The 56,252-nt window shown below is 55.6% G+C and carries 59 protein-coding genes (1 of these 59 only partly in view); 31 read left to right on the top strand and 28 right to left on the bottom strand.

Features of this window, described 5'->3' with window-relative positions:
* Window positions 1-20: 20 nt before the first annotated feature.
* Genes panC through KO486_RS16505 form a run of 3 tightly spaced genes read right to left on the bottom strand, consistent with a single transcriptional unit; the run spans window position 21 to window position 1,838 of the window.
* The gene (gene panC, locus KO486_RS02355; protein ID WP_216035616.1) at window positions 21-863 is read right to left on the bottom strand and encodes a pantoate--beta-alanine ligase; all 843 of its coding nucleotides are present in this window, start codon (window positions 861-863) and stop codon (window positions 21-23) included.
* Entirely contained in the window at window positions 860-1,687 is an 828-nt protein-coding gene (panB, locus tag KO486_RS02350) for a 3-methyl-2-oxobutanoate hydroxymethyltransferase (protein WP_216035615.1), read from the bottom strand. Before panB ends, panC begins: the two co-directional genes overlap by 4 nt.
* Before the next feature lie 22 nt (window positions 1,688-1,709).
* Window positions 1,710-1,838: a hypothetical protein gene (locus tag KO486_RS16505; RefSeq protein WP_289847952.1), complete on the bottom strand. Its 129-nt coding sequence runs from the start codon at window positions 1,836-1,838 to the stop codon at window positions 1,710-1,712.
* Here KO486_RS16505 and KO486_RS02345 point away from each other — a divergent pair.
* The gene (locus KO486_RS02345; RefSeq protein WP_216035614.1) at window positions 1,837-2,841 is read left to right on the top strand and encodes a P1 family peptidase; all 1,005 of its coding nucleotides are present in this window, start codon (window positions 1,837-1,839) and stop codon (window positions 2,839-2,841) included. The genes KO486_RS16505 and KO486_RS02345 overlap by 2 nt on opposite strands.
* On the opposite strand, the gene modC is transcribed toward KO486_RS02345, so the two are convergent.
* From modC to modA, 3 genes are read right to left on the bottom strand one after another with little or no spacing between them, the layout of a single operon-like run.
* Window positions 2,838-3,875, bottom strand: a complete 1,038-nt coding sequence (gene modC, locus KO486_RS02340) for a molybdenum ABC transporter ATP-binding protein (protein ID WP_216035613.1) — start codon at window positions 3,873-3,875, stop codon at window positions 2,838-2,840. The two genes, KO486_RS02345 and modC, sit on opposite strands and share 4 nt — an antisense overlap.
* Window positions 3,875-4,570 (bottom strand): molybdate ABC transporter permease subunit, encoded by a 696-nt coding sequence (gene modB / locus KO486_RS02335; RefSeq protein ID WP_216035612.1) that lies wholly within the window; start codon window positions 4,568-4,570, stop codon window positions 3,875-3,877. The genes modC and modB overlap by 1 nt, the downstream gene beginning before the upstream one ends.
* The gene (gene modA / locus KO486_RS02330; RefSeq protein WP_216035611.1) at window positions 4,567-5,322 is read right to left on the bottom strand and encodes a molybdate ABC transporter substrate-binding protein; all 756 of its coding nucleotides are present in this window, start codon (window positions 5,320-5,322) and stop codon (window positions 4,567-4,569) included. Before modA ends, modB begins: the two co-directional genes overlap by 4 nt.
* An 82-nt stretch (window positions 5,323-5,404) precedes the next feature.
* Here modA and KO486_RS02325 point away from each other — a divergent pair, with 82 nt between their 5' ends.
* Together KO486_RS02325 and KO486_RS02320 are read left to right on the top strand one after the other, a co-directional pair.
* Window positions 5,405-5,866 (top strand): NUDIX hydrolase, encoded by a 462-nt coding sequence (locus KO486_RS02325; RefSeq protein ID WP_216035610.1) that lies wholly within the window; start codon window positions 5,405-5,407, stop codon window positions 5,864-5,866.
* A 59-nt stretch (window positions 5,867-5,925) separates the two neighbouring features.
* Complete coding sequence (locus tag KO486_RS02320) at window positions 5,926-6,342, top strand: DUF1178 family protein (protein ID WP_216035609.1); 417 nt, start codon at window positions 5,926-5,928, stop codon at window positions 6,340-6,342.
* Between the two features lie 11 nt (window positions 6,343-6,353).
* Here KO486_RS02320 and KO486_RS02315 read toward each other — a convergent pair whose 3' ends face one another.
* Genes KO486_RS02315 through KO486_RS02305 form a run of 3 tightly spaced genes read right to left on the bottom strand, consistent with a single transcriptional unit; the run spans window position 6,354 to window position 8,453 of the window.
* Entirely contained in the window at window positions 6,354-6,896 is a 543-nt protein-coding gene (locus tag KO486_RS02315; RefSeq protein WP_216035608.1) for an adenine phosphoribosyltransferase, read from the bottom strand.
* Window positions 6,897-6,915: 19 nt separating this feature from the next.
* The gene (locus KO486_RS16405; protein ID WP_216035607.1) at window positions 6,916-7,587 is read right to left on the bottom strand and encodes a DUF2927 domain-containing protein; all 672 of its coding nucleotides are present in this window, start codon (window positions 7,585-7,587) and stop codon (window positions 6,916-6,918) included.
* The gene (locus KO486_RS02305; protein WP_216035606.1) at window positions 7,584-8,453 is read right to left on the bottom strand and encodes an S-methyl-5'-thioadenosine phosphorylase; all 870 of its coding nucleotides are present in this window, start codon (window positions 8,451-8,453) and stop codon (window positions 7,584-7,586) included. The genes KO486_RS16405 and KO486_RS02305 overlap by 4 nt, the downstream gene beginning before the upstream one ends.
* A gap of 166 nt (window positions 8,454-8,619) precedes the next feature.
* Here KO486_RS02305 and KO486_RS02300 point away from each other — a divergent pair, with 166 nt between their 5' ends.
* Both KO486_RS02300 and KO486_RS02295 read left to right on the top strand, forming a co-directional pair.
* Window positions 8,620-10,245: a SulP family inorganic anion transporter gene (locus tag KO486_RS02300; RefSeq protein WP_216035605.1), complete on the top strand. Its 1,626-nt coding sequence runs from the start codon at window positions 8,620-8,622 to the stop codon at window positions 10,243-10,245.
* A gap of 80 nt (window positions 10,246-10,325) precedes the next feature.
* Window positions 10,326-10,577 carry a peptidase gene (locus KO486_RS02295; protein ID WP_303435628.1) on the top strand — a complete coding sequence of 84 codons (252 nt, stop codon included), beginning with the start codon at window positions 10,326-10,328 and terminating at the stop codon, window positions 10,575-10,577.
* A 3-nt stretch (window positions 10,578-10,580) separates the two neighbouring features.
* Here the strand turns inward: KO486_RS02295 and KO486_RS02290 are convergent, their stop codons facing one another.
* On the bottom strand, window positions 10,581-11,186 hold the full coding sequence (locus KO486_RS02290; protein WP_216035604.1) for a flavin reductase family protein: 606 nt from the start codon (window positions 11,184-11,186) through the stop codon (window positions 10,581-10,583).
* A gap of 82 nt (window positions 11,187-11,268) precedes the next feature.
* Here KO486_RS02290 and KO486_RS02285 point away from each other — a divergent pair, with 82 nt between their 5' ends.
* Both KO486_RS02285 and KO486_RS02280 read left to right on the top strand, forming a co-directional pair.
* A complete protein-coding gene (locus tag KO486_RS02285) occupies window positions 11,269-11,751 on the top strand; it encodes an N-acetyltransferase (RefSeq protein ID WP_216035603.1) in 483 nt (160 codons plus the stop codon).
* Between the two features lie 34 nt (window positions 11,752-11,785).
* The gene (locus KO486_RS02280) at window positions 11,786-12,595 is read left to right on the top strand and encodes an EcsC family protein (RefSeq protein ID WP_216035602.1); all 810 of its coding nucleotides are present in this window, start codon (window positions 11,786-11,788) and stop codon (window positions 12,593-12,595) included.
* Window positions 12,596-12,604: 9 nt separating this feature from the next.
* On the opposite strand, the gene ptsP is transcribed toward KO486_RS02280, so the two are convergent.
* The 13 genes from ptsP to coxB all read right to left on the bottom strand — a co-directional run bounded on the left by ptsP (window position 12,605) and on the right by coxB (window position 25,822).
* Window positions 12,605-14,845: a phosphoenolpyruvate--protein phosphotransferase gene (ptsP, locus tag KO486_RS02275; protein ID WP_216035601.1), complete on the bottom strand. Its 2,241-nt coding sequence runs from the start codon at window positions 14,843-14,845 to the stop codon at window positions 12,605-12,607.
* Between the two features lie 146 nt (window positions 14,846-14,991).
* A complete protein-coding gene (locus KO486_RS02270) occupies window positions 14,992-15,435 on the bottom strand; it encodes a GNAT family N-acetyltransferase (RefSeq protein ID WP_216035600.1) in 444 nt (147 codons plus the stop codon).
* Window positions 15,432-16,670 carry an aspartate kinase gene (locus KO486_RS02265; RefSeq protein WP_216035599.1) on the bottom strand — a complete coding sequence of 413 codons (1,239 nt, stop codon included), beginning with the start codon at window positions 16,668-16,670 and terminating at the stop codon, window positions 15,432-15,434. Before KO486_RS02265 ends, KO486_RS02270 begins: the two co-directional genes overlap by 4 nt.
* Window positions 16,671-16,728: 58 nt before the next feature.
* The gene (locus KO486_RS02260) at window positions 16,729-18,135 is read right to left on the bottom strand and encodes an FAD-binding oxidoreductase (RefSeq protein ID WP_216035598.1); all 1,407 of its coding nucleotides are present in this window, start codon (window positions 18,133-18,135) and stop codon (window positions 16,729-16,731) included.
* A gap of 138 nt (window positions 18,136-18,273) precedes the next feature.
* Complete coding sequence (locus KO486_RS02255) at window positions 18,274-18,858, bottom strand: GNAT family protein (RefSeq protein WP_216035597.1); 585 nt, start codon at window positions 18,856-18,858, stop codon at window positions 18,274-18,276.
* Window positions 18,858-20,123, bottom strand: a complete 1,266-nt coding sequence (locus KO486_RS02250; RefSeq protein WP_216035596.1) for a pitrilysin family protein — start codon at window positions 20,121-20,123, stop codon at window positions 18,858-18,860. Before KO486_RS02250 ends, KO486_RS02255 begins: the two co-directional genes overlap by 1 nt.
* Window positions 20,120-21,508, bottom strand: coding sequence for a threonine synthase (thrC, locus tag KO486_RS02245; protein WP_216035595.1), 1,389 nt, complete (start codon window positions 21,506-21,508; stop codon window positions 20,120-20,122). The genes KO486_RS02250 and thrC overlap by 4 nt, the downstream gene beginning before the upstream one ends.
* 1 nt (window position 21,509) lies before the next feature.
* The gene (locus KO486_RS02240; RefSeq protein WP_216035594.1) at window positions 21,510-22,175 is read right to left on the bottom strand and encodes an SURF1 family protein; all 666 of its coding nucleotides are present in this window, start codon (window positions 22,173-22,175) and stop codon (window positions 21,510-21,512) included.
* An 82-nt stretch (window positions 22,176-22,257) separates the two neighbouring features.
* Window positions 22,258-23,061 (bottom strand): cytochrome c oxidase subunit 3, encoded by an 804-nt coding sequence (locus KO486_RS02235; RefSeq protein WP_216035593.1) that lies wholly within the window; start codon window positions 23,059-23,061, stop codon window positions 22,258-22,260.
* Window positions 23,062-23,089: 28 nt separating this feature from the next.
* Window positions 23,090-23,692, bottom strand: a complete 603-nt coding sequence (locus KO486_RS02230) for a cytochrome c oxidase assembly protein (protein ID WP_216035592.1) — start codon at window positions 23,690-23,692, stop codon at window positions 23,090-23,092.
* Window positions 23,689-23,937 carry a hypothetical protein gene (locus KO486_RS02225; protein ID WP_216035591.1) on the bottom strand — a complete coding sequence of 83 codons (249 nt, stop codon included), beginning with the start codon at window positions 23,935-23,937 and terminating at the stop codon, window positions 23,689-23,691. Before KO486_RS02225 ends, KO486_RS02230 begins: the two co-directional genes overlap by 4 nt.
* Window positions 23,938-23,940: 3 nt before the next feature.
* Entirely contained in the window at window positions 23,941-24,882 is a 942-nt protein-coding gene (gene cyoE / locus KO486_RS02220) for a heme o synthase (protein ID WP_216035590.1), read from the bottom strand.
* Between the two features lie 85 nt (window positions 24,883-24,967).
* On the bottom strand, window positions 24,968-25,822 hold the full coding sequence (gene coxB / locus KO486_RS02215) for a cytochrome c oxidase subunit II (protein WP_216035589.1): 855 nt from the start codon (window positions 25,820-25,822) through the stop codon (window positions 24,968-24,970).
* Between the two features lie 194 nt (window positions 25,823-26,016).
* Between coxB and tldD the strand changes: the two genes are divergently transcribed.
* The 3 genes from tldD to dprA all read left to right on the top strand — a co-directional run bounded on the left by tldD (window position 26,017) and on the right by dprA (window position 29,214).
* Window positions 26,017-27,438, top strand: a complete 1,422-nt coding sequence (gene tldD / locus KO486_RS02210; protein ID WP_216035588.1) for a metalloprotease TldD — start codon at window positions 26,017-26,019, stop codon at window positions 27,436-27,438.
* Window positions 27,435-27,923: a hypothetical protein gene (locus KO486_RS02205; RefSeq protein ID WP_216035587.1), complete on the top strand. Its 489-nt coding sequence runs from the start codon at window positions 27,435-27,437 to the stop codon at window positions 27,921-27,923. The genes tldD and KO486_RS02205 overlap by 4 nt, the downstream gene beginning before the upstream one ends.
* A 136-nt stretch (window positions 27,924-28,059) precedes the next feature.
* Complete coding sequence (dprA, locus tag KO486_RS02200) at window positions 28,060-29,214, top strand: DNA-processing protein DprA (RefSeq protein ID WP_216035586.1); 1,155 nt, start codon at window positions 28,060-28,062, stop codon at window positions 29,212-29,214.
* 6 nt (window positions 29,215-29,220) lie between these two features.
* On the opposite strand, the gene KO486_RS02195 is transcribed toward dprA, so the two are convergent.
* Entirely contained in the window at window positions 29,221-29,397 is a 177-nt protein-coding gene (locus KO486_RS02195) for a hypothetical protein (protein ID WP_216035585.1), read from the bottom strand.
* 190 nt (window positions 29,398-29,587) lie between these two features.
* On the opposite strand from KO486_RS02195, the gene topA reads away from it, so the two are divergent.
* From topA to KO486_RS02165, 6 genes are all read left to right on the top strand, one after another.
* Window positions 29,588-32,275 carry a type I DNA topoisomerase gene (gene topA, locus KO486_RS02190; protein WP_216035584.1) on the top strand — a complete coding sequence of 896 codons (2,688 nt, stop codon included), beginning with the start codon at window positions 29,588-29,590 and terminating at the stop codon, window positions 32,273-32,275.
* A gap of 71 nt (window positions 32,276-32,346) precedes the next feature.
* Complete coding sequence (locus KO486_RS02185) at window positions 32,347-33,063, top strand: CoA transferase subunit A (protein ID WP_216035583.1); 717 nt, start codon at window positions 32,347-32,349, stop codon at window positions 33,061-33,063.
* Window positions 33,060-33,683: a 3-oxoacid CoA-transferase subunit B gene (locus KO486_RS02180; RefSeq protein ID WP_216035649.1), complete on the top strand. Its 624-nt coding sequence runs from the start codon at window positions 33,060-33,062 to the stop codon at window positions 33,681-33,683. The genes KO486_RS02185 and KO486_RS02180 overlap by 4 nt, the downstream gene beginning before the upstream one ends.
* A 187-nt stretch (window positions 33,684-33,870) precedes the next feature.
* Window positions 33,871-34,878: a lysylphosphatidylglycerol synthase transmembrane domain-containing protein gene (locus tag KO486_RS02175; RefSeq protein WP_216035582.1), complete on the top strand. Its 1,008-nt coding sequence runs from the start codon at window positions 33,871-33,873 to the stop codon at window positions 34,876-34,878.
* Window positions 34,875-36,179: an FAD-binding oxidoreductase gene (locus KO486_RS02170; RefSeq protein ID WP_216035581.1), complete on the top strand. Its 1,305-nt coding sequence runs from the start codon at window positions 34,875-34,877 to the stop codon at window positions 36,177-36,179. Before KO486_RS02175 ends, KO486_RS02170 begins: the two co-directional genes overlap by 4 nt.
* 3 nt (window positions 36,180-36,182) lie before the next feature.
* A complete protein-coding gene (locus tag KO486_RS02165; RefSeq protein ID WP_216035580.1) occupies window positions 36,183-36,920 on the top strand; it encodes an SDR family NAD(P)-dependent oxidoreductase in 738 nt (245 codons plus the stop codon).
* A gap of 314 nt (window positions 36,921-37,234) precedes the next feature.
* Here KO486_RS02165 and KO486_RS02160 read toward each other — a convergent pair whose 3' ends face one another.
* Window positions 37,235-38,662, bottom strand: a complete 1,428-nt coding sequence (locus KO486_RS02160; protein ID WP_216035579.1) for a UbiA family prenyltransferase — start codon at window positions 38,660-38,662, stop codon at window positions 37,235-37,237.
* A gap of 10 nt (window positions 38,663-38,672) precedes the next feature.
* A complete protein-coding gene (locus tag KO486_RS02155; protein WP_216035578.1) occupies window positions 38,673-39,548 on the bottom strand; it encodes a lytic transglycosylase domain-containing protein in 876 nt (291 codons plus the stop codon).
* A 354-nt stretch (window positions 39,549-39,902) separates the two neighbouring features.
* Here KO486_RS02155 and KO486_RS02150 point away from each other — a divergent pair, with 354 nt between their 5' ends.
* The 4 genes from KO486_RS02150 to cpaB all read left to right on the top strand — a co-directional run bounded on the left by KO486_RS02150 (window position 39,903) and on the right by cpaB (window position 41,689).
* A complete protein-coding gene (locus tag KO486_RS02150) occupies window positions 39,903-40,103 on the top strand; it encodes a hypothetical protein (RefSeq protein ID WP_216035577.1) in 201 nt (66 codons plus the stop codon).
* 67 nt (window positions 40,104-40,170) lie between these two features.
* Window positions 40,171-40,359: a hypothetical protein gene (locus tag KO486_RS02145; protein ID WP_216035576.1), complete on the top strand. Its 189-nt coding sequence runs from the start codon at window positions 40,171-40,173 to the stop codon at window positions 40,357-40,359.
* Window positions 40,360-40,526: 167 nt separating this feature from the next.
* Window positions 40,527-40,718 (top strand): hypothetical protein, encoded by a 192-nt coding sequence (locus tag KO486_RS02140; RefSeq protein ID WP_216035575.1) that lies wholly within the window; start codon window positions 40,527-40,529, stop codon window positions 40,716-40,718.
* Between the two features lie 113 nt (window positions 40,719-40,831).
* Window positions 40,832-41,689, top strand: coding sequence for a Flp pilus assembly protein CpaB (cpaB, locus tag KO486_RS02135; RefSeq protein WP_216035574.1), 858 nt, complete (start codon window positions 40,832-40,834; stop codon window positions 41,687-41,689).
* Here cpaB and KO486_RS02130 read toward each other — a convergent pair.
* Complete coding sequence (locus tag KO486_RS02130; RefSeq protein WP_216035573.1) at window positions 41,686-41,970, bottom strand: hypothetical protein; 285 nt, start codon at window positions 41,968-41,970, stop codon at window positions 41,686-41,688. The genes cpaB and KO486_RS02130 overlap by 4 nt on opposite strands.
* Between KO486_RS02130 and KO486_RS02125 the strand changes: the two genes are divergently transcribed.
* The 9 genes from KO486_RS02125 to KO486_RS02085 all read left to right on the top strand — a co-directional run bounded on the left by KO486_RS02125 (window position 41,964) and on the right by KO486_RS02085 (window position 51,004).
* Window positions 41,964-43,388, top strand: a complete 1,425-nt coding sequence (locus KO486_RS02125; protein ID WP_216035572.1) for a type II and III secretion system protein family protein — start codon at window positions 41,964-41,966, stop codon at window positions 43,386-43,388. The two genes, KO486_RS02130 and KO486_RS02125, sit on opposite strands and share 7 nt — an antisense overlap.
* An 18-nt stretch (window positions 43,389-43,406) precedes the next feature.
* A complete protein-coding gene (locus KO486_RS02120; RefSeq protein WP_216035571.1) occupies window positions 43,407-44,069 on the top strand; it encodes an OmpA family protein in 663 nt (220 codons plus the stop codon).
* Between the two features lie 274 nt (window positions 44,070-44,343).
* Window positions 44,344-45,612: an AAA family ATPase gene (locus KO486_RS02115; protein ID WP_216035570.1), complete on the top strand. Its 1,269-nt coding sequence runs from the start codon at window positions 44,344-44,346 to the stop codon at window positions 45,610-45,612.
* Between the two features lie 12 nt (window positions 45,613-45,624).
* Window positions 45,625-47,082: a CpaF family protein gene (locus tag KO486_RS02110; protein ID WP_216035569.1), complete on the top strand. Its 1,458-nt coding sequence runs from the start codon at window positions 45,625-45,627 to the stop codon at window positions 47,080-47,082.
* Window positions 47,083-47,094: 12 nt separating this feature from the next.
* A complete protein-coding gene (locus tag KO486_RS02105) occupies window positions 47,095-48,063 on the top strand; it encodes a type II secretion system F family protein (protein WP_216035568.1) in 969 nt (322 codons plus the stop codon).
* A 5-nt stretch (window positions 48,064-48,068) separates the two neighbouring features.
* The gene (locus tag KO486_RS02100; RefSeq protein WP_216035567.1) at window positions 48,069-49,046 is read left to right on the top strand and encodes a type II secretion system F family protein; all 978 of its coding nucleotides are present in this window, start codon (window positions 48,069-48,071) and stop codon (window positions 49,044-49,046) included.
* 8 nt (window positions 49,047-49,054) lie between these two features.
* Window positions 49,055-49,615: a tetratricopeptide repeat protein gene (locus KO486_RS02095; RefSeq protein WP_216035566.1), complete on the top strand. Its 561-nt coding sequence runs from the start codon at window positions 49,055-49,057 to the stop codon at window positions 49,613-49,615.
* 28 nt (window positions 49,616-49,643) lie between these two features.
* Window positions 49,644-50,501 carry a hypothetical protein gene (locus KO486_RS02090; RefSeq protein ID WP_216035565.1) on the top strand — a complete coding sequence of 286 codons (858 nt, stop codon included), beginning with the start codon at window positions 49,644-49,646 and terminating at the stop codon, window positions 50,499-50,501.
* 2 nt (window positions 50,502-50,503) lie between these two features.
* Window positions 50,504-51,004, top strand: coding sequence for a prepilin peptidase (locus KO486_RS02085; protein ID WP_216035564.1), 501 nt, complete (start codon window positions 50,504-50,506; stop codon window positions 51,002-51,004).
* On the opposite strand, the gene KO486_RS02080 is transcribed toward KO486_RS02085, so the two are convergent.
* Complete coding sequence (locus KO486_RS02080; RefSeq protein ID WP_216035563.1) at window positions 50,993-52,633, bottom strand: hypothetical protein; 1,641 nt, start codon at window positions 52,631-52,633, stop codon at window positions 50,993-50,995. The genes KO486_RS02085 and KO486_RS02080 overlap by 12 nt on opposite strands.
* Before the next feature lie 156 nt (window positions 52,634-52,789).
* On the opposite strand from KO486_RS02080, the gene KO486_RS02075 reads away from it, so the two are divergent.
* A complete protein-coding gene (locus tag KO486_RS02075; protein ID WP_216035562.1) occupies window positions 52,790-54,100 on the top strand; it encodes an ATPase in 1,311 nt (436 codons plus the stop codon).
* 135 nt (window positions 54,101-54,235) lie between these two features.
* Window positions 54,236-56,252, top strand: the 5' portion of a protein-coding gene (locus KO486_RS02070) for a ligase-associated DNA damage response DEXH box helicase (protein ID WP_216035561.1). 383 nt of this gene lie beyond the right edge of the window; only the first 2,017 of its 2,400 coding nucleotides appear in the window; it begins with the start codon at window positions 54,236-54,238; its stop codon lies off the right edge, out of view.

Below are 56,252 nucleotides of genomic sequence, written 5' to 3'. Positions count from 1 at the left end.
TCAAACAGCGACGTCCGGCGTCACACAGCGATATTATCAATCAACCGCACACCGGCCAGCCATGCCGCCGCAAATAGGCGCGCATCCGGCTTCATGCTGTCCAGCAAGGACAGGTCCGCCCCATCGCGCAGTTCAAGGTAGTCCACCTCATTGAACCCAGCCGCCAAAAGGCGCGCCGTTGCGTCAGGAACAATCTCTGACATCGTCTTGCCGTCGTTAAGCGACGCTGAGACATCGTCCATAACCTCAGCCAGAAGCGGTGCTTTGATACGGCTGCGGTCCGACAACAACAGGTTGCGCGATGACATCGCCAGCCCGTCTTCTTCTCGGATCGTCGGACAACCAACCACTTCAATAGGGATATCCAGATCAGCCGCGAGCCGTGTAACGACCTGAAGCTGCTGGTAATCTTTCTCGCCAAAGAACGCTTTGTCTGCTTGGGTTTGTAGAAACAATTTGCTCACCACAGTTGCCACGCCATCAAAATGCCCGGGCCGCGCAGCACCGCACAACATATCCGTCAGCCCGCTGACCGATACGTTTGTCGCAAAACCGTCTGGATATATCTGATCCGCGTCAGGAACATAAATCGCATCAACCTCAAAAGACGTTAGTTTCTTGGCATCATCATGTTCGGTGCGCGGGTAATTTTCCAAATCTTCGGGATTGTTGAACTGTTTGGGGTTCACAAAAATCGTAACGATCACGCGGTCACAATGATCCTTTGCCGCGCGTACCAGCGACAAATGTCCCTGATGCAGCGCGCCCATGGTCGGCACAACGCCGATCACGTCGCCCGCTTTGCGCCACCCTGCCGTCATTTGGCGAAGGTCGGCGAGCGTCCTAACTATAGGAGCAGTCATTTGCTTGGGACCTCGTCAGCAAAGGTGTGTTCTTGCGCTGGGAAACTACGCGAACGCACGTCTGCCGCATAGGCAGCGATGGCTGCTTCGCCGTCGTCGCCAAGATGCGCATAGCGTTTTACGAACTTCGCCTTAAACGCCGTAAACAGGCCCAACATATCATCGACCACCAAGATCTGACCGTCACATCCAGCGCTGGCCCCGATACCGATAGTCGGAATTGCGATTTGCGCGGTCACTTCGTCGGCCAGCCCAGCCGGCACCTTTTCAAGCACCACAGCAAAAGCCCCTGCATCCGTCACAGCCTGTGCATCATCCATCAGCACAGACCGCGCATCGCCGCGCCCTTGCACCTTATATCCGCCCAACGTGTTGATCGACTGAGGCGTCAGCCCCACATGCGCCATCACCGGAATCCCACGCGCCACAAGAAACGCAATCGTTTCAGCCATGGCAACGCCGCCTTCCAGCTTTACAGCGCCCGCGCCTGTTTCGGCCATCAGTGTCGCGGCATTTGCAAAGGCTTGTTCGGGGCTTTCTTCATAGCTGCCAAACGGCATGTCGATGACCATCATCGCTGACTTTAGACCGCGGAACACGGCTTTCCCGTGCATGATCATCATTTCCATCGTCACGCCCAGCGTCGATGGCAGACCATGAAGCACCATGCCAACACTGTCGCCGACCAAGACGAAATCGCAATGCTCATCCATCATTTCCGCCATGGGCGTCGTATAGGCGGTTAAGCTGACCAGCGGAGTGCCCCCTTTGGCTGCGCGGATATCATCCGCCATCGGCGCGCGTTTCTTGGCTGTAGCACTCATATCAAGTCTCCGTCGTCTCTCTTTAAGACGTCGTATCAGCCACACGCAGGCCTTTCCACCGCGAAAGATAATTTCGCCGCCACGGCATCTGGCGATTGGCGGCGTTCCATTGCACAGTTGCATCAGTCACCACAGCAAACGGCAAAGCCATGACCTATGCACCCGGACCTCGAAACCTGATCACTGATGTCGCTGGCCTACGGGTGGGCAATGCGCAAGACCATCAACTGAAATCCGGCAGCACCGTTTTGGTCGCGGATTCGCCATTTACCGCGTCGGTGCATGTCATGGGCGGCGCACCCGGCACGCGCGAGACAGACCTTCTTGCGCCTGACAAAACCGTGCAACAGGTTGATGCCTTGGTTCTTTCTGGCGGGTCGGCTTTTGGTCTGGATGCCTGCAGCGGCGTGGCGGCTGGGTTACGCGACAAAGGGCGCGGCTTTGCTGTCGGCGATGTGACCGTTCCTATCGTTCCCGGTGCTATTGTGTTCGACCTGATAAACGGCGGCGACAAAGACTGGGATGTGAACCCTTACGCTGCCTTTGGGAGAGCTGCACTTGATACTGCGGGTGAGGACTTCACACTCGGCAGTCATGGCGCAGGCACAGGCGCGATGGCAGCACGCCAAATGGGCGGGCTCGGGTCGGCCTCGGTTGTTTTGCCAGACGGCACCACGGTTGGCGCGTTGGTCGTGGTGAATTCACTGGGCAGCGTCACAACATCAGGGGACCGCCATTTCTGGGCGGCCCCCTTTGAAATGGATAATGAGTTCGGTGGCCTCGGCCCCGATCCTGCCGCTGGTTACACAAGCCCCGACCCAAGCCTGAAAGAGCAAGCAATGGGGCTGCACGCGACGCGCGGCGCCAATACCACCATCGCGATTGTCGCAACGGATGCCCCGCTCAGCAAAGTTCAGTGTCACCGGCTGGCGGTCATGGCACATGACGGGATGGCGCGCGCGATTGTGCCGTCGCATACGCCGCTTGATGGCGATTTGGTGTTTGGCGTGTCCACCAATGATGACCCGCCCGTCGACGTTTCAACCTTCGCCGCAATCGGAGCTGCCGGAGCAACATGTCTTAGCAGAGCGATTGCGCGCGCCATCTATGAGGCAACCCCTGCCGAGGGCGACCTCATCCCGACGTACCGTTAACCAACATCCGTTGAGGCAATCGCCGTCGCCTTTAGGATCGCAAAAATGCGGTCACCTGTTTGCAGTGCCATACTGTCGCAAGACCGCTTCGTGACCCGCGCCAAAAGTCGTGAATTGCCTGCTTGCAACGCCACTGCGACACCCGGCCCGCCGCCCCGTTCAAGCGCGGCAATCGTAACCGGCAGAACATTCAACGCGCTCAACCCTTCGGGCTGCATGCGAGACAGAATGATATCTTGCGCAGGAACGCGAACGCGCACGGTCCCGCCCGCACGGCCGACAGCGCCGGGCACCCAAACAGCCCCCGCGCCGGTTTCGATTTTCGTGAGGCCATCATCCGCATGGCCAACGACACGCCCAGTCAAAACCGCACCCGCATCGCGCACACCAAGAAACGGCACAGCGGCTGGATCAGACAGCACATCTTCCATGTCGCCCGACAAAACCACCTGACCTTTATTGAGCACAACGATATTACGTGCGAGCCGTGCGACCTCTCCCATGTCGTGACTGACGTATAGGATCGGGATCGACGTCTGATCGCGCAGCGCTTCTATATAGGGAAGCACTTCGGCCTTTCGTGGGGCATCAAGGGCGGACAGTGGTTCGTCCATCAACAAGAGTTCCGGTGCCGACATAAGGGCACGGCCAAGTGCTACGCGCTGACGTTCGCCGCCCGAAAGTGTCGCGGGGGAGCGGTCTAACAAGGCTTCAAGGCCAAGCACGGCAATGACGGCGTCTTCGTCATGGGACCCACCGTAACGCAGGTTTTTTAACACAGTCATATGCGGAAAAAGTCGTGCGTCTTGAAAGACGTACCCAACCTTCCTCATGCAAGGTCTTAAGTGGGTTAGATCAACGCCGGACAAAGTTACCTGTGCTCGTTCACAAGGCAAAAGCCCCGCGACCGCTCGAATGACGCTCGTTTTGCCAGATCCTGACGGTCCGAAAATCGCCGTGATCCCTGCAGGTGCATCAAAGGCCACATCCAAGGAAAAGCCATCGAATGTTTTGGCTATATCGACTGACAACATCAGCGCGCCCTCGCCTTTGTGACCCGCTGCGCGAGGACTTCGCTTATGATCAATGCGACTGCCGCAATGAGGATCGACACGACCGCCAACCGCAGCGCAAGGGGTTCACCGCCCGGAACATCCAGCAAAGTATCTATCGACAGGGCTAACGTCTGGGTCTGCCCTGGTATGTTGGATACGAACGTGACCGTCGCTCCGAATTCGCCCATTCCTTTGGCAAAGCCAAGCACCGCCCCCGCCAAGATCCCCGGCCACGCGAGCGGCAATGTCACTGTGCGCAGCACCTTCAGGCGCGATGCGCCCAGTGTGCTTGCAGCTTCTTCCAGACCGGAATCGACTGCTTCTAACGACAAACGGATGGCACGCACCATCAATGGGAACCCCATGATCGCGGCGGCCAAGGCGGCCCCCGTCCAGCGGAATGCAAAGACCAAACCAAACAGGTTTTCAAATAGTTCCCCCAAGGGGCCTGTGCGCCCAAACCCAAGCAACAAAAGATAGCCTGTCACAACGGGCGGCATCACAAGCGGCAGATGCACCAAAACATTCAACGCTTGGCGACCAAAGAAGCGCCCCCGCGCCAAGGCGTATGCCACGCCAAAACCAATCGGCAAACTGCACAACGTGGCCCAAAACGCGACCTTGAGCGACAGCCACAGGGCCGCCCACTCAGCAGGTCCGAGGAGTTCATTCATTGATCAGTCACCGGTGTAAAACCCCATTCAGATAAAATCTCTTGGCCCGCATCGCCTCGAACATACTCGAAAAACGGCGCGCCCAGATCCGTAACATATCCACCAGAAAAAACGATGGGGGGATGGGTTTCTTCGGCAAACCCGTACACTTTTCGCAGATCAGGGATCGCCACAAGGTCGCTCGCATAGCCTATGCCGAAAGCCGCCTCGCCGCTTGTCACGAACCGTAATGCAGCACGGACGTTGTTGGCCTGAACAATGCGCGGTTCCAATGTTTCCCACAGGCCAAGGGAAACCAGTGCCGCCTTACCATAGCGCCCAGCGGGAACAGCATCGACCTGCGCCATTGCAATGTAACCATCAGAAAGATGGTCAGGAATGCTGTTGGAATCATCAATCGGGACACCATCCAGCGCAACCATCACAAGGCTATTGCCCGCAAACGCGGCAACCTGTTCCACCCCACCCTCATCTACCAACCAATCAGCCCAATCCGCATCGGCCAACAAAACTACATCCGCAGGCGCACCCTGAACCACTTGCCGCGCAAGGGTCGACGACGCAGCAAACACCAATGTGACGGTGTCGCCCGTTTCAGCCTCATATGTTTCTGCAATGCCAGAAATCGCGTCACGCAAGCTCGCCGCGGCGAAGACTGTCACATCATCGGCCGCCACTGGTGACACAAGAAACACCGACAGTGCCACGGCACAGCCAAATCTTGTCGTATTCCATCCGGTGCTTCGTTGCATTTCTATTACTATTCCGTAGGATAAGCCTTCGACGAATAGTGCACACCAACGCGCACGAAGGGCAACAGCCGGAACGACAGGCATGAGCGAAATTCAGCAACAGGAAATTGAGCTAGGCAAAGGCGCCAAGACCGAATTGCGCACGCAGTTCGCAGCGCTGTGTTATCGGATCAGAGACGGTAAAGTGCAGATTTGCTTGGTAACGTCGCGCCGAACGAAACGCTGGATCGTGCCCAAAGGCTGGCCGATGAACGGTGAAACCCCTATGGATGCCGCCGCAACCGAAGCCTTTGAGGAAGCAGGTGTGCGTGGCAAAGTCCATGTGCGGCCAGCAGGCGTTTTCAGCTACTCCAAAACCTTTTCCAAAGATGAGCTGCCCTGCCTTGCAGTCGTCTATCCGCTGAAGGTGAAAAAGGTTTTAAAAACGTGGCCCGAGCGCAAGGAACGCACGCGAAAATGGCTGCCTCGCAAGAAAGCCGCGGCCCTTGTTGATGATGCTGAACTCTCTGCGATCATCTTGAATTTCAGACCAAAAACCGCTTAGGCCGTTGCCGCGTCCCGTTTGCCGTCCTATGTCTATAAGAGAGAAAGGGCGATAAAACAGTGATCCGCTATACATTGATATGCAACGAATACCACCAGTTCGACAGCTGGTTTCAGTCGTCAGACGGGTTTGATGCCCTTGCCGATGCAGGCCATTTGTCTTGTGCGATCTGTGGGTCCAGCGATGTTAAGCGGTCTTTGATGGCACCGAGTGTTCAGTCAAAATCAAAGGCGCCCGAACTCAAGTCACCGCAATCAGATGCGGAAACCGCCCTCACCCAGATGCGCAAAGACGTTGAAGCAAACAGCGAATACGTTGGTGAAGGTTTCGCCAAAGAAGCCCGCAAGATGCACGACGGAGACGCCCCCGAACGCGCGATCTACGGCGAGGCCAAATTGGACGAGGCCAAAAAGCTGATCGAGGATGGCGTGCCCGTGGCCCCGCTACCCTTCATGCCCAAACGCAAATCCAACTAACCCGAAAGAGCCTAGTCGCCTTCAAATTCACATAGAATGTGAACGTCGTGTCCCAGTTTCTCGAGCTTTTCGCGTCCACCGAGTTCTGGAAGATCGATAACAAAGGCACAGCCCACGACATCGCCGCCGAGCCTTTCGAGCAGTTTGATACCGGCCTCAGCCGTACCGCCCGTCGCCAAAAGGTCATCCACGACCAAAACCTTTGCGCCCGCCTCGATGGCATCGTCATGCATTTCCATCACGGCCTCGCCGTATTCCAGCGAATAGGCCTGTTCAATCGTCTTACCGGGCAGCTTGCCTTTCTTGCGGATCGGGACGAACCCTTTGCCAAGTTGGTGCGCAATCGCGCCCCCCAAAATGAACCCTCGCGCCTCAAGGCCCACAACCACATCAATGTCTTCACCCGCGTAAGGGTGCAGCAACTGATCCACCGCCATGCGAAAACCGCGCGGGTTAGCAAAAAGTGTCGTGACATCGCGAAACATGATCCCTTCGTGGGGGAAGTCGGGGATGGTGCGGATATAGTCCTGAACGGTCTTTCGTTGCGGTTTCATCTTGGTTCCTTGTTAGAGGTTAGGGGGTGTTTGGGTAATGACGTCTCAGCGCTTCTCGGTCTTGGCGGCCAAGTTTTGCGACACTGTTACTGTCCTCGGAAAAGACCGACAACGTGTTGTAGTGCGGATTTCGAATATCGGTCATCAAACCCATCGCTTGGCTGAGTTCTTCGACCATAACAGAGCCAGCTTGATCAATCGGAAGATCGCCTGCAAAGACGATCGCCGCTTCGGTCAGTTTAAGGTTTTCGTCCCAGAACACTTGCACCAATGCCGCCCCGATCTGGGTTCCATCCAATTGGGAATATCCTGTACCGCGTACCACGTCGCCTGCGCGGATGGGTTGCAGATAGATAACAATGTCCGCCGGTTGGGATTTGGAAACGCGGCGTACTGTAATACCCGAGACCGCGCCGTTGATCTGCGCCACCGCCGCCCCAAGAGCGCGATCCATTTCGCGCGCGAGTTCGGTTGAGTAGCCAATCGGGATCGGCGCAAACGTCACCGTGACGACACGATGCCCCCAATGAATGATGGGTTCGTTGCAGCCTTCCCCGGGTCGTGCAGCGCATGACACCAGTCGGTAGAAGTCAGTGTCGCTCAGTGGGCCGTCTGTTGTCACGTACTCCTGCGCAAAAACTGGGGCCGTGAACACAGCAACCCCGATCCATGCAAGAATACGGCAGATCACAGTACGCGGCCTGCAACGGCGTCCAGTTTGGCCAAGAGTGCTGGATCGCGTGCATCCGGTGCTGTCATGATCGCAAATTCCAAGGCACGGTCACATCCGCACGGGCATGGCTCGCGTTCACCAGACAGGATTTGCGCAATCCCCGCCACCGTCGTTTTGGCCGCTGCGGAATTGGCCCCCAGCGTCGCGATGATGTCGGAAATATCGACGCTGCCATGATCGGGGTGCCAGCTGTCATAGTCCGTGATCATCGCGATTGAAGCGTAGCAAAACTCCGCCTCGCGGGCGAGTTTCGCTTCGGGCATATTGGTCATGCCGATCACGTCACAGCCCCAGACCTCACGGTAGAGTTTACTTTCAGCGAGCGACGAGAATTGCGGGCCTTCCATCGCCAGATAAGTGCCGCCGCGGTGAACGGTCACACCAGCGGCTATCCCCGCAGTTTCACTAGCGTCACCAAGACGCGAACACACAGGGTGCGCCACACTGACATGCGCCACACAGCCTGTGCCAAAGAACGACTTTTCACGGGCAAAGGTTCGGTCGATAAAGTCACTGACGATCACAAAATCCCCTGGTGCCATTTCTTCGCGAAACGATCCGCACGCAGAGACTGAGATAACATCGGTGCAACCAAGTCGTTTTAACACGTCAATGTTGGCGCGATACGGGACGGTGCTTGGCGAATGAACGTGCCCTCGCCCGTGGCGCGGCAAAAATACCATCTCAACGCCGTGCAACGTGCCGCACAAGACATCGTCTGAGGGCGCACCCCACGGGCTGTCCACGGAGACCCAATTGGCGTCTTCTAAGCCTTCGATATCGTATAGGCCCGATCCGCCGATGATTCCGAGTTTAGTTTGCATAAATCCCCGCCTTGTTGTCTCTCAACCCTGCCGTGCATGTTCCAACTTGTGAAGAGTTCAAATCGTTTAACGGCCCATAAAACCCGCGAAAGGCATCCAAGGGGTGACAGCGCAGGCACCTTGGGCTAAACGGCGGCCAAAGAACCCCAAACAATTAGGTGCTCCGTTGCGTCAGTCCATCCTCGCTAATCTTGTCGGTCGTCTTGAAGACGCTGATCTAAAGCCATCCAGCCGCAATCTGACACCTGATCGTCTACGCATCGAAGTGCTGTCTGGCCTGACGGTTGCTCTCGCGCTTGTGCCCGAAGCTGTTGCCTTTGCGTTCGTTGCAGGTGTTGACCCGCTGGTCGGGCTATATGCAGCGTTTATCGTGGGCTTGGTTACAGCTCTGATCGGTGGTCGTCCGGGGATGATTTCCGGCGCAACAGGTGCGTTGGCCGTTGTCATGACTGCTTTTGTGGTTTTGCACGGTATTGAATACCTATTTGCTGCGGTCGTTTTAATGGGACTGCTTCAGCTCGTCGTCGGGTTCATGCATTGGGGTAAATTCATTCGCCTTGTGCCTCATCCTGTGATGTTGGGCTTTGTTAACGGGCTCGCGATCGTTATTTTCCTTGCCCAGCTTGGCCAGTTCCAAGTGCCCGGAACGGCACATGGCGGCAGTCACGGGATTCCAAATGGCGAATGGCTGACTGGAACAAAACTGTACCTCATGTTGGCACTGACGGCGCTGACCATGGCGATCATTTGGGTTTGGCCGAAGATCACAAACCTAGTTCCAGCGCCATTGGCAGGCATTGGCATCGTTGCCATTCTTGCAATCGCGCTGGACCTCGATGTTCTGCTGGTCGGTGATCTCGCGAGTATCGAAGGCGGCCTGCCACCTTTCCACATTCCGATGGTCCCTCTTACGCTTGAGACTTTGTATATTATCCTGCCTTTCTCGCTTGTTTTGGCATCCATTGGTTTGATCGAAAGCCTGCTGACATTGAACCTGGTTGGTGAAATTGTTGGTAAACGAGGCGGCGCATCTCAAGAATGTATCGCCCAAGGTGTCGCAAATACCGTCACTGGTTTCTTTGGTGGCATGGGTGGCTGTGCGATGATCGGTCAATCGATGATCAACGTGAAATCCGGCGGTCGTACGCGCATCGCTGGTACGGTAGCGGCGTTGTTCTTGTTGGCATTCATCTTGTTTGCTTCCGGCTTGATTGAGAAAATCCCGCTTTCCGCATTGGTTGGCGTCATGTTCATGGTCGTAATCGGTACCTTCGCGTGGAACTCGTTCAAAGTGATGACCAAGGTGCCGCGCATGGATGCTTTCGTCATCGTGCTGGTAACTGTTGTGACCGTCATGACAAACCTTGCCATTGCCGTTGTGGTTGGTGTGATCGTGTCTGCACTCGCCTATGCATGGTCCAACGCGCGTCGCATCCACGCAAATACCCACGTCACGCCAGAGGGCGCAAAGGTCTACAAGATCAACGGGCCACTGTTCTTCGGTTCGGCTGAAGGCTTTGTTGAATTGTTCACAGTGAATGACGACCCGAAATCAGTCATCATCGATTTTGAAGGGTCCCGCGTCGCTGATCAATCCGCGCTGCAAGCCATCGAAGCCGTCGCCGGCAAATACGAAGAGCAAGGCAAAGCGATCCAACTGCGCCACCTTACGCATGATTGCCATCAACTGCTTTCCAAGGCTGGCCACTTGGTTGTGGATAGCGACGATGACCCTGACTACGAAATCGCGGTCGATTACTCGGTGAAAACTGGCATTATTGGCGGGCATTGATCCGAACACATTGATGTTCTAAGGAGATTACAGGCGCACGTACCCGGGTCCACGGGACGCCTATTCTTGGAGCAATCGGAGTGAGAAACGGTCTTATGGCCCTCGCCGCCTATGAGCGGTGGATGAAGCAGTTTGCAGTGGTCTTAGGCGTTGGATCGACGCTGGCCATTGTTCAAGGGTGGCACTTATTAGCCATGTCGCTCAGCCTGCCATTTTGTATCATCTGGTGTTATTGTGGCTGGCTGCGCACAGAACCCCAATTGAAATGGCTGAACCTGATGTTTTCGGTGTTCTACATCTACGGTCTCGTGCGTTATTTCGTGGTGCATTAAGCGTTATTCGTCTGGCCGCACGAGCTGGAAGACGTCGCGCACAACCGAGTAATCCTTATACCCACCGCGGGCCAATGGCTGGAACTGCGTCACATCGAATGCACCGCCCACCATGCAATCATCGCGCAGATGAACGCCGACGACCTCGCCAAATACCGCGAAATTCGCGGCCCCTTCGATCTTGATGATTTGGGTCATACGGCATTCCAGAACCGCAGGTGCGCCCGCAACGTGAGCGCAATCGATTATTTGGCAAGCCGCTTTTTCGATTCCAGCGTCGGCAAATTCATCGGTCTCCCTTGGCCACATGCCACTCGTGCGGTTCATCGCATCGCGCATGGCATATTCAACAATGTTGACGGCGAAGACCCCAGTTTCACGAATATTGGCAACGCTGTCTTTCGTATCCCCTCGATCTTCTTTCACGCTGGTCGATGAAAACATCACCTGCGGGGGGTCATAAGCAACCGCATTGAAAAACGAGTACGGTGCAAGGTTGTCTGATCCATCCGCACCACGGGTCGAAATCCAGCCAATCGGGCGCGGTGTTACAACGGCATTGAACGGGTTGTGGGCCAAGCCGTGGCCGTCTTTAGGTTGGTAAAACATCTGCGCCTCAGTGGTTTGTTATCGTTAGGGCAAAGCAATAACTTGTTTGCATTGAAAGCAAAACACGAAGAAACCTAAGCGCATGGAACTGCGACAAGAAACTGCCGATGACTGGTGGGGCGTTGAGGCCCTCTATGATCTGACCTTTGCGCCTGGGCGCAAGGCGCTGTCGTCATATCGTCTTCGCGATGACGTTCCGCCGGTTCCCGATTTTTGCAGTGTCGTGCAAGATGATGACGGAGAGATTGGCGGCGCGATCCGATGCTGGCCGATCCGCATTGAGGCCCATGACGCATTGCTGCTTGGCCCTGTTTCCGTGCACCCCACGCGACAGGGCGAAGGCCTCGGCGGGCTCATGATCAGTGATGTCTTGGAACGCGCAGCCCCCGCTGGCTGGCCACGTGTACTGCTGGTTGGTGACGCGCCATATTACGAACGCTTCGGGTTTCGCCCCCTAAATGGCGTGGTGATGCCACCGCCAACGAACCCTGATCGTGTGCTCGGGTTTGGCCCGTGGGCGGGTGTTCGTGGGCGTGTCCGAAAGCGGCTTGATTCGCTCGATTAATTGAAAATCGCCACTTCATGCCCATATTAAGGGTATGACAGCTGATCCCGACACAATGAGAAACATCACCCCCCGTAACCCACCTGCCCCCTTAGGCGAGGCAGAACGCGCCCGCATTAAGGCCCTTGCCGCCCGCCAACACGCGGCGTCTGGCGTGCTCATGCAAGTTGTGACGTTCCTTGGAGGACAAGTCGAAGACGGGCTGAAACTACTGCCTGATGCAACCCGCACCCGTCTGGACGGCGCGGCCGTGCGCGCATTGCGGGCCAGTTATGATGCGGCGGGGCGCAGTCGTGGTGGCATCGGACGCGTTGTGGCGTCTGATCGTGCGCATAAAGCTCTTGCCTCGGTCTCCGGTGCAATTGGTGGACTTGGCGGTCTGCCGACAGCCCTTGCCGAACTCCCCATCGCAACAACAATGATTTTCCGCGCCGTGCAGCATGTTGCTGAAACGCACGGCGAAGACCCAACCGCGCCCGAAACCCGCGCCCAATGCCTGATGGTGTTTGGCAAAGGAGGTCACGGAAAGGATGACGACGGCGTTGATACGAGTTTCATCGGCGCGCGCATTGGCCTGTCAGGGGCCGCGATCAACAAGCTGATCAGCAAAGTCGCCCCCCAGTTTGCCACGGTCCTTGGTCAAAAGCTTGCGGGTCAGGCCGTACCAATCTTGGGCGCTGCGGCGGGGGCTGGCACCAATTACACTTTTGTCAGCTATTACACCGACATCGCACATGTGCATTTCGGGCTGCGCTCCCTCGGCCGTGATTTCGGTGAGAATGAGGTCGCGGATGCGTTCCACGAAGAGCTGTCCAAACTGACGAGCCCGCTTCTAAAAGCCTGAAATCTGGGCCTATACCTGACCGCGTAGGTAATCGCTGATGGCCTCGCGGGCAGATTGGTCGCCCCGTATTCGAGACTCGTCGATGATCGACTTAACCTCCCCAAGATCGATCCGGCGCAGCATATGTTTGACAGGTCCAATAGATGCAGGTCGCATCGACAGATTGTGCAAACCAAGGGCTGCAAATGCGGCGGCTTCGATTGGGCGTCCCGCATCTTCGCCGCAAAAGCTAACGTGCGTACCGTGCGCCTTGCAGCGAGCAATAAGCTGCTCAAGGAACGTCAGGAAACTCACGTTCAAGGTATCGTAGCGACGACGAACACGTTCATTTTCACGGTCTGCCGCAAAGAAGAACTGCTTTAGATCGTTGCCGCCAATCGAAATGAAATCAACTTCGTCAAAGAAAACGTCAGGGGCAAAAGCCAAGCTGGGCGTCTCAAGCATTGCTCCGATTTTGTAATCGTCGGGCACGGGATGACCAAGGCGGCGTTCCCGCGCCATCGCTTTGTCGAACTCGGCGCGCGCTGCGCGGTATTCTTCCAGCTGGGCCACGAAAGGGAACATCACAGACAATGGACGTCCATTTGCCGCCCGCAACAGCGCCTGAAGTTGCATCCGTAAGACACCCGGTTTTTCAAGGCCAACACGGATCGCACGCCAGCCCATTGCAGGGTTGGGTTCTTCGATTGCCTTCATGTAGGACAGCACTTTGTCCGACCCGATGTCCAGCGTGCGAAACGCCACGCGCTGGCCTTTCGCAGCATCCATTACTCTCGCATAAAGCGCTGATAACTCAGCACGTTTCGGCATTTGACTGCGGATTAGAAACTGCAACTCGGTCCGGAACAAACCAACACCTTCAGCGCCCGAACTTTCGAGCGACGGAAGGTCGGCCATCAAGCCCGCATTCATGTGCAAAGACACAACCGTTCCGCATTTTGTCATGGCAGGAAGATCACGAATGCCAGCATAGCGCGCCTGTGCAGCGGCCTGCATCGCAATCTTGTCACCAAAGGCGGCTTTGACGGTGTCATCGGGCCGCAAGTGGACAATGCCCTGTTCCCCATCAACGAGGATACGGTCACCGTTCAACGCTTCGGTCGTGATCCCCTTCGCGCGGATAACCAGCGGGATCGCCCATGCGCGTGCAACAATGGCTGCGTGGCTCCCGACGGATCCTTCCTCAAGCACGATGCCCTTGAGCGTCTTGCCATATTCCAGCAATTCACCCGGTCCGATGTTACGGGCCACAAGAACGGGCGCGTCGGGCATGTCAGCCCCCGTCTGCGCGTTTTGTCCCGTTAGGATTCGCAGCAGCCGGTTGGATAGATCATCGAGATCATGCAGGCGGTCGCGCAAATAATGGTCCGCTTGCCCCATCCGAGACCGTGCGAGAGATTGTTCTTTCTCGACGGCGGCTTCCGCAGATAGACCTTGGGCGATGTCCGCTTCCATCCGGCGCATCCAACCGCGAGAATTGGCGAACATGCGATAGGCTTCGAGAACCTGTTGTTGATCCGTGTTTACCGTCGTTGTCTGGGTCAACATATCATCTACCGATATGCGCAACGTATCGACGGCTTCGCGAAGACGAATCGTTTCGGCTTCTGGGTCATCGGCAATGACGTTCGTGACGACCACGCGAGGTTCATGCAGGTAGACATTGCCCCCCGCAGCCCCTTCTTGTCCCACGGTCCCTCTGAACAATACCGGCTCTTGGTGGCGCGCGCGCAGGGCTGCTCCCTCGCCAACAAAGACGCCAAGCTCGTTCATCTCGGCCAGAACCATCGCGACAACTTCGAGGGCGTACACCTCATCAGCGGTAAATTCCCTTGGGTCTCGGCTTTGTACAACCAATACACCCATCGTTTCGCCAAGGCGCTGCACCGGAATACCGCAGAAGCTAGAATAGCGCTCCTCGCCGGTCTCCGGCATGTAGCGGAACCCTTTGGCGGCGGGTGCATCCGCCGTATTTACGACCATACGTGTTTTTGCGACGCGCCCGACCAGACCTTCACCCAACCGCATCCGGGTTTGGTGAACGGCCTCTTGCTCAAGACCTTGAGTGGCACAAAGTTCCAGCGTTTCCGCGTCGCGAAACAAGTAAATCGAACACACTTCAGCCTGCATCGAAGACGCAATCAGGCCAACGATTTCGTCCAGACGCGCCTGCCCTTCGACGCCACTCGCCATGACATCGCGCAGCCGCCCGAGAAGTTTTCGGCTTTCAGATTCAAATCCTTGAGGCATTTCCACTCCCACACGCGCGACACCAACACTACCTGTGGGAGAACGTTGCCGCAATGGTCATACCATGAAGGTTTGGAGACATTTTACAATGTGCTTTGGTGCCGCAGCATTTTGCGGCATCTATTCAAAAAAAGACACTTATTGCGTCAAACTTTGATGTCGTAGGTCACCCAAGCGGTCTGTTCCGCGATTTTGTCGTAAAGACCACGCGCACGGGCGTTGTCCTCGGCTGTGATCCAACGCACGACGCTGTGGCCATATTTCTGCGCTTCGCCTCTTACAGCATCAATCAATGCACCAGCCGCACCCGTTCCACGGGCCTCGGGGGATACAAACAGATCATCAAGGAACAGACCTGTTGCCGCAGCCAGAGGACGTGCAAAGACCCTGTAGTGGGTGATCCCGACCATCTCACCTTCGTTGAAAGCGCAAAACCCGTTCACTTCGTGAGCATGGGTCGTCAGCCATTCAAACACGCGGTCACGCATTTCGGCGGTCTGCTCTACGCCGTAGAACTCAGCGTAGGCCGCATAAAGCCCGTCCCATTCCGCGTGGTCCGCGACGTCAATGGGGCGAACAACTAGGCTCATGCTACTTTTTCCAACTCAAATGCGTCATGCAGCGACTGAACAGCCAGTTCCATGTATTTGCGGTCAATCAGAACGGATGTCTTGATCTCGGATGTGGTGATGACTTTGATGTTCACCCCCTCGTCGCGCAACGTGGCGAACATTTTTGCAGCAACACCCGCGTGCGAACGCATCCCGATCCCAACGATAGATACCTTGGCAACATCCGTGTCCGCGACCAAATCATGGAAGTTGATCTCATCATTGGCTTTCGCCTCTGCCATCGCTTTTTCGGCGCGGGCCACCTGATCGATCGGGCAGCTAAAGGTCATATCCGTGCGGCCCTCTTCAGAGATGTTTTGCACGATCATATCGACGTTCACGCCTGCCTCGGCCAATGGGCCAAAGATTGCGGCAGCGATGCCTGGGCGGTCCGCCACAGAGATCAATGTCATTTTTGCTTCGTCGCGGCTAAAAGCGACGCCTGCTACTACGTTGGATTCCATGATTTCTTCCTCCGCACAGACGAGCGTTCCGGCTTCGTCAGATTGTTCTTCAAATGATGATAGCACGCGCAGGCGCACTTTGTATCGCATAGCCAGTTCAACAGACCGCGTCTGCAAGACTTTGGCGCCCAATGACGCGAGCTCCAGCATCTCTTCAAACGCGATTTTGTCCAGCTTGCGGGCCTTATCCGTGACGCGTGGATCGGTTGTATAGACGCCGTCAACGTCAGTGTAGATGTCGCAACGCTCAGCGTCGAATGCAGCCGCAAAGGCCACAGCAGTTGTATCAGACCCACCGCGCCCAAGCGTTGTGATCCGACCTTCAGGGCTGATCCCTTGGAAACCGGCGACGACAGCAACTTTCATGCCCTCGCCGAATTTGGCGTTGATGTTATCTGTCGGGATCTCTTCGATCCGTGCGTTGGCGTGCGCACTTGTCGTTTGAACCGGCACTTGCCAGCCCTGCCAGCTGCGCGCGGGCACTTCCATTTCTTGCAACGTCAGCGCCATAAGGCCAGCCGTAACGTTTTCACCGGATGATACGATCGCATCGTATTCACGCGCATCATACAGCGGCGACGTGTCGTTCACGAAACCCACAAGTTTGTTGGTCTCACCGGACATCGCGGACACGATCACAATAACGTCGTACCCTTTAGCGACCTCAACGCCGACCTTCTTGGCCGCGCGCCGGATCTTGTCGACGGTCGCGACGCTTGTGCCGCCGAATTTCATAACCAGAACTGGCATAATTCACCCTTATTCCTTATCCGCGCCCTGTTACGACGCAGGACCGCCCAGTGCAAGGTCACCGCACCGCGAGAACAGCACCAGGATTAAGAATACCACGCGGATCAAGCGCATCCTTGATCGCCCGCATCATCGCAAGCTTTGCCGGATCGCCATAGGTTTCTAAATCCGTGACCTTCAGACGCCCGATGCCATGCTCGGCACTGACAGACCCGCCAAATTGATGAACGAGGTCATGGACCGCCGTTTTGATGTCTTCACGCTGGTTGGTAAACTCATCGCGGGCGCGCCCTTCGGGGGGGAAGACGTTATAGTGCAAATTGCCGTCCCCAAGATGCCCGAAACAGTTGATCCTGAACGCCCCGATCTGCGCCAAGCAGTCTGGTGCTTTCGCAATAAACTCGGGCACCTTGGAAATTGGTACAGAAATATCATGCGAGGAAATCGATCCGATACGGCGATTGCCTTCGGGGATCAATTCCCTGATGGCCCACATATCATCTGCCTGTTGGTGTGACTGTGCAATCACCCCATCAACGATAAGGTCGCCAGCGGCTTCAAACAGGGTCTCAAGCGCGGCTTGTGCGGATTGGCCCTGCCCCACACCGACCTTCGTCAAGACGCACCATTCCGGTGTCGTGGCAAAGGGCGCACGATACTCCAGCGCCACTTCATCCAAGAAATCATAACCTTGTCGGTGGATTAGCTCGAACGCTGTTATGCTTTCACCCAGTTGCTCTCCCGCGCGCGAAAGCAGCGCCACTGCCGCAGCTGGGTCTTTCACCACAAACATCGCAGTTGCCTCATCCGCAGGGCGTGGCATCATACGCAGACTCGCACCGGTAATCACGCCCAACGTCCCCTCGGACCCGATCATCAAATCCCGCAGATCATACCCCGTGTTGTCCTTGCGCAAACGGCTCATGCCGTTCCAAATCGTGCCATCAGCCCGCACAACCTCAAGCCCCAAACACTGCGCCCGTGCATTGCCGTAGCGGATAACATTCAATCCCCCCGCGTTCGTCGCCAGTAACCCGCCAATCCGCGCGGACCCTTCAGAGGCCAAAGACAGCGGAAAAAGCCGCCCAACATTAGCCGCCGCCTGTTGGGCATCAGCAAGAATAATACCCGCATCGACCTCCAAAACATTCTCATCAACGTAAACGCCTCGAACGGTGTTCAACCGTGCAAGCGACAGGATGATCGGCTCAAACGCTTCGGTGATCTGTCCGCCCACCAATCCGGTCCCACCGGAATAGGGCACCACAGGAACATGCGCCTCAAAGCACGCGGCCATCAACGTCGAAACCTCAGCAACACTGGCCGGCGATACAACAACCCCGCGCCCGGACCACCGCCGGCGCGGTTCTTGTAGAAACCCGGTCGGATCCGCTTGAAACGCAGCTTCTGGCAAAAGCTTCCGCAACCGCGCAACAAACCCGTCATCTGCTGTGTTCAATGTCATCTAAGTCCCTACGGTTTGCCTTTGTTTCTCAAATACCTCGGGGTGAGGCCGTCAGGCCGAGGGGCAGCGCCCCTAACGCGCCCCGAAGGGGCGCCCCCCGCCCGCTGCAAGCGTACTAAAACGCCCGCTGCAAGCCTATCACCCGACGTCGGTCTTCCCACGACGGTCATGGCGCAGGTTGGCGTATAGGACGTGGTTGCGCCAGCGACCATCGATTTGCAAATAACTCTGCGCTACGCCCTCGTATTTGTAACCGCACTTTTCCAACAAAGCACGGGACGGCGTGTTCTGGGGCAAGCACCCGGCTTCAATCCGGCTAAGATCGAGCCTCGTGAACGCATAATGCACCACAGCCCCAATGGCCTCGCGCATATAACCTTGCCGCGCAAAAGGCTCGCCGATCCAATAGCCTGTCGTGCCCGCTTGGGCGGGGCCACGACGAATATGATCCAGCGTGATCGCCCCGAGTAAGGCTTCATCACTGCGGCGGACCAAAAACAACGGCAAAGCCGTTCCGTTGGAGACGGACCGCTGCGCCCAATACACTCGATTGGTAAAACTCTTGCGGGATAGATGATCGCTGGCCCATGTGGGCTCCCACGGTGTTAGAAAGTCCCGCGACTCTTGTCGCAAAGCTGTCCACGCTCGAAAATCCGAATGGATTGGCGGACGAAGCGTAAGTCGGTCTGTCTCAATCCGTACTTTTCGCTTTGTGCGCAACATTAGGCCACCAACCTGGCCTTAAGCGCCTCAAGCGTCGGCGCTTCATCGATTGGACCATAAAGCGCCATCGCCGCCGCAGAACGTGTCACCAAATCAGAACCAAACGCCCGAACATCCCCCGTTGTCACGGAATCGATGCGTTCGATTGTGTCCTCAATTGTCGGCACCTTGCCCCAGATCGCCACCATGCGGGCCAAACGTTCGGCGCGGTTGGACGGGCTTTCCAACCCCATTAACAAACCAGCCTTCATTTGGGATCGCGCACGCGCAACCTCTTGGGCGCTCATGTCATCGGCGGCGCGTTTCAGCTCGTCGATCGTCAGGGTCGCAAGGTCGCCCAATTGATCCGCCGAAGTGCCCGCATAGACGGTCATCAGGCCCGTATCAGCATAGGCTCCTGCTTGCGCAAATATCGTATAACAAAGCCCGCGGTTCTCGCGCAGTTCTTGGAACAGCCGCGAAGACATGCCCCCGCCCATGGCAATGGCGTGCACCTGCGCGGCGTAAATTCCGGGGTCGCGGTAATCCGGACCTTCAAACGCCAGCGCGAAATGTGCTTGCTCAAGCCCCTTAACGACACGCCGCTCACCACCTGCAAAGGCCGCAGCTTCAGCCTTATGCGGCTGGGATCGTGGCGGCAGATGGCCGAATAGTTTTTCCGCCAACGCCAAAAGCTCATCCGGGTCAACGGCACCGGCTGCCGACAGGATCATTTGATCTGGACCGTAGTGTTCGCCGATAAAGTCCGACAGGTCCGCGCGTGAAAAACTGCTCACCCGTTCGCTTGGTCCTAAGATCGTGCGGCCCAACGCTTGGTTCGGGTAGGCTTCTTCCTGAAGCCAATCGAAAATCACATCGTCAGGGGTATCATGGGCCTGACCGATTTCCTGCAAGATCACGCCGCGTTCGACTTCGATCTCGTTTTGATCGAACACAGGGTTCAGCAGAATGTCTGCCAGAACGTCCAGCGCCAACGGCACATCGTTTTCCAGAACACGGGCGTAATAGGCTGTCATCTCGCGAGAGGTGTAGGCATTGATGTAGCCGCCCACGTCTTCGATCGCCTCGGCAATCTGCAACGCAGTGCGTCTCTCGGTCCCTTTGAACGCCATATGTTCAAGGAAATGTGCGATGCCATTTTGATCGGCACGTTCGTCGCGACCACCTGCGGTCACCCAAATGCCAATCGAGGCGGATTTCAGCCCTGCCATCTGTTCGGTGACGATGCGAAACCCATTTGAGAGCGTATGTTGTTGGACGGTCACGTGTTCAGCCGCTCCTTGATGAGAGATTGCAACGCCGCGAGGTCGTTTGGCACCTGCGTCATACGTTCAGGCTTATCAAAAAGGTCCGCCATATGTGGTGGCAGTGGCGGGTGCTGACCCGTAGCTTTTTCTACAGCCGCTGGGAACTTGGCGGGGTGCGCTGTCGCCAGTGTAATCATCGGAGTCGCGCCTTGGTGTTCGTCTGCAACTTTGACGGCCACGGCGGAATGCGGGCACAGCAATTCGCCAGAACGTGTCAGCTCGGATTTGATTGCGGCGTAAGTTTCATCCTCGGATGCTCGGCCTGAATCAAAGGTATCTCGCAACATTTCAATCGCACCTTGGCTGATCGTAAATGCACCATTGTTCTTGAGCTCTTCCATCTGCTCGGCAACAACCGCCCCGTCGCGCCCGTAGGCATCAAACAACGCGCGTTCAAAATTGGACGACACTTGGATATCCATGGATGGACTTATCGACGGTGTAACGCCTTCTTTGATCTGCGCGCCCGTTTCAAGTGTGCGGTGCAAGATGTCGTTCTGGTTTGTCGCAATAATCAGTTGTTCAATCGGCAAGCCCATTTTCTTTGCGATATAACCCGCAAAAATGTCCCCGAAATTACCCGTCGGAACGGTAAAGCTAACTTTACGGTGCGGAGCACCAAGAGCGACGGCAGAAGAGAAGAAGTAGACAACTTGGGCCAACACGCGACCCCAGTTGATTGAATTTACGCCAGCGAGGTTCACGCCGTCGCGGAATTCGAAATCGTTGAACATGTCCTTTAGCGCGGCTTGGCAGTCATCGAAATCACCATCGAGCGCCAGCGCATGGACATTGGATTCGGATGGCGTCGTCATCTGACGGCGTTGAACATCCGACACGCGACCGTCGGGGAACAGGATAAAAACATCCACATTGCTCAGGCCACGAAAGGCTTCGATTGCGGCGGACCCAGTATCACCGGACGTCGCACCAACAATCGTGATCCGTTTGCCAGACCGCGTAAGCGAGGCTTGGAACATCTGGCCAATCAACTGCATTGCGAAGTCTTTGAACGCCAGCGTTGGGCCGTGGAACAGTTCCAACAGGAAGTGATTGTTGTCGAGCTGCTTAAGCGGCGCGCGGGCAGCGTGGTTGAAATCCGCGTAGGCGGCCTCAATCAATCCGCGAAACTCATCATCGGTAAAGGTATCGCCAATGAACGGGCGCATCACGGTGAACGCGATTTCCTCATAGGACTGGCCCGCCATGGCTGCGATGTCATCATGGCTCAGCGTGGGGACTACATCTGGCACATAAAGCCCGCCATCGCGCGCAAGGCCCGTCATCATCGCCTCTTCGAATGTCAGGTCAGGCGCAGCGCCACGGGTTGAGACATATTTCATCTTACTTGTCCTTCCGGCGCATCGTCCGCACCATGTAGAAAATCGTCATTGCGGCCCAAACCACCGCCAACAGGAACCACGTGATCGCGTATTCCAGATGGTCGTTCTTTATGTTGCGAGTATCAACCTGCAACGGCGTCAGGCGTTCGTCATACGCGCTTGCGGCGTAGAGTTGAATAAGGATCGGTTCGGTTTTTAGCACCTCGGCCATCGCGGGAACATTGCGGGCATACCATTCGTCGCCAGACGGCGGCTGGTCCGAGATATCATCAGGCCAAATCAGGTTGCCCTGCACCGTCACTTGCTCGGTCATCGGGGTCCCTTGATCGGCATAGAGCGGCAAGAGCCCCTGATCGATCATGATCCGTCGCCCGCTTGTCGTTACGAAAGCCGAGATGATGTGATGGCCTGTTCCCGCCGCTGTACCACTGTCGAGGAACCGGATCTCTTCGCCCGTGGCCGCGCCCTCAACGATCACTGAAAGGTAATTATCAACCTCGGGTAAGACCCGTTCCTGCAAAGGCACAGGGGCTGCCGCAAGGCGGCCGTTGATGTCTTCAATGACGCCCTGTTTCCAGTCCAGCCGGTTGACCTGCCAGATTCCAAGCCACAACAGGACGACGAGTCCGCCAAGACCTATCACAAGGGGAAAGAGAAATTTCCGCATGGGGAGGAGCCTCAAATAAGAAGACGCGCAAGGGTGCATCCTTGCGCGTCTTGTCGTGTCACATGACTGGCGTCAAGATACCTTACTGGCCCCAGACGTAGACAGCTGCAAACAGGAACAGCCAAACCACATCAACAAAGTGCCAGTACCAAGCTGCCGCTTCGAACCCGATGTGACGCTCAGGGGTAAAGTGCCCCTTGCGCACACGCAGGTAGCAGATGAACAGGAAGATCGTACCGATCACCACGTGGAACCCGTGGAAGCCGGTCGCCATAAAGAAGTTCGCGCCGTAGATGTTGCCAGCAAGACCAAAGGCCGCGTGGCTATATTCATAGGCTTGGAAGATCGTAAAGATCACACCCAGAACAACAGCAAGGATAAGGCCGTACTTAACGTCTTCGCGGTTGTCTTCATGGACCAGCGCGTGGTGCGCCCAAGTCGCTGCCGCACCGGAGCAAAGCAGGATCAACGTGTTGATCAGTGGCAGGTGCCAAGGATCAAATGTTTCAATACCGACTGGTGGGAATTGACCGTCAATCGCAGGGGATTGTGGGCCCATAGGGTACATGGCGTGCTTGAAGAACGACCAGAACCAAGCGGCGAAGAACATGATTTCGGACATGATAAACATGATGAAACCATAACGCAGGCCGATTTGAACAACTGGAGTGTGATCGCCTTGGTGGCTTTCAACGATAACTTCAGCCCACCAAGCGTACATGCAGTACAGAACGCCAATAAAGCCCATCAAGAACAGGTAAGGGTTGCTGGAGGAATCCATCCAAAGAACCGCACCAAACAGCATTACAAAGACGGCAACGCCGGTCAGCAATGGCCAGATTGAGGGGTTCAGAATGTGATAGTCGTGGTTCTTTTCGTGGGCCATGGCTGTCTTTCCCTTGTGGGTTTGGTCTTCAATTCAAGTCGGTTGGCTGGACAATGTCCAGCGCGGCGTTCTGGGTTTCTTCGGGCAGGTCATTGCGATGGAATGTATAGCCCAAAGTAATGGTATGGATATAGCGACCTTCATAATCATCGACGATCGCTGGGTCGACGAAGAAGGAAACGGGCATTGAAACGGTTTCGCCCGCTTGCAGCACTTGCTGTTCAAAGCAGAAACAGTCGATCTTTTCAAAGAATGCGCCCGCCTCGTAGGGGGCAACATTATAAGATGCAGCACCGGCAATTGGTTCATTCGTCGGGTTCGTTGCTTCGTAATAGGCAAGGACAGTTTCACCGATGCGGACTTCCATTTCCCGCTGCACTGGTTTGAATGTCCAAGGCATGTCACGTGCCGTGGAGCTTTCGAAGCGGACGGTGATCGTTTGGTCCAGAATCGTTTCAGATCCGGACTGCGCAACGCTTGTGACGCCTCCAAATCCAGTAACGCGGCAGAACCAATCGTAAAATGGCACAGACGCCCATGCTAATCCGCCCATCAAAACAACCACGGACACCGCCTGCGCTGCTGTGCGCGACGTCCCGTTAGGGATTCGGCTGAACGGGTTCAAATTCATTCGGACGCCTCACTTTGAACTGCTGCGTCATCGGCGCGCTGCTGTGCGGCTTCCATCGCGCCCGGCTCCAGTTGCGGGCGGGCAACGTGATCAAAACGTTCCATCTGGGTAATGTCGGACAAGCCCAAAACCTTGACCACTGTCAGACCAAAAACAATCCCGACCATGCCGAACAGCAACAAGAAGACACCTGTATTGCGGCCTTTGCGACGTGTGTGAATTTCATGTTCGACCTTAATCGCCATTGTTCACCACCCCGCCCAAGCGGTCAGCCCGTAAGCGCGCAGAACCGCTTCGATAAGCAGCGCGCCGAAATGGCCGAACAGATAGTAGATGGAGACGACAAATGTGCGACGCTCCACAGCGTGGCTGTCGGCATCACTGTTTGCGTCGGTGCGTTTCCAGATCGCAAAGCACCCCTTCAGGAACCAAACGTTCAGCACAACAGCAACGAGCAAGTAAAACGGCCCGCCGATAGACGTGAACCCAAGACCCAGCGCTACAGCCACCAGCGGCAGGCAGTAAGCAAGGATATGGTTGCGCGTTACGGTGCGACCGTGCGTTTCGGTCAACATTGGCACACCAGCGTCGCCGTAGTCAGATTTCACGAACAGGGCCAGCGCCCAGAAATGCGGGGGTGTCCACATAAAGATCAACGCGAACATCAGGATGCTTTCGATAGAAATGCTCCCCGTTGCGACGGCCCAGCCAATCATCGGAGGAAAGGCACCTGCGGCGCCACCAATCACAATGTTCTGTGGGGTCGAGCGTTTCAGCCACATGGAATAGACAACGGCATAAAAGAAAATGGTAAAGGCCAGCAGGCCAGCTGCCAGAATGTTCGTCGCCAAGAACAACAGAACGACAGCAAAAACGGACAGCGTTAGGCCAATGGCCAAGGCTTCGCCCGGCTGTACCGCACCCGATGGGATTGGACGGTTGACGGTCCGCTTCATGATAGCGTCGATGTCAGCATCCCACCACATATTCAAAGCACCCGAGGCCCCGGCCCCAACTGCGATGCATAAGACCGCAACAAAGCCGACAAACGGGTTCACGCCGACAGGGGCAACCAGCAAACCAACGAGGGCTGTAAACACGACCAGCTGCATAACGCGCGGTTTCATCAAGGCGAAGTAATCGCCCATCTGCGCTTCTTGCATCTGTGTTTGATTGGTCACGTCGGTCATGTGCTTCCTTTGGGTAGGTGGGCGTCACCCACCTAACAGTGGCGAAAGAGAGTGAGGGGGTGGGTTCGCCCCACCCCGCTCAAATTTAGGCAGGGAATTCTTCGCGCGCAGTGGCGAGCCATTCCTCATAGACGTCAGGGTGTACGACTTTGACGGTGATCGGCATGTAAGCGTGGTCCTTACCACACAGCTCGGAACACTGACCAAAGTAAATGCCTTCACGTTCAGCGTTGAACCAAAGCTGAGCAAAGCGGCCAGGAACCGCATCCTGCTTCACGCCGAATGCTGGGATCGTCCAAGAGTGGATCACGTCCGCACCTGTTACAGTCATCACAACAGTCGCACCCATTGGCACAACAACGGCAGTGTCTGTCGCAAGGCGGAATTCGTCTTCGGAATAACCCGCTTCTTCAAGCTGTGCGACGATATCATCGCTCAAGTTACCTTCGTTGTAGCCGATCATGTAGCTTTCGAAGAAGATGTCTTCGTCTGTGTACTCATAAGACCAGAACCACTGGTAACCTGTCACCGTGATGTTGATGTCACCCTCAGGGATTTCCTGCTGCTTGAACAGGATCGGCAGGGAGAACGCGCCGATGAAAACAAGAATCACAATCGGAACAATCGTCCAAGCCACTTCGAGTGGAGAGTTGTGCGTGAATGTTGCGGCATCAGGGTTCCGTTTGGCGTTGTAGCGCAGAATAATCCACGCCAGCAGGCCAACAACGAACAAAGTAATGATTGTGCAAATGACGAGCAAGAACCCGTCTAACCACTGCAAGTCGCGGGCAAGTTCAGTCGCTGCAGGCTGAAAGCCCATGGCGCCAGGCGTCGGAGCGCCCACAATTTCGAGGTCTTCGATTGCAGTTTGCGCTGTTGCGGCGTTTGCACCGAATGCTGCCCCGGCGGCTAAGCCCAGTCGTTTCACAAATGTCATCATCTGCTTTTTGATCCTTGTGATAATGGCGCGGCCCCGCGCAGTCTTTCATTCCCAAGAGGTTCCAGACGGAATCCCATTGTATTCAAACGCGGTCATCCCATATCCTGTGAGCCAACTCAAGAGATTGCCCCCCTTGTTGCTGTGTCAAAGGGTCGCTTTTTGATCTAAATCAAAGAAACAGACAGGAAAAATCTATGTCGCACGACCCCTTTCGCCCGTTTGAAACAAATTTGGATCGGGATTCGGCCTTGGCGATGGTGCGCGATGCGACCGCTGGTGCTGATGACGGTGAATTGTTCCTCGAGCGTCGTCGCTCTGAGGTTCTTTCGTTCGATGACGGACGCATTCGCACGGCCAGTTATGACGCTTCCGAAGGGTTCGGGTTGCGTGCGGTTCGTGGCGAAGTGGCCGGCTATGCCCATTCGACCACAATCGATGAACACGCCCTGCGCCGCGCCGTGGCAACAACCCGTCTCGCCGTGGGCGATGGCGGTGGGTCTTTGGCTGATGGCCCTGCCCGCACAAATACGGTTCTTTACACCGACGCGGATCCGATGGCCGAAGCAACCTTCCCCGCAAAAATTGACCTGCTGAAAGAAATTGATGCCTTCTGTCGTGATCTGGATCCACGGGTCGTGCAGGTCAGCGCCACGCTGGCTGCCTCCCACCAAGAGGTCGTGATTTTGCGCCCTGACGGCATGTTGGTGACCGACACCCGCCCAATGAGCCGTCTCAACATCTCGGTGATCGTCGAAGAGAACGGGCGCCGCGAATCTGGCGGCATGGGCGGTGGCGGCCGTGCGGGTCTTATCGGGCTTACATCCCCATCACATTGGCAACCCGTCGCCAAAGAAGCGTTGCGAATCGCCCTCGTAAATCTAGAGGCCGAGGCAGCGCCCGCTGGCGTTATGGATGTCTTGCTTGGACCAGGTTGGCCCGGAATCTTGCTGCATGAGGCCGTTGGCCATGGGCTTGAGGGTGATTTCAACCGCAAGGGCACATCCGCCTTTGCAGGACTCATGGGCCAACAGGTGGCCGCGAAAGGTGTAACCGTACTGGATGACGGCACCATTCCGGATCGGCGGGGCTCCATCACTGTAGATGACGAAGGCACGCCCAGCGCCAAGAACGTATTGATCGAAGACGGTGTGCTGGTTGGCTACATGCAAGACCGCCAAAATGCACGCCTGATGGGAGTGGCCCCGACAGGGAACGGACGCCGTGAAAGTTTTGCCCATATTCCGATGCCACGCATGACCAACACTTATATGCTGGGCGGCGACGCGGACCCCAAGGACATGCTCGCGGGATTGAAGGACGGCATCTACGCCGTTGGGTTCGGCGGCGGTCAGGTGGATATTACCAACGGTAAGTTTGTGTTCTCCTGCACCGAAGCGTACCGCGTTAAGAACGGCAAAGTCGGCGCACCTGTCAAAGGCGCAACATTGATCGGTGACGGCGCGACGGCGATGAAGCAGATTCGCGGTATCGGCAATGATATGGCGCTGGATCCTGGCATCGGCAACTGCGGCAAGGCGGGCCAATGGGTGCCTGTTGGTGTCGGCCAACCAAGTCTGATGATCGGTGGATTAACCGTTGGCGGGGCCGCCGCGTGACAACATCACGGTTCCCGTTCTGGCGCACCGCCCCTGCGGGTGTCGCAAAAGCCGGGTACTGGCCTGTCTTAACGGGAACACTCGCGATACTCTTCGGCGCCCCCGCGATTGGGGCCCTTGTAGAAGGTATGCTGATGCTCGCGTCTTACCTTGGTGCCACCCCTCCCGAGATGATCGGTTCAATGGCGTTCCTTCTCGTGGTCTCTCCGCTTTTTTCATGGATTGTTCTATTAGGAGCGGTCCCGGCCAGCGCTTGGGCTGCCACAAAAGGCCATGCTGGATGGGGCGTTGCCGTCTTGGGCGGTGCACTGGGCGGCCTTTTGACGACAATTTTGCTGAACGGTGGACGGTTCATCCTGCATCCCGAAGTGATCGGCTTTATGGGCATCGGTGTTATTCTAGCCTTGCTGTACTGGGGTTCGATACGGTTTATCCACCCGACAGCAATCGGCATTCCCCGCTCCAATAGCGACACTTCGGCTTAATTGCGCTGATCCAAGCGAGGGCCGTCTTCTGGGCCTGATCGGCAAAGCATCAAAAAGATCAGACAGCTAGGGGATTTGATAACCTTCCGTTAACTTTGCAGTCCTACACCTGAGTCTGCAACAGGCGGAGATCAGGATGACCGAAGACGAAACCTCTTCCACTCACCCCCCACTCCCACCCACCACGGAAGACGATCGGCTTGACCGTCTCCGCCTCTTGCGCTCTCGTAGAGTTGGGCCAGCGACCTACCGTCGCTTATTACGGGAACATGGCAGTGCCGGTGCCGCCTTGGCCGCACTCCCCGAGATCGCGAATAGCGCCGGAGTGTCCGACTATCGCCCCTGCCCCGAAGGCGTTGCAATCGCCGAGCTGAAAGCAGGGCGCGCCGCCAAAGCACGTTTGGTGTTTGAAGGCGACGCCGACTTCCCGACGGCCCTATCTGAAATTGATGATGCCCCTGTGATGCTTTGGATGATGGGGCAGACCGCGGTGATGTCTCGACCGATGATCGCATTGGTAGGTGCGCGAAACGCATCATCACTTGGCACGCGAATGGCCCGCAAACTTGCCGCCGAACTTGGTGAAGCGGGATTTACAGTTGTCTCCGGTCTCGCACGCGGGATCGATGCGGTCGCCCATGACGCGGCCCTTTCCAGCGGGACCGTTGCCGTCGTCGCAGGTGGGGTTGATGTGATCTACCCCGCCGAAAACGCGGCCCTAGCCCATAGAATCGCGAAAGACGGGCTGCGCATTTCAGATCAACCTATTGGCCAGCACCCAATGGCCCGCCATTTTGTCGCCCGCAACAGAATCATCTCGGGGGTGAGCATGGCAACGCTTGTCGTCGAGGCCGCGGCCAAGTCCGGCAGCCTGATCACCGCCCGCACTGCACTTGATCAAGGGCGCGATGTTTTGGCGGTGCCAGGGCATCCGTTTGATGCCCGTGCGTCTGGCTGCAACATGCTGATCCGCGACGGTGCGACCCTTGTGCGCGGTGCGTCTGATGTTCTTGAATTTATGGGTGACCCAAAAGAAGCGGCGCCAGAGTTGCCCCTGCAGCACGCCCAACAAAACGGGCCGCAGACTGAACCCTCAACACGTAACCTGCGTGAAACGGCACTTCTTCACCAAGATATCCTATCTCGTCTCGGTCCAAACCCGATGGCCGAAGATCAATTGCTGCGCATGCTGAATGCCGCGCCAACAGCGGTGGCCCCCATATTGATGGATTTGGAACTGGATGGGAAAGTCGTGCGACAGGCTGGCGGACTGTTAGCACGGGCCAACTAATCTACGTTAGTCGCCGCAACCACCGTCACCGAAATCGCCGTCTGTATTGTAACCATCACGGCCCCATTTCTTGCGCAGCTGGTTAACCCAATGAGACGCAGGGAGGCGATCGAACGCACGTTCAAGCCAAAGAAATCCAGCAATAGCCGCAAACACGCATATCCCTATGACCACTTCGTTCATTTGCTCTTACCTCATTGCTAAAAAACTCTAGTTTCCGATGTTTTAGACAGAAAACGAGGCAACAAAATGGCCCTTAGCAGCGGGGAATTGTCGCAACGTCAATTCATTCTCAAGATGTTGCATTGACAATCCCCCAACCCCACCCACATTTTGCGCGACGTTCGGATTTGTATCTTTTGAAAGGATTCCCATGCCTGTTGTTGTCGTCGAGTCTCCGGCTAAAGCTAAGACAATCAACAAGTATTTGGGGTCTGATTATACAGTCCTAGCATCCTATGGGCACGTTCGCGACTTGCCCCCCAAGGATGGATCCGTTGATCCGGACAACGATTTTGACATGCTTTGGGAAGTCGCCAGCGACAGTAAAAAGCACATAAAGGCCATCGCCGACGCCCTAAAAGACGACAACGAACTGATCCTCGCGACCGACCCCGACCGCGAAGGGGAAGCGATTTCTTGGCACCTCGAAGAGGCGCTGCGCAAACGCAAAGTCATCAAGAAAGACACGCCCGTCAGCCGCGTGGTGTTCAATGCGATCACCAAATCCGCCGTAACCGAAGCGATGAAAAACCCGCGTATCGTTGATCAGCCGTTGGTGGATGCCTATCTCGCGCGCCGCGCACTTGATTACCTCGTTGGGTTCAAACTTAGCCCTGTGTTGTGGCGCCGCCTGCCCGGTGCGAAATCCGCTGGCCGTGTGCAATCGGTCACCTTGCGGATCATCGTAGAGCGCGAGATGGAAATCGAGGCGTTCAACAACCGCGAATATTGGTCTGTAAAAGCCCAACTTCAAACACCGCGTAATCAGAACGTCGAAACCCGCCTGACGGTTCTTGCGGGTAAGAAGCTTGAAAAGTTCGACCTCGAGAACGAAACGCAGGCCGAATTGGCCCAACAAGCAGTTATGTCCCGCGACCTCAGCGTAAAGCGGGTCGAGGCAAAGCCCGCCAATCGCAACCCGTCCGCTCCGTTCATGACGTCCACGCTGCAGCAGGAAGCCAGCCGTAAGTTCGGTTTTGGCGCACGGATGACAATGAACGCCGCGCAACGTTTGTACGAAGCAGGTCTGATCACATATATGCGGACCGACGGCATCGACATGGCACCAGAAGCTGTGACCGCAGCGCGTGACGCCATCGCCACCAAGTTCGGTAAGGAATACGTCCCCGCCGAGCCGCGCATCTACAAAAACAAAGCCAAGAACGCCCAAGAGGCGCACGAATGTGTGCGCCCGACTGACCTGATGCTGGATGCCGAAAGCGCCAAGATCGCCGATCCGGATCAGCGCAAGCTTTACGACCTCATCTACAAACGTACCGTATCCAGCCAAATGGCAGCGGCCCGCATGGAACGCACAACCGTCGATATCGGCAGCGATGATGGTCAGGTCGAATTGCGCGCCACTGGTCAAGTGATGCTTTTTGACGGGTTCTTGCGTGTCTATGAAGAAGGCCGCGATGACGTCGACACAGATGTTGTTGATGACGATGATAAACGGCTGCCACAAATGGCCGAGGGCGAAGCGCTGAGCAAGAACTCAGTCACGCCGGAACAACATTTCACACAGCCACCGCCCCGTTACACCGAGGCGACTTTGGTCAAACGGATGGAAGAGCTCGGTATTGGCCGCCCGTCCACCTACGCGTCGATCGTAACTACGATTCAGGACCGCGAGTATGTCCGCAAAGATAAGAACCGTCTAATTCCCGAAGACAAAGGGCGTTTGGTCACAGCATTCTTGACCAATTACTTCCGCAAATACGTGGGCTACGACTATACAGCGTCGCTTGAAGAAGATCTCGATCACGTCTCCGCTGGGGACGCCGATTATAAAAAGGTGCTCGCTGATTTCTGGGGCGACTTCAAAACCACTATTGATGAAGCGATGGACAACTCCATCACTGAAGTACTTGATAAAATTAACGAAGTTCTAGCGCCGCATATCTTCCCGCCAAACGAAGAAGGCACGGATCCGCGCCTTTGCCCGAACTGTGGGACTGGACGTCTGTCTATGCGCACGGCCCGTTCTGGCGGTGCGTTTATCGGCTGCTCCAACTACCCTGAATGCAAATACACCCGCGCGTTCGGCCCTCCCGGTGCTGAAGACACGTCCGGCATTCCGCCAGAAGGCAAAATGCTTGGCGAAGATGACGGCGACAAAATCTGGATTCACAAAGGTCGTTTCGGACCTTACGCCCAGCGCGGCGAAGTCACAGAAGAAAACAAGAAACCGAACCGCCAATCCATTCCCAAAGAATGGCCGCCAGAAGAGGTTACTTTGGAGACAGCGGTCAAGCTGCTGTCCCTTCCCCGCTTCATCGGCAAACACCCCGAAGATGGCGTCAACGTTTTCGCCAACATCGGGCGATATGGCCCCTATCTGAAACACGCGGAATCCACGTCCGATCGTGGGGGCACCAATGCGAACCTCGAAACGCTTGAAGATGTGTTCACTGTCGGCATGAACCACGCGGTTGAACTGTTGGCCGCCAAGGTCGCCAGCCGTGGCCAACGCGGCAAAGCCGCTGTGCCTGTGCGCGAACTGGGCGAACACCCTGACGTCGGCGGTCCGGTCAATGTATTTGATGGCAAATACGGCCCCTATGTTAAGTGGGACAAAATCAACGCGACGATCCCCGATACGATCGAAGTGGCTGATTTGACATTGTCGCAAGCAGTCACGCTTATCGAAGAAAGGGCCGCTAAGGCGGGCAAGAAAGTCGCGCGCAAGGCTCCGGCAAAGAAAAAGGCGCCAGCCAAGAAAGCTGTAGCCAAAAAGCCGGCCGCTAAGAAACCCGCAACGAAAAAGAAACCTGCGGCCAAGAAAAAGCCCGCGGCTAGTAAAACGGCTGATACCAGTGACGATGTAATCGAATAACGCTGCGGTGCGGCACTCATTGACACCCCCGTTTAGCCCCTTATCAATAGGGCAACTTTAACGGGGGTTTCATGAAGAAAATCTATCCAAACGCCGCCGCAGCCCTTGATGGGTTGCTACATGACGGCATGTTCATCGCGGCTGGGGGCTTTGGCCTCTGCGGCATTCCCGAATTGCTGCTGGACGCGATCAAAGACGCTGGCACCAAGGATCTGACATTCGCGTCCAACAACGCGGGCGTTGATGACTTCGGGATCGGCATTTTGCTGCAGACCCGACAGGTCAAAAAGATGATCAGCTCATACGTTGGCGAAAACGCAGAATTCATGCGTCAGTATTTGTCCGGAGAGCTGGAATTGGAATTCAACCCACAAGGCACTTTGGCTGAACGTATGCGCTCTGGCGGTTGTGGCATCCCTGGTTTTTATACAAAAACCGGTGTTGGCACTGTGATCGCGGATGGCAAAGAACACAAAGATTTCCCGACCGGCCCTGATGGCGCCATGGAAACTTACATCATGGAGAACGGTATCTTTGCCGACCTCGCCATTGTGAAGGCATGGAAAGCGGACGAAACTGGCAACCTTGTGTTCCGTAAAACGGCCCGCAACTTTAACCCACCGGCGGCCATGTGTGGCAAGACCTGCGTCGTTGAGGTTGAAGAAATCGTTCCGACGGGTTCACTTGACCCCGACAGCATCCACCTGCCCGGCATCTACGTGCACCGGATTATTCAGGGCGATCACGAAAAGCGCATCGAACAGCGCACCGTTCGGGAGAAAACATAATGTGGGATCGTAACCAAATGGCGGCACGTGCCGCGCAAGAACTCGAAGACGGCTGGTATGTAAACCTAGGCATCGGCATCCCGACGCTGGTGGCGAATTACGTGGGCGACAAAGACATTACGCTTCAGTCCGAAAACGGCATGCTTGGCATGGGCCCCTTCCCGTTTGAGGGCGAGGAAGACCCTGACCTCATCAATGCGGGCAAACAGACCATTACCGAAATGGATCGTACCGCCTATTTCGACTCAGCACAGTCCTTCGGCATGATCCGTGGTGGCAAAATCGCAGCCGCGATCCTTGGCGCGATGGAAGTCGATGAAAAAGGCGACCTCGCCAACTGGATGATTCCAGGCAAGCTCGTGAAGGGCATGGGCGGCGCGATGGATCTGGTGGCTGGTGTTGGCCGCGTGATCGTCGTGATGGATCACACCAACAAACATGGCGACAGCAAGCTGCTGAAAGAATGCACTTTGCCGCTGACGGGTAAGGGCGTTGTTGATCGGATCATCACCAACCTTGGCGTTTTGGATGTCGTTGAAGGTGGGTTGAAGATCGTTGAATGCGCCGATGGCGTCAGCGAAGACGATCTGCGCGCCGCAACAGAGGCAACAATCGTCTAAGGCGCCTCGCTCACCCCCGATTGAGACTTAATAATTCACGCCGGACGCATCGTTGATGTGCCCGGCGTTTTCCTTTGATCGCTTCTGCGAAACGCGCAGGAACCGTAAAACCACGCAAAACCGTTTCCGTTTCGTGCACAAAGTCATAGTCTCGCCCTATTCTGTCGCTAATCGCGAAAGGATGAGCATGAGCAGTTCAAACACATCTCAGGTGACATCTGCGCCCGCCCGTAAGGGTCCGGGGCGCCGCTGGCGTGACATCGCACTATTGGCCGCCCTGTTTGCCTTTGTGATTGCTGGCTTGGCTGGGCTCGCCGCTGCAACGGGTTGGGAAGAGACCAAGCACCAGTTGATGCAATTGACCCTTGGCCAAATCTCGATTCTCCTCGCGCTCAGCCTTGTGAACTATCTATTTCGTGGCGCGAGATGGCATTTATTTTCCAATCGCCTTGGCCTCCCGACGACGCTGATACAGGACTTACGTCACTTCCTTGGGGGATTTGCGATGTCCGTGACTCCTGGTCGGGTCGGCGAACTCATCCGAATGCGTTGGCTGCGCCGTGAAACCGGTTGGGCCGTTGAGCGCACAGCCCCACTGGTGTTGATGGATCGCGCCTCCGACCTTGCCGCGATGGGTTTGATCCTTGCAGGCTGCATCGCCCTGTCGGCAGGCGGCATCGCGATGGCCTTGCCTGTGGCAGCCCTCGCCTTGATCGCCGCCTTTGTTGCAACCCGCCCAAAATTGCTGGCGGGTTGTGTCACCTATCTTTACCGCACCATTGGGCGGTTCCCCCGTCTATTGGCCCGCGTTCGTATGGCCGCAAGGTCCCTTAACGTGTTCTCCAGCGGCCCGATTATGGCCACAGCCCTTACGCTTGGGTTGATCGGTTGGATCGCGGAAGGTTACGCGTTTCACATCCTACTGATGTGGATGGGGGCTGATATTGGCCTCGCCAAAGCCATCGCCATTTTCACGTTTTCGACCCTCGCTGGGGGCCTAACGGGTGCACCGGGCGGCGTCGGCGGGGCTGAGGCGGCTATGGTCGCCCTGTTGTCCCTCGAAGGCGTGCCACTGGAAACTTCCATCCCCGCAACGGCGGTCATTCGCCTGACAACACTGTGGTTCGCCATCCTGATTGGGCTGGCGGTCTTTCCAATCGCCGAGCGTCTGTCTGCAAAGGCCGAAACCGAATGACCGATCAAAAGACAACTGAATACGCCGGCTGGGGCCGCGCCTTGCGCGCGAATGGTCGCCTTGTGCGGCCAAACACTCAATCAGAAATAGACATCAACGCCCCCGCAATCGGCAATCGCCGCAGCTATGGCGACGCCGCCTTGAATACCGGCGGTACAGTACAAGAGTTAACGCAGCTTGATCGGATCATCGCATTTGATCGCAGCGCAGGCCTTTTGACTGTCGAAGCTGGAATAACATTGGGCGAACTTACCCGCGTGCTTGCGCCCCAAGGGTGGCTGCCCACTGTGCTTCCGGGGACCGGGTTTGCCACTGTTGGCGGTGCGATTTCCATGGATGTTCACGGCAAGAACCACCACCATGTTGGCAGCTTTTGCCAGCATGTGACCTCGATCACGTTGATCCAAGGCGAAAAGACCAGAACGATCACGCCGAAATCCGGCGGCATTTGGAAAGCCACCTGTGGCGGTCTTGGCCAAACAGGCATTATCGTTCAGGCAACGTTGCAGCTGTCTCAGGCTCGTGGGGACATGATGTTGGTCAGCGAACAACGCGCCACAGATTGGGACCACCATATCGCCCTGCTGGATGGGTCTGATGCGCCCTATACTGTCGGTTGGATAGACGCGACCGCGACGGGGGATAGGCTCGGACGTGGTATCGTTGAAGAAGGTGAAATCTGTCGCGGGCTAAAACCCAAAGCGCGTAGATCAAAGAAGATCCCGTTCAACGCCCCACATCTGGCCCTCAGCAGCCCCATCGTGCGGGCCTTCAATGCGCTCTATTACCGCCGCGTGCCAAAATCAGGCCGGACGGTTGTGCGCCCAATCAACGACTTCTTCTTCCCGCTTGATAAAATCCACAATTGGAACAAGCTTTATGGCAAACGCGGGTTTCATCAGTTCCAGTGTGTTGTACCGTTGGATCAGTACGGCGTGCTCCGTCAAATGATGGAAATGGTCGCGGGCTCTGGCCTCGCCTCCCCTCTCGCAGTGCTCAAACGCATGGGCGCAGGGCTGAATGGCGAAAGCGCAGGCTACATGTCCTTCCCGATGGAAGGCTACACGCTGGCAATTGATTTCCCGAACCGCCCCGCTGCACGAGACCTGATTGCCAAGCTCGAAACCCTCGCATTGAAGGCCAATGGCCGCATCTACCTTGCCAAAGATGCGCTTAGCACGGGCGTAGCGATCAAATCGATGTATGCCGACCACCCCAAATGGGCGGCAGTAACGGCCAAAGCCGACCCGCACAAACACCTACAAACCGACATGACACGCCGTTTAGACTTAAGGACGTAAACTATGACCGATACTTGGATTATCCTTGGCGCAAGCTCTACCATCGCCAAAGCATTCACCCGTTCTGTCGCCGAAGCTGGCGCACATGTGATCCTTGCCGGTCGCCGCATGGACGACCTTGAGGCCAGCGCTGCTGACGCCTCCGCGCGCGGTGCAGTTGGCGCTACCCCCGTCGCCTTTGACGCAAGAGACCCTGAGACCTTTCAGCCGATCCTTGATGCGGCTGTTCGCACAGGCGGCACGATCAATTGCGCCGTGTTCGTCGGATCGATGCCAAGCCAAGATGACATCAACGACGACCCTGCCCTCGTGGATGGTACAATTGCTGACAGTTTCACGGGGCCCGCACGCTTCTTACAGATGCTTGCACCCCTCATGAGCGAACAGGGAAGCGGCTCGATCGTCGGCGTTGGCTCGGTTGCCGGTGATCGCGGGCGTGTCGGGAATTATGTCTACGGGGCGGCTAAAGCGGGCTTTGCGACCTATCTCAGCGGGCTGCGCAACCAATTAGGGCGCAGCGGGGTCCACGTTCTTACAGTCAAGCCGGGTCCAGTTGACACGGTTATGACCCAAGGGCTTGGCGATCAGCCTTTCATGACGACAGCTGACGCCGTTGTTGCCGACATCCACAAGGCCCTGAGCAAGAAGCGAAATACACTCTATACCAAGTGGATCTGGTGGCCCGTTATGACCGTAATTAAACTGATCCCAGAGCCGATCTTCAAGAAAATGTCGATCTAAGCCGGACGTTTTGCACCTGCGGCGGGCGGGAAAGGGGGGCTAGCCCCCCGTCGAGCAAGCTCGACTCCCCCCAAGGTACTTTTGAAACAAAGGCAGGACGGGCGCAACCAGTTATTAACCAAGGTGCGTCAGTCTTGGAAAGCGGAACAGGCGGAGGCGCCGATGGCCGTAAACGGAGGCAAGCATGCTTGTTTCAAAGCCCGGCGCAAATCGAATGTTTGCGTCGGGCTCATTCATTTGCCTTTGTTTCGAAAATACCTCGGGGGAGTCCGAAGGACGGGGGCTGGTCCCCTCCCCGCTCGCCGCAGGCGCGGTTATCCAAACAAGCGAGAAAACCATTCACTCCACAAACCAGCCGCGTAAAACAGAAGTGAAAGGGTGATCAAAAGATAGCCGATGCCACGCATATCCGTCATCGCGAAGACGATCGGATCATAGTCCATTTTCCCCATATAGCCCAGGCGAACCATACGATAGAGCCATCCCGCGATCGGCAACAGTGCTAGCCACATCAGCCACTGATCCGGGTAGAGCGACAAGGCCTGATCCGAGTAGGAATACAGAAAGAAAATCACCAGAGCGCCCACCATGCCCAGCGCCGACATATTCAACAAGTCTCCCATATCGCCGCGTGCGTAACCACGGCCTGGAAGACGCTGATCATCTTTTGCCAAAGCCAACTCTGTCATGCGTTTGACGCAGCCCAGCGCGACAAACACTGGAAAGACAAAGACCAGCATATAAACCGATGCGTCCACCCCGCTAGCTGCAGCGCCTGCGACGACCCGCAACGTGTAGAGCGCGGCCAGTGTCGCGATATCGATCCAGCGTAGGCGTTTTAGGCGCAGTGAATAGGCGAGAGAAAGTGCCATATAGAAAGCCACCACGCCGAGCATTTGGCCCGACAGCATCAACGCAACACCCAATGCCAAAACGCCGAGTCCAGCGCAGGTCAGCATTCCGATCGGGATGGGCACCGTTCCGGCAGCAAAGGGGCGTTTACACTTCTTAACGTGCAGACGATCCGCTTCGATATCCAGCAAGTCGTTCACAATATAGATACAGGACGCTGCAGCTGAGAAGCTCACAATACCGAGGCAAACGGCCAAAAACGTATCCAGATAAAAGGCATGCGCTGCAATCATCGGCAAGAACAACAGGACGTTCTTCACCCATTGGTGCGGGCGCATGGATTTTAGCACTGCGCGGGGGGACCAACCGCCTCTGACCGCGGTAACACTCTCTAGGCCCTCAGCTCCTCCACCGGCATTTCCGACGACAATCGCGTGATCCGCGTGGTCCCAAACAAGACGATCCACCTTATCGTTGCCCGCATAATCGAAGCCCGCTTCGCCGTAGGCAGCGACCAGTGCATCCGCTTTCGCCTGCCCCTTTAGGTTCACGCCGTTCTCAGACGCAAAGACCCGTTCAATCCCGTAGTAATCGGCCAAGGGCTGCACCACCGAGACATCAGAGGCACTGGCAATTGCCACTTCGCGCCCTTGATCCCGCGCGACAAGCGCCATTGTTGCGATATCTTCGTGGACGGGCAAAAGGTCGACCCGCAACGGCGCAATGCGTGCGACTTCGGCTTTGAAGGCCGCGCGATCCCCAACCAAAGAGAAGGCTTTTAGCGTTGCGACAGGATCGGTTCCGAAGCCTTTCCAGATCCCTTCCAGCAACATGTCCGTTCTCAAAAGCGTTCCGTCTGCGTCCAGCACGAGAGGCTTGCCGTTATTCATGTCAGGCACATTATCCCCCGTTGACGGCAAAAACGCAGCCGTCAGTCACCAATTCCGGTGGTGTAATACATAGACCGCGCGCCACTTCCCATGCTGCAAGGACTTTAGGCACATAGGCGCGCGTTTCGGCATAGGGCGGGATGCCATTATTATTGCGAACAGCGCCTTCTCCCGCATTATACCCCGCCAGAGCGAAGATAACGCCGTTGTCAAACTCGTTCAGTAACCAATCCAGATATGCAGTGCCGCCCTTAATATTGTCTTGAGCGTTCAATGCATCCGTCACGCCAAACCGATCCGCTGTAGGCGGCATCAACTGCATAAGCCCCTGTGCGCCAGCTGAACTAACTGCGTCAGCACGCCCAGCGCTTTCGACAGAAATCACAGCAAGCACCAAGGCCGGTGATACGTTTGTGCCAATTGACGCTGTTAGTATCTCAACGCCGAAACGGTCGGCCAGTTCAGTCATGCCCTGCAGGCGAGGTGCCGGAACGGCTTGTCCCTCTGGGGCGCTGCGCAATGCGGCGACGGCTTTTTCAAGGCTGAAGCTGTGGGCATCATCCAAAGACGGCGAAATTGCCTCCCAATACCATTCGACACCGTTTGGCGCGGGGGCCAGACCTGCGATCGCCGGAGCACTGGGTGCGCGGGGCGTAGAGCCGGCCGAACCTGCGGCGGATGGCGCCGATGGCCCAGACGGCGCGGCCGGTGCGACTTGTACGGTTATACGGTTTGTAGCCCCAGCTTGCGGGACGCCAACGCGCCTGAATGTAAAGTCACTTTGGAAAAGATGATTCTCGGCCGCACTTATAGATGCAGAGCCAATGGCCAGCGCCAGTGCCCAACATTGCGCGAACAATGTTACTATTTTCTTGCTACGCCGCATTTGTGCGGTCTCCGCCTGCCTCTTGTTAAGGTTAATGTAGCAGATAATCGCGGCGCTAATCCACTTATTCGTGAACAATCCAATAACAACTGGGCAAACTGGCCACGTTTATGAAACACAAAATGACATGCTTGAAACTTTATGTACTTTTTTATTCTTTGAAAACAACGCGTTAAGGATATTTTCGTGCAAAAGTTAATGGGATGCAAAATTGCACGATTGCTGTCTAATTCCTGCCCCATTCGAATGGCAAAAACTCCTCATCCAAGACGGCAAGCGCATCAACAAGAGGCCGATGCACTGAGCGAACCGCCTAAGATAATGAAACTGAGAAAACCCTGAGGAGGGAATACAATGCTTAACTTTATCAAAAACTTCCGCAACGACGAAGACGGCGCCGTAACTGTTGACTGGGTTGTTCTGACAGCCGCAATCGTTGGCCTCGGCATCGCAGTTCTGACATCTGTTGGTGGCGGTACTATGTCTGCTTCCGACACACTGTCCGGCGACTTGGCTACAGTGAACGATCTGGTTCCAGACTTCTCTGCTCTTTAAGCTAATCGGGTCTCAGCCTTCCTGGCTGGGACCCAACACGTTCGCCGACATATTACTGGAGACAACTATGTTTAACTATTTCAAAACCTTTCGTGCTGATGAAGACGGCGCAGTTACAGTTGACTGGGTTGTTTTGACAGCATGTATCGTTGGCCTCGGAATTGCGGTTTTGACCGTTGTTGGTGAAGGCACCATGGAGCTGAGCCGCAAGCTTAGCGCCCAGCTTTCAGCGCAGACCATCGCGAACTACAACTAAGTCAGATTTCAAGATTTGAACGACGGGCTGCATCTTTGGATGTGGCCCGTCGTCGTTTGCGCCCCGCCCCGGCTGCGCTTTCTAGAAACGAACACTGTGTGCTCGTTTTTCTGCCACATTCAACCGCCAAAGATGGACCAAGTATTTACCGAGCTGAGGAGCCCGCAATGTTCAATTTCATCAAAACCTTCCGCAAAGAGGAAGAAGGCGCAGTCACCGTAGATTGGGTTGTTCTGACAGCCGCGATCGTCGGCCTGGGCATCGCTGTAATTACGACTGTCGGTCGCGGCGCAACAGACCAAGCAACTGGTCTCGCTGGGACAATGAGTGCCGTTTCTACAATCGACTTCAATTCTTAACCCGCGCCCGCTTGGGTCTTAACAAAAAGACTCTCACAACTGACAGGCCCTCGCCGACGCGGCATCAATAACAAAGGTTGGCTAACGCCAGCCAAATCCGGAAGGGAAAGAAAATGCGAGCAGTTTTCGGACTTGTCCTTATAGTTGGCATGGGCCTTGCAGGCTTTGCGATCTATATGGTGCAGGGATATTTTGAGCAGCAAAACGCTGCCCTTGCACAACAACGTGCGGCAAACCAATTGGCCGTTAATACTGTCGATATTTATGGGGTTAACCGTGTCATTGAGCACGGCGAACAAATCGCCCCTGAAGACGTCATCATCATCAAATACGCTGAACCCTTCCTTCCGGAAGGTGTATTCCACACTTTAGAAGACCTGTTCCCCGATGGCCCTGATGAGATGCGTGTCGTGACTCGCCAACTTGAAGCCAACGAACCGATTTTGGCTGTTAAAGTAACAGAACCGGGCGAAGTGGCCGGAATTACCGCCCTTCTCGCTCGAGGTATGCGTGCCTTTGCGATTGAGGTTGATGTGTCCTCTGGTGTGTCTGGCTTCCTTTCCCCTGGTGACCGCGTTGATGTTTACTGGACCGGCCGTGTCGACAACATTGATGGCGGACGCGGTGGCGAAGTGACCAAGTTGATCCAAGCCAACATCCCGCTGGTCGCGATTGACCAAACTGCCGAAAGCGGGCGCACAGGTGCGACCATCGCTCGGACGGTTACGGTTCAAGTCACGCCAGACCAAGTGGCCGCACTGGCCCAAGCCCAAGCGACAGGTAATCTGTCCCTATCTTTGGTCGGTCGTGAAGACGACACCGTCGCCGGTGCAATCGAAGTCGACCAAGCCAGCCTGTTGGGTCTGATCGCTCGCGAACCTGAGCCAGAACTTCAAGCTGAAGAGATCTGCACGATCCGCACACGTCGTGGTGCGGAGGTGGTCGAAATCCCGATCCCATGCACAGACTAAGATAAAGGCTGACCTTTTGGGCAAATCGGACAATACCCGCTCGCAGGGATGTCAAATTGCACAAATGCAACCTTCTCTACCAAAGACGCCTCGGCCCTGCCGTGGGCGTCTTTCTCTATGTTTTGGACCTTTGGTTTTTCCGATTGTTGCAACTTATCCACATAAACTTCTCGTTCCAGTGCATTGATTCTTGCAAAAAATGCATTTTTAGCGCAGGTTCCTTTCAATGACGGGCAAAAGCCTGCATCGGGCGTGGCATTAGAGGCAGTCACATATGACATATGATAGATTATTGAAGGCAGCCGTAACTGGTCTCGCCTTTGCAGTTAGCAGTATCCCTTCCATGGTTTCTTCGGAAACTTTGCAGGTTATGCGGGGCGCTCCTTCGAGCGCGCTGAATGTTCCAATGAACAGGGCCGTCGTCGTTGAAAGCGATGTCCCCTTTACGGAACTTTCCATCGCAAACCCTTCGATCGCGGACATCTCTTCGCTTTCGGATCGCACAATCTATGTGCTGGGTAAGGTTCCGGGGCGCACAACGCTGACCCTTCTGGGTGGCGACGGACGTCTTATTACCAACGTCGAAGTCCATGTGACTCCCGACATTGCGGAATTCAAAGAACGTCTGGAACAAATTCTTCCAGGTGAAAACATCGAAGTACGCACCGCAAATGACGGTATCGTCCTTTCCGGCACAGTTTCATCCATCGCACGACTAGATCGCGCGCTGGAATTGGCAGATCGCTATGCTCCTGAACGGGTTTCTAACCTGATGACGGTCGGCGGCACCCAACAAGTGATGTTGCGCGTTCGCTTTGCAGAGATGCAGCGTTCGGTTTCCAAGTCCCTCAGCTCTTCGCTGGCTTTGGGTGGCGACACATTGGGCGGTGATCTTGGCCTAGCGCTCGGAACGGGCTCGGCAGTTACGTCCGGGGCACAAACCACAACCTTGTCCGGCAGCACGCCTTCTAGCAGCGACAATTCAGGTGCATTCTTGTTCGGGTTCAACGCCGGTGGCGTAGAAGTCGGCATTTTGCTTGAAGCATTGGAAAGCCGCGGCGTTGTTCGCACATTGGCTGAACCAAACCTGACCGCCCTATCCGGTCAAGAAGCCAGCTTCTTGGCGGGTGGCGAGTATCCTGTCCCTGTTTCACAAGACGCTGATACAATTACCGTTGAATATAAGCCTTTCGGCATCGAGCTGAACTTTATTCCACGCGTTATTGACGGTGACATTATCAATCTAGAACTCGAAGCGTCTGTTTCGTCACTAGATCCATCGAACGGGTTTACATCGAACGGCTTTAGCGTTGATGCTTTCAAGACACGTCGGACATCAACAACTGTTGAAATGCGCGACGGCGAAAGCTTTGCGATTGCAGGTCTCTTGTCTGATGATTTCGTTGACCTTTCCGGCCAAGTGCCATGGGCAGGCGACATTCCGGTTCTTGGCGCATTGTTCCGCTCTGCGGAATATGCTCGCCAGCAAACAGAACTCGTCATCATCGTGACGCCGCATCTTGTAACACCGACCCGTGGTGAGGCTTTGGCCCTTCCAACGGACCGTGTCCGCCCACCGACCGAACGTGACTTGTTCTTGTTTGGCCGTGTTGCAGCAGACAATGCACCACAACAAGGTGGCGCAGGAGAGGTTGCACGTCAGGACTTCAGCGGCTCTTATGGCTACGTGTTGGACTAAGAAATGGGATTTGGGGCAATGAAAACGACAGCAGTTCTTACCGCAACAGTGCTTGCCCTCACGGGCTGCACAGGCGGCACCGCCACCCAATGGCGTGATTTCAACACTCGTGAAGCGGGTTCAGAGATCGACAGTGGCTATTTCGGCAACGCAACCATGAACAACAATCAGGTTCAGACGGATGGCAGCGCCATGATGCTGAACTTGAACCGTCGTTTCTCAAGCGAAGTGAACACGTCTGTTAACTTCGCTTTCAATTCAACGGTGCTGGATGCCGCCGCTCGCAGCACGCTGCAGCAACAGGCATCCTGGATCCGGCAATTCCCGGAAATCCGGTTCAAAGTCTACGGTCACACGGACCTCGTAGGGTCGACGTCTTATAACCGTCGTCTCGGCCTGCGCCGTGCGGAAGCCGCTGTTCTTTACCTGACAAGCCAAGGGATCAGCCGGGATCGTCTAGAAGCCGTCGTTTCTTTCGGTGAAACTCAGCCTTTGGTGGTTACTCAGGGTGAAGAACGCCGCAATCGCCGCACAGTTACAGAAGTGTCCGGTTGGGTGGCTGCAAACAACGCCACACCATTGGACGGCCGCTACGCCGAAGTCATCTTCCGCGAATACGTGGAAAGTGCGACAGCGCCACAACGCCTCTCCGGTGAAGGTATCGAGTCGCTCGGGGAGTAGCTTAAACCGACACTCACACTTCAAGCGACAATCAGGGGCCTTTCGGGGCCCCTTTTCACATCCGAAACATCTAAATTTCGGAAACAACGCTGCTCTTTTCGGCCCACCGTCGCCAGAAACCGCACAAATGGGCCTTTGTGGCCCCAATCTTGCCGCCTTCTGGGATCAGAAACACATCTAACAGAGCCCCAATTGCGACTTGTTGCACGAGGGGCCGTCATTTTGGTGGACGGAGAAACCGTTCCACACCGTTGAGTTAGAGGATCACAAGGCAATGAGTAGTTCAAATATGTTACAGCCTGAACCACAGCCAATCACCGCATGTACCGTCAGCCGGGACGTGCAAAACTTCGATCTCTTGATTGAAGACATGGAAGCCTGCCTTGGCGAAAGCTGGGGTGACCTGGGGTTTGAGGACGCATTGCCGTTCCTTGAACAGCCCGACGCGGCAGACCTCGAATTCCTTGCGATCGCACTTGATGAAGAAGATGAAGGTGATCTAACTGTCATCTCGGAAATCATTCGCGCTGCAAAATCCAAAGACATCAAAGTCTTGCTGATTGCCGAAGATGTTTCACCAGCATCATTGCATGGCTTGTTGCGAGATGGCGGCGACGAGTTTGTGCCCTACCCTCTTCCAGAAGGTGAACTGGCACAAGCAATTGAACGCGTCCTGACCCCACCAGAGCCAGCCTATGTTGCGCCTGAAATTCAGAACACTCTGAAAGCGTCCGGCACGCACAACGGCGTCGTCATTCCTGTTCAGGGTATGGCTGGCGGCACCGGAGCTACGACGCTGGCTGTAAACCTCGCTTGGGAACTCGCGAACATTCAGCCGCCGAAGATCAAAGGCGTCGAGCCGGAAAAAGGCCCACGTGTTTGCCTGCTTGATCTGGATTTCCAGTTCGGGTCAGCATCTACGTATCTTGACCTGCCCCGTCGTGAAGCAGTGTTCGAAATGCTTCAAGACACAGAAAGCATGGACAGTGAATCCTTCATGCATTCTTTGCTGTCATACGATCACAAATTACAGGTTTTAACAGCCCCAACCGATCTGATCCCTTTGGATTTGATTACCCCAGAAGATGTTCATCGTCTTGTCGAAATGGCGCGCACGAACTTTGACTACGTCATCATCGACATGCCAAAGACTATGGTTGAATGGAGCGAAACCGTACTGCAAGCGGCTCACGTCTATTTCGCGACGCTGGAATTGGACATGCGTTCTGCCCAGAACACGTTGCGGATCAAACGCGCGTTGCAGTCTGAACAGCTTCCATTCGAAAAGCTGCGGTTTGTTTTGAACCGTGCACCAAAGTTCACTGACTTGAATGGCAAGAGCCGCATCAAACGCCTGGCCGAAAGCCTTGGTATTTCGATCGAAGTTCAGCTTCCAGACGGCGGTAAAGTCGTGCCGCAGAACGCTGATCACGGTGTCCCAATGGCCGAAGGCATTGCCAAGAACCCGTTACGCAAAGAAATCGCAAAGCTCGCCCAGTCGGTACACGCTGTAAACTCAGCCGACGAAGCCGCAACCGCATAAAGGTGGAACACCATGTTTTCCAAGTATAAAAAAACCGATCCTTTGGTGGCCAAAGCCACTGCTGCTGCGCCAGACGCTGCTAGCAACGTGACGAAGATTCCGGCAACGGCTTCTGACCCAGCTGCTGCGCGTGCAACGGTGATGAAGCAAGCGCCCGTAAAGGCGGTTGCAACTGCTGGAGACAAGGAAAAGAAACGCAAAGAGCGTTTGGGCGACATCAAGCTGGAGCTTCACAAATCGCTGCTCGACAACCTGAACCTCGCGGCCTTGGAAAACGCTACAGAACAAGACCTGAAAGCTGAAATTCAAGCCATCGCCCAGGAAAGCTTGGAAGAAATGGGCGTGGTGTTGAACCGCGAGGAACGCCAGCAACTGAACAAAGAATTGTTCTTTGAAGTTAAGGGCCTCGGCCCACTGGAAACGCTGCTTCAAGACGAAAGCGTGAACGATATCCTCGTGAACGGTCCACAGCAGATTTTCGTGGAACGCGAAGGTAAACTTCAACTGACGGACATCACGTTCAAAGATGAAAAGCACCTGTTGCGGATCATCGATAAAATCGTTTCGGCCGTTGGTCGTCGTGTCGATGAATCCAACCCTTACGTCGATGCGCGCCTTGCTGATGGTTCACGTTTCAACGCCATGGTTCCCCCTGTTGCTGTTGATGGGTCGCTGGTTTCCATTCGTAAGTTTAAGAAGGACAAGCTCGGGATTGATGATCTCGTGAAATTTGGGGCCTTCACAGAGGAAATGGCCGCGTATTTGCAGGCCGCTGTGTCCACGCGCCTGAACATCATCGTGTCTGGTGGTACGGGTTCTGGTAAAACGACAACCCTGAACGCCTTGTCATCCTTCATCGACAACGATGAACGCATCCTGACGATCGAGGATACTGCGGAACTTCAGCTGCAACAAACGCACGTTGGCCGGATGGAAAGCCGCCCACCAAACGTTGAAGGCAAAGGCGAAGTGTCCCCGCGCGACTGTTTGAAAAACGCCCTACGTATGCGTCCTGACCGTATCATCGTGGGTGAAACCCGCGGCGAAGAAGTTATCGATATGCTTCAAGCCATGAACACTGGCCACGACGGATCCATGACAACAATTCACGCCAACTCTGCGCGTGATGGTGTGTCGCGACTTGAAAACATGATCGCGATGGCCGGCATCGAAATGCCACTTAAGGCTGTTCGGTCCCAGATTTCATCTGCGGTGAACCTGATCGTGCAAGCCTCGCGTTTGCAGGATGGGTCGCGTCGCATGACATCCATCACCGAAATCACCGGTATGGAAGGCGACGTTATCTCGATGCAGGAAGTCTTCAAGTATCAGCGCGTTGGCCTGACACCTGACAACAAGATCATCGGCCACTTTACGGCCACTGGCGTGCGGTCCCACTTCTCTGAGCGCTTCAAGCTTTGGGGCTACGATTTGCCAGCCGCCATCTTTGAACCCGTCGCAGCGCAATAAGGTTTTAGAAACATGACCATTTCAGCTGAACCCATCATCTATGCCCTGATCTTTGTGGCCTGTATTGTGTTGGTGAACGGTGTCTACCTTGTCGCATTCGGCAAGAGCATCAATTTCAACAACAAAGTGAACCGTCGCCTGGATCTGCTTGAAAAAGGTGGCAACCGCGAAGAGGTGCTGGACAAACTCCGCAAGGAGATGAGCCAGCACATGGATTCACAAAAGATCCCGTTGTACTCGCTTTTGGCGAACAAGGCTCAAAAGGCCAATATCGCATTCTCCCCGGCACAACTTATCATGATGATGGTTATTATGACGGGCGTTGCGTTTATGGGCCTTACGGTTGGCACAGCCACATCCTTGCCCATCCGCGCCGCGATCTCTGTGCTGATGGGCGTTGGCGGCATCTACTTTTGGGTCAACGGCAAAGCCAAAAAGCGTATCGCGATGATCGAAGAACAGCTGCCAGATGCGGTTGAACTGATGGTTCGTAGTTTGCGCGTTGGCCACCCGTTTAGCTCTGCTATCGCGATTGTGGCCAAAGAAGTGCCTGACCCACTTGGCACTGAAATGGGTGTGATTTCGGATGAGGCCGCATACGGCCGCGACATGGGTGAAACCCTCAAACTGATGGCCGAACGCATGGAAATGCAAGATATGCGCTTCCTTGCTGTTGCGGTGACTATTCAGCAAACAGCTGGTGGTAACTTGGCTGAGATTTTGCACGGCTTGGCGCAGGTTATCCGCGCACGGTTCAAACTGTTCCGCCGCGTTAAAGCGATCACCGCTGAGGCAAAATGGTCCGGCATGTTCCTGTCAGTGTTCCCGTTGGGGGCTCTTGTTGGGATCAACCTGATCCAACCGAACTACTACGACGAAGTGAAAGAAACATCTGCCTTCATTCCAGCATGTCTGGTTGTGGCCGGTTTCTTGGTCACCAACGTGATCGTCATGCGTCGCCTCGTTAATATTAAGGTATAACCGATATGGGCTTTCTAGATACAATCAACGCGAAACTCATCGATATGCTTGGCCCATTCGGGCCGCTCATGGCGATCGGTATGCTGGGTGTTCTGCTGATCCTGCTGGTATTGCCATCGATGCTGCAAAAGCAGGATGATCCACTCGATAAGCTTAAGGCTACGAGTGCAGCCAATATGGGCAAGTCCCCCGAAGCGCTGCGCGCGTCTCAGGGGACGGACAAGTTGGACAAGTATTCCGACTTTCTGGAACCTAAAGACGTCGAAGAATACACTGCGATCCGCCTTAAGCTGATTCAAGCGGGCTACCGCACCAAATCTGCCGTGAAGACCTATCACTTTGCGCAGTTTGCGCTGGGTATCGGCTTGCTTTTGTTGGGCGTCGCCTACGCGATTTACAAATCCTCCACGGGTGATCCGTCGACCAAATCGACTTTGTTGTCGATCTTCATTCCAGGTCTGGCGGGCTATTACCTGCCAAAATGGTGGGTCGGCAAACGCCAAAAAGCGCGCCAAGAGGAGATGATTAACGGTTTTCCAGACAGCTTGGACATGATGCTTGTCTGTGTTGAAGCGGGTCAGTCGTTGGACCAATCCATCATCCGCGTCAGCCAAGAGCTGAAGTCGGGCTTCCCTGCGCTGGCCGACGAATATGAAATGGTCAGCCACGAAATGAAGGCCGGTAAGGACAAAACCCAAGTTCTGCGGGACATGTCCGAACGCTGCGGCGTGCCAGACATCGCGTCCTTCGTGACCGTTTTGATCCAAAGCCAACAGTTCGGTACATCCATCGCCGAAGCCTTGCGCGTGTTTTCTGCCGAGATGCGGGACAAACGGGTGATGCGGGCGGAAGAAAAAGCCAACACGTTGCCGACAAAAATGACACTCGCGACGATGATGTTGACGGTTCCGCCGCTTCTTATTATCCTCATCGGCCCATCTATTCATAATATTTACGTAACGTTGAACCAGGCAAACTTCTAAAGGCAAAGATGCTCAAATCAGGAATGATGATATCGGCTTTCGCCGTCCTGACCGCCTGTGGTCAGGACGGTTTTGCGCCTTCTGACGGGGACCGTGTCTTCGCACCCGGTGTTGCGGGTGCGTCTGATATTGATGGGTTAATGGTTGGCCATCGCCTGATGGCTGCTGGAGAATACAATCTCGCGCTGCGTGCCTACACGCGGGCCGCCGGCCAACAAGGGTTAAACGTCGATACGTTATCGGCGCTTGGCTCTGCAAATCTGAAGCTGGGCCGCTTGGGGCAAGCCGAAGAACTGCTTCGCCGCGCCGTCGAAGAAGACCCCGCTTTCGCGGCGGCATGGAACAATTTGGGCGTAATCTTGATGGAACGGGGCAAAACCTCCGAGGCGGCACAGGTTTTCCGTCGCGCATTTGCCACGGATAACGGCAATTCGGACGAAATACGCGACAACCTACGCTTGGCGCTCGCTAAATTGGAAAATCCGTTTAATACTGATGAGCAAGAGAACGAACCGTTCCAATTGGTGCGGCGGGGAACGGGCGACTTTGTCCTCCTGTCGACACTGTAAGAGGCAGAGCAGTAAAAGGACGCAAAACATGCGCCACCCTATTCTTCTTTCCGCAGCCCTACTGGGCTCGTTTGCGTTATCCGCATGCGATCAATCTGGCGATGCTCAGGTCGAACGCGCGCTGCAAGACGTTAATGTCGTCGATGAAACCAACCTCAACGATGTGATGTTGACCGTTGCGGACCCGAACGAGGCCGTGAACTATTTCCTTCGGGCCTCCACAAATGATCCGGGTCGCATTGACTTGATGCGCGGGTTGGCAAAATCCCTTGTTCGCGCCCGCCGCCCCTCTGAGGCCGTGACCGCGTGGCAAGCTGTTGTAGATCACGAAGACAGCTTGACCAACGACAAGATTGATCTCGCCGACGCGTTGATCCGCACGAATGATTGGGATTCCGCCGAAACTGTGCTCGATTCCATCCCCCCTACTCATGAAACGTTCAAGCGCTACCGCCTCGAAGCGATGGTCGCGGACAGCAACGAAGAGTGGGACAATGCCGACAGTTACTATGAAACCGCAGCTGGGCTGACGACATCACCCGCTGGCGTTTTGAACAACTGGGGCTTTTCAAAGCTGACACGTGGCGATTATTCTGGTGCTGAACGGTTGTTCACTGACGCTTTGCGCAATGATGCCGATCTGTTCACCGCCAAGAACAACCTTGTTCTGGCCCGTGGTGCGCAGCGCAATTACGACCTGCCGGTCATTCCGATGAGCCAGATCGAACGTGCGCAACTTCTCCATACGCTTGCGCTCACAGCAATCAAACAGAACGATCTGACGATCGGTCGCGGTTTGCTGCGCGAAGCGATCGACACGCATCCGCAACACTTTGAAGCCGCAGTACGTTCCTTGCGCGCGCTCGAAGACAACGTGACGAACTAAACGTGGTCTCGGTTACGGTCACGCAATCGATTGCGTTTTTGATATTCGTCGCGCCGCTGTGCATCTATGTGGCGTGGAATGACCTGCGGGCGATGAAGATCCCCACATGGTCCACGGATGCCTTGGCAATCGTGTTCGTCGTCGTCGGTGTTTTCGTGATGCCGTTTTCCGAATATGCGTGGCGTTACAGTCACTTCTTCGTCGTTCTTATCATCGCAATGGTGTTGAACGCGATTGGCGCCATGGGCGCAGGGGATAGTAAATTTCTCGCATCTGCAGCGCCTTTTGTGCACTTAGATGACGTTGGATTTGTCTTTATCCTACTTGGTGCGGGCATTTTCGCTGGATTTTTGATCCATCGTGTTGCCAAGGCCATACCAGCGATCCGCAACCTCGTGCCAGACTGGGAAAGCTGGCACCAAGGGAAACGGTTCCCTCTTGGATTTCCGTTGGGTGCGGTTCTGATTATCTACCTGGCGTTTCCGCTGCTGCTACTGATCTAGATCGTACAGAATATAAAGTTCGGTGCGGCGCCGTTCAGTCAGTGTGATGTCCCCTGCCTCGATCATTTCAGTCAGTTCGTCCAAAATGATCTTTTGCACGGCTTGCGCGACAGGGCACAGTGGCAGCAATACATAATCCGCATCGTGCAAGCCGGGCGCGCCGCCATAGTACCAAGGCGCACCTTGATCCAACGGCTCCAGCTCACCAAACACCCAGTGGCTCGAGAAGACATCGGCCGCAAAGAGCGACTTGCCCTGCGCCAACCCTTCGGATTCGAGCTCGCGCGTGATCGTGTCCATCATAATTGGCAGGCCAAGTTCAACAGCACATGTTGGGATTTCAACACCCATGAAGTCAGGAACAATTGAGCGCTCTGGATATTGAGCAAGCCCAGCAATCTGACCGTCTAATGCCACCCGCGCATCAACCCTGTTCACGCGCAGATCATACCCTTGCAAGTCGGTATGGATTCCGCTGCGCGGCAAGATTGGCGCGTATTTCGCTGTCTCAACGTTCAAATGCCGGAACGGGCTAGACGCGAGGTTAAAGAACGACGGTATCGCCAATGCCATCGCGATGGCTGCAACGATGCCAATCGCATCCTTTAGGTTCCAACCCCAACCATTCACAACGTCCTCAGCTTGAGGGCGCAGCGCCAACAATAGCACAGCCAACAAAAGCAACCATTGCGGATCGTTGCCGAAATTTTGAAACGTAACGTAGAAGAAACCGGGCAAAAGCAACAAAAGCACTAAGCCACCCGTCGCGACCTTGGCTTGTCGAAGAAAAACCACCCCCAAGACGGCGGCGATTGATCCACCCAAATAGGCCGGCGCGCCCATCACTAGGGAAAAAGGTTGCCCTGGTGCCGAGCGGACCTCGGATCCAGCGACCGCCAGCAGATCCCCCGCATACCCCATCCAGAAATCGACGCCCGTGAAAGCTGTAATCAAGGCAACAACCGCAAGGCCCGTCACGACAGAAACACCCAAAGCACGACGTTGTCCTGTCAGCACCAATGCCAATACAATAGGAATTGCGAAAGAGACGAAGTAGGTCATCTTGATCAGCGCCATTACGCAGACCAAGAGACCAATGATCATGCCATCCAATGTGGCGGCACCCCTTGATAGGTTGTCGCGGTTTGGTGGGATCAAAGCTGCGACAATGGCCAAGAAGGCCGCGGCCCATGCCAATCTGTTGTAATGCATCGAAATCGAAATGGAGTGCTCTGACTCGCCGTGAACAAGGGCCAACAACATCACCATGACGATCAAGCCAAACAGCCGCGCCAACCACGGCTGCATCCGCACACCTGCAATCCAGATGACCATTGGCAAAAAGACCACCGCCGCAAGAACCTGCGCCCAGATCACCGCCATACCAATGCCAAAACCTGCTTTGACCAGCATGGCAATCGGCCAGAACGCCAACACGCCAATCGGTGTCATGAAATCCAAATGCGGGATCTGCCCATCGGCCATCCGCAGCACAATCTGGATCAGATGCAGCGTATCGCCTTCGTGTTTTCCAACGTAAAGACCGCCCTTTAGAACGGCCGCACCCCCTAAAAGCACGAATACGACGATAAGAAATACGGTCGAAACCGTCTGATTTTTAGTGTTCATGCCTGCCTCTGGAACGGTTTTGTCCCTTTTTTCGACACAATAGTCAGGCAAACCCGTTTGTGTAAACCTTTCCGCGCGCTCGGGCGAAATCCGCCTGATGTGTGTGTTTGGGCCACAGAAACGCGCGTAATTGCGCAAAGATACGGGCAGATAGACATGAACATGCAAGTTTCAGGCGTAATGGCACCGCCACCACCGAAGACCCTTGACGCAATGGCGCTTTCGCCAGTGATGATCCGCGATATTCTGATCAAAACGATGTTTCGGACCAATCTGGAAAACGTATCCGCAATCGCCAAAGCGATCTGCCTGCCGATCAACGTCACCCAACAAATTGTCGATGAAGCCCGTGAACAACGGCTGTGCGAAGCGACAGGTACCCTGAACGCCAACAATGGCAACGAGATGGGCTATCAGTTGACGGACATGGGTAAAGCCCGTGCGCTGGATGCTTTGGCACAATCCGAATATTTTGGCGCGATGCCCGTGCCGCTGGAAGTGTACCGCGAACAAGTGGAACGCCAATCCATCCGTAATATTCACGTCACCCGCGATCAACTGATTGCAGCCATGGGCCATCTGATCCTTCCGCCCGATCTTTTGGACCAGCTTGGGCCCGCCGTTGGTGCTGGTCGTTCGATCCTGATGTATGGCCCTCCGGGAAACGGTAAGTCCGCGATTTCAAACGGTATTCGTGATGCTTTGGGCGACAAAATCTTTATCCCGCGTGCGATCGAATACTCTGGTCAGGTGATCACAGTCTTTGACCCGATTGTGCATTCCGCAGCCGAAGCGGATATTGATGACCCGAACTCTCTGCGCCGCACGTCAGGGCGCTATGACACGCGCTATGTGAAATGCGAACGCCCAACGGTTGTGACCGGTGGTGAATTGACCGTTTCCATGCTCGACCTTGTTTATAACCCAACCGCGCGGACCTATCAGGCGCCGTTGCAGTTAAAATCCTCTGGCGGCATCTTCATCATCGATGACCTTGGACGCCAAGCCGAACCACCGCAGGCCATCGTAAACCGTTGGATTGTTCCACTTGAAGAAAACCGCGATATTCTTGCGCTGCAATCTGGTGAAAAGTTTGAAGTGCCGTTCGACACGCTCGTCATCTTCTCCACCAACTTCCACCCCAACGAGATCTTCGATAAAGCGGCGTTGCGTCGTATTTTCTACAAGATCAAAATCGACGGGCCCGACCAAGAAGGGTTCCTGAAGATTTTCGCGATGATGGCGCGCAAACGGAAAATTCCACTGGATGAAGCCGCTCTCGTGCATCTGTTGCAGAAGAAATACCCCACCATCGACAACATCTACGCGAACTATCAGCCGATCTTTTTGATCGACCAGATGATCGCAATCTGTGAATTCGAAGGCATCCCCTACCAGATGTCTCCGGACCTGATTGATCGCGCTTGGGCGAACATGTTCGTCAAAGAAGAAAAGATCGTTCATTAACCAGAGCGATGTGCGCCTGCGGCGGGCGTGGGAGGGGGGCTAGCCCCCCGTCCTGCGGACTCCCCCCAAGGTATTTTTGAAACAAAGGCAGGACTGGCGGCTTGACGTTTCGCGTTGGGCACGCACCTTGGTCTTATGCAGCTATCTGCCCAATTCTCTGACTGGTTCGCAAATAAGGGCTGGTCGATACACCCGCATCAACAGGAAATGCTGGATCGCTCTGGCGAGGCCTCGTTGCTGCTGATCGCCCCAACGGGCGGCGGCAAAACGTTGGCGGGGTTCCTTCCAAGCTTGGTTGAACTTTCTGGCGGTGACCACGACGGGCTGCACACGTTGTATGTCTCGCCCCTCAAGGCACTCGCGGCGGATATCAAACGGAACCTTGGCACTCCAATTTCTGAAATGGGCTTGCCAATACGGGTTGAGGATCGAACCGGCGATACCTCCTATACCCAGAAACGAAGGCAGCGTGCCGACCCACCGCACATTCTGCTGACAACGCCTGAAAGTCTTGCGTTGCTGGTTAGTTACGAAGACGCCCCGCGCATTTTCAAGGGCGTGCAACGGATCATTGTAGACGAAATCCATGCACTCGCCGAAAGCAAACGGGGTGATCAATTGATGCTCGCGTTGAGCCGAATTCAAGCGATGTCACCTGATCTGCGGCGGGTTGGGTTATCGGCCACTGTCGAAGACCCTGCCGCCATTGCCCATGGGCTGGCAAAACATCCTGATCCCTGCCCCGTCGTACTGGCTGACCCAGGGCCAGAGCCGGATATTTCCATGCTTGTGACCGAGGAAAAACCGCCATGGTCTGGCGGAGGGGCGAAATATTCGGTCCCTGCGGTGCTGGACTTGGTGAAACAGCACAAGACCACCCTGATTTTTCACAACACGCGTGCACAGGCTGAAATCTACTTTCACAACCTATGGCTCGCCAATGACGACGCCCTTCCGATTGGTATCCACCACGGCAGCCTGTCCCGCGACCAGCGTGCCAAGGTCGAAGCCGCGATGGTGCGCGGTGATCTACGGGCGATTGTTTGCACAGGGTCATTAGACCTCGGCATTGATTGGGGTGACGTGGATCTGGTGGTACAAATCGGCGCGCCCAAAAACGTCAAACGACTGATCCAGCGGATCGGACGCGCAAATCACCGCTACAACGCGCCCTCAAAGGCGGTTTTGGTCCCCGCCAATCGGTTCGAAGTTGTAGAATGTGTCGCGGCCCTTGAGGCCGCAAAAGATCACGACCTTGATGGGGACCCAAAGGGGGCTGGCCCGCGAGATGTCCTTTGCCAGCATATCCTGATCACAGCTTGTGCTGCTCCATTCGATGCAACCGAGTTGTTCCAAGAGGTAAAGACGGTCGGTGCGTATAGCACCCTTAGCCGCGCGGCGTTTGATGACTGCCTCGATTTCTGTGCGACGGGTGGCTACGCCCTGCAAGCTTATGACCAATGGAAACGCCTGAAAGAGGTCGGCGGGAAATGGCAGCTGCGTGACCCAAGGTCCGCCGCCCGCATCCGAATGAACATCGGAACGATCTTTGACATCGAGACGCTAAAGGTGAAATTTCGCCGCTCTCCTAAAACTTTGGGCGAAGTCGAAGAGAGTTTCGCCGCCACTCTGACGAAAGGCGATACCTTTCTGATCGGTGGGCAAATCGTGCGCTACGAAGGGCTGAACCAACTGGTTGTCGAAGTCAGCCGAGAGAAAGGGCGAACGCCCAAAGTCGCGACGTTTTCGGGAACGAAATTTGCAACGTCAACACAGCTCAATCAGCGCATCCTGTCCATGTTCAGTCGTGACACGTGGCCAGCGCTTCCTGCCCACACGGCGGAGTGGCTTCAGCTTCAACGAGAGATGTCAAAACTGCCACAAGCAGGGCGCATTCAGGTCGAAACCTTCCCCCAAGACGGCCGCGAAAACATGGTTGTTTATGGTTTTGCGGGGGTGAATGCCCATCGCACGCTGGGCTTGATCTTAACGCAACGCATGGAGGCTGCAGGGCTCAATCCGCTTGGCTTTGTTGTGACGGATTACGCGCTTCTGATTTGGGGGCTGACCCCTGTCACCGATGTTGCGCCCTTGTTTGACCCTGAAAACATCCGCGACGGGTTAGAAACATGGCTGCAAGGCAATGCCGTTA

This window comes from Octadecabacter sp. B2R22, from assembly GCF_018861045.1.
Classification (GTDB): domain Bacteria; phylum Pseudomonadota; class Alphaproteobacteria; order Rhodobacterales; family Rhodobacteraceae; genus Octadecabacter.
The sequence above is the reverse complement of the archived record's forward strand: the minus strand, read 5'-3'. Positions and strand labels throughout refer to the sequence as shown.

Excerpts from the sequence above, each read along its gene's own strand:
- panC (WP_216035616.1), bottom strand. The coding sequence starts at position 863 with ATGACTGCTCCTATAGTTAGGACGCTCGCCGACCTTCGCCAAATGACG.
- panB (WP_216035615.1), bottom strand. The coding sequence starts at position 1,687 with ATGAGTGCTACAGCCAAGAAACGCGCGCCGATGGCGGATGATATCCGC.
- KO486_RS02345 (WP_216035614.1), top strand. The coding sequence starts at position 1,837 with ATGACCTATGCACCCGGACCTCGAAACCTGATCACTGATGTCGCTGGC.
- KO486_RS16505 (WP_289847952.1), bottom strand. The coding sequence starts at position 1,838 with ATGGCTTTGCCGTTTGCTGTGGTGACTGATGCAACTGTGCAATGGAAC.
- modC (WP_216035613.1), bottom strand. The coding sequence starts at position 3,875 with ATGTTGTCAGTCGATATAGCCAAAACATTCGATGGCTTTTCCTTGGAT.
- modB (WP_216035612.1), bottom strand. The coding sequence starts at position 4,570 with ATGAATGAACTCCTCGGACCTGCTGAGTGGGCGGCCCTGTGGCTGTCG.
- modA (WP_216035611.1), bottom strand. The coding sequence starts at position 5,322 with ATGCAACGAAGCACCGGATGGAATACGACAAGATTTGGCTGTGCCGTG.
- KO486_RS02325 (WP_216035610.1), top strand. The coding sequence starts at position 5,405 with ATGAGCGAAATTCAGCAACAGGAAATTGAGCTAGGCAAAGGCGCCAAG.
- KO486_RS02315 (WP_216035608.1), bottom strand. The coding sequence starts at position 6,896 with ATGAAACCGCAACGAAAGACCGTTCAGGACTATATCCGCACCATCCCC.
- KO486_RS02305 (WP_216035606.1), bottom strand. The coding sequence starts at position 8,453 with ATGCAAACTAAACTCGGAATCATCGGCGGATCGGGCCTATACGATATC.
- KO486_RS02290 (WP_216035604.1), bottom strand. The coding sequence starts at position 11,186 with ATGTTTTACCAACCTAAAGACGGCCACGGCTTGGCCCACAACCCGTTC.
- KO486_RS02285 (WP_216035603.1), top strand. The coding sequence starts at position 11,269 with ATGGAACTGCGACAAGAAACTGCCGATGACTGGTGGGGCGTTGAGGCC.
- KO486_RS02280 (WP_216035602.1), top strand. The coding sequence starts at position 11,786 with ATGACAGCTGATCCCGACACAATGAGAAACATCACCCCCCGTAACCCA.
- ptsP (WP_216035601.1), bottom strand. The coding sequence starts at position 14,845 with ATGCCTCAAGGATTTGAATCTGAAAGCCGAAAACTTCTCGGGCGGCTG.
- KO486_RS02270 (WP_216035600.1), bottom strand. The coding sequence starts at position 15,435 with ATGAGCCTAGTTGTTCGCCCCATTGACGTCGCGGACCACGCGGAATGG.
- KO486_RS02265 (WP_216035599.1), bottom strand. The coding sequence starts at position 16,670 with ATGCCAGTTCTGGTTATGAAATTCGGCGGCACAAGCGTCGCGACCGTC.
- KO486_RS02260 (WP_216035598.1), bottom strand. The coding sequence starts at position 18,135 with ATGACATTGAACACAGCAGATGACGGGTTTGTTGCGCGGTTGCGGAAG.
- KO486_RS02255 (WP_216035597.1), bottom strand. The coding sequence starts at position 18,858 with ATGTTGCGCACAAAGCGAAAAGTACGGATTGAGACAGACCGACTTACG.
- thrC (WP_216035595.1), bottom strand. The coding sequence starts at position 21,508 with ATGAAATATGTCTCAACCCGTGGCGCTGCGCCTGACCTGACATTCGAA.
- KO486_RS02240 (WP_216035594.1), bottom strand. The coding sequence starts at position 22,175 with ATGCGGAAATTTCTCTTTCCCCTTGTGATAGGTCTTGGCGGACTCGTC.
- KO486_RS02235 (WP_216035593.1), bottom strand. The coding sequence starts at position 23,061 with ATGGCCCACGAAAAGAACCACGACTATCACATTCTGAACCCCTCAATC.
- KO486_RS02230 (WP_216035592.1), bottom strand. The coding sequence starts at position 23,692 with ATGAATTTGAACCCGTTCAGCCGAATCCCTAACGGGACGTCGCGCACA.
- KO486_RS02225 (WP_216035591.1), bottom strand. The coding sequence starts at position 23,937 with ATGGCGATTAAGGTCGAACATGAAATTCACACACGTCGCAAAGGCCGC.
- cyoE (WP_216035590.1), bottom strand. The coding sequence starts at position 24,882 with ATGACCGACGTGACCAATCAAACACAGATGCAAGAAGCGCAGATGGGC.
- coxB (WP_216035589.1), bottom strand. The coding sequence starts at position 25,822 with ATGATGACATTTGTGAAACGACTGGGCTTAGCCGCCGGGGCAGCATTC.
- tldD (WP_216035588.1), top strand. The coding sequence starts at position 26,017 with ATGTCGCACGACCCCTTTCGCCCGTTTGAAACAAATTTGGATCGGGAT.
- dprA (WP_216035586.1), top strand. The coding sequence starts at position 28,060 with ATGACCGAAGACGAAACCTCTTCCACTCACCCCCCACTCCCACCCACC.
- KO486_RS02195 (WP_216035585.1), bottom strand. The coding sequence starts at position 29,397 with ATGAACGAAGTGGTCATAGGGATATGCGTGTTTGCGGCTATTGCTGGA.
- topA (WP_216035584.1), top strand. The coding sequence starts at position 29,588 with ATGCCTGTTGTTGTCGTCGAGTCTCCGGCTAAAGCTAAGACAATCAAC.
- KO486_RS02185 (WP_216035583.1), top strand. The coding sequence starts at position 32,347 with ATGAAGAAAATCTATCCAAACGCCGCCGCAGCCCTTGATGGGTTGCTA.
- KO486_RS02175 (WP_216035582.1), top strand. The coding sequence starts at position 33,871 with ATGAGCAGTTCAAACACATCTCAGGTGACATCTGCGCCCGCCCGTAAG.
- KO486_RS02170 (WP_216035581.1), top strand. The coding sequence starts at position 34,875 with ATGACCGATCAAAAGACAACTGAATACGCCGGCTGGGGCCGCGCCTTG.
- KO486_RS02165 (WP_216035580.1), top strand. The coding sequence starts at position 36,183 with ATGACCGATACTTGGATTATCCTTGGCGCAAGCTCTACCATCGCCAAA.
- KO486_RS02160 (WP_216035579.1), bottom strand. The coding sequence starts at position 38,662 with ATGAATAACGGCAAGCCTCTCGTGCTGGACGCAGACGGAACGCTTTTG.
- KO486_RS02155 (WP_216035578.1), bottom strand. The coding sequence starts at position 39,548 with ATGCGGCGTAGCAAGAAAATAGTAACATTGTTCGCGCAATGTTGGGCA.
- KO486_RS02150 (WP_216035577.1), top strand. The coding sequence starts at position 39,903 with ATGCTTAACTTTATCAAAAACTTCCGCAACGACGAAGACGGCGCCGTA.
- KO486_RS02145 (WP_216035576.1), top strand. The coding sequence starts at position 40,171 with ATGTTTAACTATTTCAAAACCTTTCGTGCTGATGAAGACGGCGCAGTT.
- KO486_RS02140 (WP_216035575.1), top strand. The coding sequence starts at position 40,527 with ATGTTCAATTTCATCAAAACCTTCCGCAAAGAGGAAGAAGGCGCAGTC.
- cpaB (WP_216035574.1), top strand. The coding sequence starts at position 40,832 with ATGCGAGCAGTTTTCGGACTTGTCCTTATAGTTGGCATGGGCCTTGCA.
- KO486_RS02125 (WP_216035572.1), top strand. The coding sequence starts at position 41,964 with ATGACATATGATAGATTATTGAAGGCAGCCGTAACTGGTCTCGCCTTT.
- KO486_RS02130 (WP_216035573.1), bottom strand. The coding sequence starts at position 41,970 with ATGTCATATGTGACTGCCTCTAATGCCACGCCCGATGCAGGCTTTTGC.
- KO486_RS02120 (WP_216035571.1), top strand. The coding sequence starts at position 43,407 with ATGAAAACGACAGCAGTTCTTACCGCAACAGTGCTTGCCCTCACGGGC.
- KO486_RS02115 (WP_216035570.1), top strand. The coding sequence starts at position 44,344 with ATGAGTAGTTCAAATATGTTACAGCCTGAACCACAGCCAATCACCGCA.
- KO486_RS02110 (WP_216035569.1), top strand. The coding sequence starts at position 45,625 with ATGTTTTCCAAGTATAAAAAAACCGATCCTTTGGTGGCCAAAGCCACT.
- KO486_RS02105 (WP_216035568.1), top strand. The coding sequence starts at position 47,095 with ATGACCATTTCAGCTGAACCCATCATCTATGCCCTGATCTTTGTGGCC.
- KO486_RS02100 (WP_216035567.1), top strand. The coding sequence starts at position 48,069 with ATGGGCTTTCTAGATACAATCAACGCGAAACTCATCGATATGCTTGGC.
- KO486_RS02095 (WP_216035566.1), top strand. The coding sequence starts at position 49,055 with ATGCTCAAATCAGGAATGATGATATCGGCTTTCGCCGTCCTGACCGCC.
- KO486_RS02090 (WP_216035565.1), top strand. The coding sequence starts at position 49,644 with ATGCGCCACCCTATTCTTCTTTCCGCAGCCCTACTGGGCTCGTTTGCG.
- KO486_RS02080 (WP_216035563.1), bottom strand. The coding sequence starts at position 52,633 with ATGAACACTAAAAATCAGACGGTTTCGACCGTATTTCTTATCGTCGTA.
- KO486_RS02075 (WP_216035562.1), top strand. The coding sequence starts at position 52,790 with ATGAACATGCAAGTTTCAGGCGTAATGGCACCGCCACCACCGAAGACC.